Source organism: Pseudomonas sp. BP11-1-1 (genome assembly GCF_052112105.1).
GTDB lineage: Bacteria > Pseudomonadota > Gammaproteobacteria > Pseudomonadales > Pseudomonadaceae > Aquipseudomonas > Aquipseudomonas alvandae.
Genome location: NZ_JAUTYU010000004.1, coordinates 567,212 through 623,523 on the forward strand (window position 1 = coordinate 567,212; position 56,312 = coordinate 623,523).

Genomic DNA, 56,312 nt, shown 5'->3' on the forward strand with positions numbered 1-56,312 from the left:
AGTGGCCTTGGTGGTAAAAAACGGTTCGCCCAGGCGGGTCAATACGGCTGGATCGATGCCACTGCCGCTGTCGCTGACACACAGGCGCAACGTGCTGCCACGGGTGTACAGATGAACCTTCAACCGGACGTCACCGCCGCTGGCCTGGATCGCATTTTCAATCAGGTTCAATACCGCGCCCACCAAGGTGTCACGGTTGCACAAGACCTCGCCCACATGGCTGTCGCACTGCCAGCGGATCGGCAGATCCTGCACATGGGTCAACGCTGCGGCCTGCAAGGATTGCAGCAACGCCTTGGGTGTCACGCGGTCGGTCAACGGCAACTCGCCCCGGGCGAATACCAGCATGTCGCGCACCTGGTGCTCCAGCTCATGCAGGCGTTCTTTCAAGCGGCCAGCAAAGCGCTGCTGGGTGTCCATCGGCAGTTGCTGCTCCGTCAGATGACTGGCGTAGAGCAACGCGGCGGACAGTGGCGTGCGGATCTGATGGGCCAGCGACGCCACCATCCGCCCTAGGGAAGACAAGCGCTCGTGGCGGGCAAGCTGGTCTTGCAGGTGACGGGTTTCAGTCAGGTCATTGAGCAGCACCAACTGCCCAGGCTCGGCATCCAGCGAACGGGTCGAAATAGAGAGACGCCGACCATCCTTGAGAGAGATTTCGTGGCCGTCGTCTTCGCGAGGGGCGAAGCAGCGGGCGATGACGTGCCGCCAAAGCTCGCCCTCCAGGGGCAGGCCGAGCAGCTCGCACGCCGCCGGGTTGGCTTCGCGCACGAAACCGTGCTCATCGATGACGATGACGCCGCCAGGCAAGAGATCGAGGAGATTTTGCAGCCGATTGGCCAGGCGTTCTTTTTCCGCCAGTTCCTGCATGCGCTGGGCACTGACCACCGCCAGCTCACCCTTGAGCTCGGTCACCCGGGCTTCAAGCAGGCTGTAGGAATCAGTCAACTGGCTGGACATCTGGTTAAACAGCGAAAACGCCTGTTCAAGTCCAAGCCGGCTAGCCTGTTCGGCGGACGGCATGTGTCCCGGCTCGGGGACAGGCGACATCAGGGCGGCTTGGGTCATCGTGCTCTCTCGCTTGGCTGACCGTCAGTTAAACGGAACGTTGCGAGGGCTGTAGCAATACCCGTGCCGAAAAAAAACCGCCTGAAAATCAGGCGGTTGCAAAACAGGCGTCAATCATCCGCCTGTTCATCTCCTTCGCGCCGGCTCATGCCGTACTTGCGCATCTTTTCCACCAGCGTCGTGCGACGGATACGCAAGCGCTCCGCCGCGCGAGCCACGATACCGTTGGCATCGTCCAGGGCCTGCTGGATGAGGCCTTGCTCCAGGCCGCCCAAGTAGTCCTTGAGGTCCAGGCCTTCCGGCGGCAACAAGGCATTGCTGGTGAAATCCGGCGTATGGCCGTTGATCGCCACGCGCTCTTCCAGGTCGCTGCGCAGGCTGTCGACCATTTGCTCGTCTTCATCATCGACGTAGCGGAATTTCTTTGGCAGCTCAGCGACGCCGATCACACCGTAGGGGTGCATGATCGCCATGCGCTCCACCAGGTTCGCCAGCTCGCGGACGTTGCCCGGCCAGCCATGGCGACAGAGGGACATGATCGCCGCCGAGTTGAAGCGGATCGAACCGCGCTTCTCATGCTCCATGCGCGAGATCAATTCGTTCATCAGCAGCGGGATGTCTTCGACCCGCTCACGCAGCGGCGCCATTTCGATCGGGAACACGTTGAGGCGGTAATAGAGGTCTTCGCGGAAACTGCCGACCTCGATCATGCTCTCGAGATTCTTGTGGGTCGCGGCGATGATCCGCACGTCGACGCTCTGGGTCTTGTTGCTGCCCACGCGCTCGAACGTGCGCTCTTGCAGCACGCGCAGCAGCTTGACCTGCATCGGCAGCGGCATGTCGCCGATCTCATCGAGGAACAGCGTGCCACCGTTGGCCAATTCGAAACGCCCGGCGCGGCTGGTGATCGCACCGGTAAACGCGCCCTTCTCGTGGCCGAACAATTCGCTTTCCAGCAACTCGGCCGGGATCGCACCGCAGTTGACCGGCACGAACGGCGCTTCGCGGCGCTTGGAATGGTAATGCAGGTTGCGCGCGACCACTTCCTTGCCAGTACCGGACTCGCCGAGGATCAGCACGCTAGCGTCGGTGTCGGCCACCTGCTGCATCATCTGGCGCACGTGCTGGATCGCACGGCTGGTGCCGACAAGGCTGCGGAAAAGATTGGGTTCGCGATGCCGACCGCGCTCACGAGCCTGGTCGTACATCTCGCGATAAACCTGGGCACGGTGCAGTGAATCGAGCAATTTGCTGTAGCTCGGCGGCATTTCCAAGGTGGAAAGCACCCGGCGGCGCTGGTCCTCAGGCAAGTCAAGGGAAGAATTTTCGCCCATTAACAAAACTGGAAGGAACTCATCCCAGGTTGAGAGTGTCTTTAGCAAGCCCAAAAGCGATGCGGGAGCATTTACGGTCCCGATAAGGACACAAATGACTTCACGGCTGGACGACAAAGAGCCGACAGCCTGCTGCCAGTCATGGCTGCCGCAGGGCAAATTTTCTTCGCCAAGAAAATTCAGAATCACCGCCAGGTCGCGGCGGCGGACGCTATCGTCATCGATCAGGAGAATTTTGGTTTCACGCCACATGCAATAGCAACTTCCCTAGTCAACTCAGTGCCCGAATTTGGGGGCAAGCTAGACGCTTGCAGACTTGTCATGCCTGTAGACGCCTGGAATCTGTAAACAGCCACTAGTTAAGTCAAAAAATCGTGCACAGTCAAATTTATGGCGCACTTTGTTCGGATTAAATGAAAATTAAATCATCCGAACAGGTTGTAAACCTTCGCCGCGTTCTGTGACTGATGAATCTGCGACATTTCGTTCACGATCGCCTGGCGCTCTCCCGTCGCCGCCTCCAGCAACTGCCGATACACGCCAAGCAATTCTTCCAGGTTATTACGCAACGCCGCCTCGTCCACCTCGGACTCGCTCAAGACGTCTTCCATGCAGGAACGGCACGCCAGGTCCAATTGACCGATGGCCTCCCAATTGCGCTCAGCCAAGGCGCCAACCAAGGCATCGCGGGTTTGTTCAATTCGCTGCAAGACAAGACTCATGAGCATATTCCTCAGAATTGCGGGCCAGGCGTGGCAATGGCGTCCCAGCCTTCCTTGACCGTGCGAAGCAGATCAGCGACTTCGTCGAGGATCTTCGGATCGGCCTTGACGTTGGCCTCAGCCAAGCGTTTCATCATGTACGCGTAAAGAGCATCCAGTTCTGCGACCGACTCGGCCCGATTTTCCAGGTCCAAGCCTTCTCGCAAGCCGCCGACGATGCCGATGGCCTTGCTGATCAGGATGCCTCTGTTTGCAATATCCTTGCGCTCCATCGCGCCCTTGGCTTGGGCGATACGGTCCAACCCGCCTTCCATGAGCATCTGCACAAGACGATGGGGACTTGCTTCGGAGGTTTGCGCTTGGGCGCCAATCTTCTGGTATTGGCGAAGGGCCAACATCGGATTCATGTTCTACCTCTTCAAAAAACTTCGGTTCGTATAAACAGCGTATCGACGCCGCGTCAAAAAACTTTAGACCGAAAAGCCGAAAGCCCGGAACGTTGTCAAAACGTTGCCGGGCTTTTTGCATCGGTCAAAGTCAGCTGTTTTTCTGTTGTGCCGTCATCGCCTCGAACATCGAGGTGATGTTGCTCGCAGTGGCCTTCAACTTGCCGACCAAGGTATCCATGTCGTTGTACTTCTTAGTCAACACTGCGGTCAGGGTCTCGACCCGACGATCCAGAGCCTCCTGATCGGCCTTCAAGCGGGTCTGGGTCCTGGTCAGCGCTGTGTTCCGCTGGTCGAGAATGCCACCCGTCTGGCTGAAGGGTTCGATCGCCTTGCCCATGCGTTCCAGCAGACCGTTGGTGCCCGTGAACAACGTCTGGACTTCACCGCTGAGCTTTTTATCGTTCATCGCTTCAGTGAATTTGACGCTATTGAAATTCAACGCGCCCGTCTTCTGATCGGTGGTAATACCCAGTTGGGCCAGCGACGTCAGCTTGTCGCCAGCGCCGGTTTCAGACAAGGGCGTTCGAATCGCCGCCAGCAGCGAGCGAGGCAACGCGTCACCGGTCAATTTTGCCGGCACTGTCAGCTTCCCATCAGCGTCGAGCGACGGCTTGGTCAGTGCGGTGATGCTATTGGCGACCGCGTTATAGGCATCGACGAATTTCTGGATCGAGGCTTTCAGGCCATCATTGTTCGGCGCCACGGTAACGGTTGCAGTGCCCCCGTCTGCTACGCCGAGCAAATTCAACGTCAATCCGGAAATCGCCGTGCTGACCGTATTGCTCTTGCTGGTCAGCACCATGCCATCGACGGTGAAACTGGCATCCTTGGCCAGGGCACCGATGGCGCCCGCCGAAGTGGCAGTCAGCGCGGTATTGCCAGCGCCCACAACGTTCGTGCCATCGATCTCCAGCCCTGCGATGCCGCTCACCGAGATATCGGAACCTGCACCGGTCGTGGTCGAACCCAACACCAGGCGCGAACCAAAGGAGTCGGTGATGATGTTCGCACTGACACCGGCAGCCTTGAGCGCAGAGTCGGCGTTGATCGCGTCGCGAACCGATTGCAAGGTGGAGCCATCCGGCACATTGAGGTTGTAGTTGTTACCCCCCTGCGAGATGGTCATCGTACCCGTCGGAATGGCACTGGTCGTACCACCCGCGAAGGCCGCCGAAGTGACCTTGGACGCAGTGGCCAGGTTGGTGACTTTGATCGCGTAAGTGCCGTTCACCGCCGTGTTACTGGCGGTAGCCGTGAGAACACCGGGAGCTGAAGATGTCGCAGCAAAACCCGAGAATTGCGGGGTCGTTGTGCTGGACAAGTCCTTCATGGCGGTATTGAAAGCTGCCAACAATGACTTCAGGGTGCCCACCCCGGAGATACTGTTGGTAGTCGTCGTCGTCGCTCGGGTGATCTGACCTTGCTTGGCCGCCTTGTCGGAATCGACCAGCGCCTTGACGATCGCAGTGGTATCGAGGCCAGAGCCTAGACCCAAGCCAGGTAGAATTGGACTTGCCATGTGGGACTCCCTTCAGTGTGTCGCCGGCCTTTTGACCTTTACAACGCCCAAAAGAACATAACAACAAAATTCGTGCCGGTTGTCAGGCTTCAGCGCTGAACAACAAGCTGTTTGCATCATTCAAACTGTTGGCCAGTTTCAGGACTTCTTCGTTCGGGATCTGGCGAATTACTTCACCGGAACCACTGGCAATCACCTTGACCACTACTTTGCCTGAAGGCTCGTCAATAGAGAACTCCAGATTGCGCTTAACCGACTGGACGAACTTCTCGATTTCCTGAACGGCCTTTTTGAGTTTGTCCTGCTCGGCGGCAGCGTCTTTAGGCGCTTGCTTGACCGGGGGCACGGAAGCAACCTCGGCTTGAGGCTTCTCCACGGGCTTGTCGGCCACCGTGGGTGCCGGCTTCGCCGTTGGATAAGACAAGTTCAGCTTCACGCTCATATCCATGTCCATCACCTCTTGAACGGAAAAAGCGAGAGAGCACGCAAGCGCACTCCCCCGCTAAAACTCATCCGGCTATTACTGAAGCAGCTTCAGTACAGCGGATGGCAGTTGGTTGGCCTGGGCCAGAACCGAAGTAGACGCTTGCTGCAGAGTCTGCTGCTTGGTCAGTTGTGCAGTTTCAGCGGCGAAGTCGGTATCTTGTACGCGACCCAGTGCAGCACTGGCGTTTTCGTTGATGTTCTGCAGGTTGGAGATGGTGCTGGAGAAACGGTTTTGTGCAGCACCGAGGTCGGCACGAGCACTGTTGATGGTGTCGAGCGCGCTGGTGATTGCGTCCATGGCAGCCGAGAAGGCGGTTTCAGCAGCAGCGCTGTCGGAACCAAGGATGGTAACTGCCGAACCAACACCCAGGCTCGTAGCGTCGAAGCTGGCGCTCAAGGTCAGGGAGATCTGGTTGTCAGCACCGGTGTTCGAACCGACCTGGAAGGTCATGGTGCTGGCGGTACCGTCGAGCAGGTTCTTGCCGTTCAGGTTGGTGCTGTTGGCGATACGGGTCAGTTCGTCGCTCATCTGCGAGAACTCTTTGTTCAGAGCGACACGGTCGTCTGCACTGTTGCTGTCGTTACGGGACTGGATGGCCAGTTCGCGCATACGTTGCAGAATGTTGGTCTGCTCCTGCATCGCGCCTTCAGCGGTTTGCGCCATGGAGATACCGTCGTTGGCGTTTTTGATCGCCATGGTCTGACCGCGGATTTGCGAGGTCATACGGGTAGCGATCTGCAGGCCGGCGGCGTCGTCTTTGGCACTGTTGATTTTCAGGCCGGAAGACAGGCGGGTCATCGAAGTAGAAAGAGCGTCGGAAGCGCGGTTCAAGTTCTTCTGAACGTTCAGCGAAGTGGTGTTGGTGTTTACTGTTAAAGCCATGACGAATTCCTCGTTGGTTGGGTACTGCGGCTTCCGGCCCTTGGCAACCGCCGGGGGTGTGGCCTAGAGAACCTTCGTAATAGTTATCGTCGGGTTGGGAACTTGCTTGAGGGCTTTTTTCAAAAAATTTGCTAGCAGACTGCCACCCCTTGAGAAACAAGGGCTTAGCGGCAAACAAAAGCCCAAAAAATGGCGTCAAGAAACGGCGGGGATAGCGTCACGCGCAAAAAAATAGCGCTTCAGGCGAACCTGAAGCGCTATTGGAAGCACATAAATCGGATCAGTCGCGATAGAGAATCGCAGAGCCCCATGACAGGCCGACACCGAAACCGCTGATCGCCACGCGCTTCCAGTCGGCATCCAGGACGTGCTTCTCCAGTAACAGCGGAATGCTCGAAGACACGGTATTACCGGTCTCGACCATGTCCTTGATGAACTTTTCAGGCTCACCCTCGAAACGCCGCGCCACGGCATCGACAATTGCCGCGCTGCCCTGGTGGATACAGAACGCGTCGATATCGCTGGGTTGCAATGACGACTCGTTCAGCAGTTCATGCAAATGAGCCGGCACTTTCAGCAAGGCGAAGTTGAAGACCTGGCGGCCATTCATGAAAAACACACCGTCGCTCACCTTCAGGTGCGGCGCACCGGAACCGTCAGTCCCGAACTTGGACTTGCCCAACTGCCAATTGGCCCCTTCGGCCATCCAAGTGGCCGTGGCGGCGTCGCCGAAGAGCATGGTGGTGTTGCGGTCTTCAGGGTCGACGATTTTCGAATAGGGGTCGGCGGTGACCAGTAACCCGTTTTTCAGCCCTGCGGCCTCCATGAAGCCTTTCAGGGCATAGATGCCATAGACATAGCCCGAGCAGCCCAGGGATATGTCGAACGCCGCCACATGGGTTGGCAGCCCGAGTTTGTCCTGCACGATGGCGGCCGTGTGCGGCAATCCTTCCTCATCACCGTTCTGGGTGACGACGATCAGCGCGTCAATCGATTCGCGCGAAAGCTGTGGGTTGTTGGCGAACAGCGCGTTCACTGCTTCGACACACAGGTCCGATGTTTCCTGATCAGCGTCTTTGCGCGGCAGGAACGCCGAACCAATCTTGCCGAGGATGAACTCTTCATCCTTCTCGAATTTGGCACCCTGAGCGTAGTTATCCACACCAGCGGTCGGCACATAACTCGCTATGCTTTTTATGCCAATCATCATGGCTTCCCGATCATGTACTGCGACTAGGTTCACCCCCAAAAGCTCAGGGGCGCTTCAAAATGGTTGATTTCCGAGGGCGGAAGCCTTGCCAGGCGAACGAACGGGCCTCCACTCCGGGGAATACAATACAGTGAAGATGCACTTTATGACCTATGCGTCACGCTGTTTTGTCCTCAAGGGGCATTTTTTCATGACAAATGAAGCAGTGTCATTTCTCGCGATCGGATTGGACACCGGACAGGAATGTAGGGGATGGCGATGCAATTGTGTGAGAGCGACGGTAGATTTACCTGCCGTACCCGGTGGGAAACTGCAGAAGGCGTTTGATTAATTGTGGCGAGGGAGCTTGCTCCCGCTGGAGTGCGAAGCGCTCACAAAAGGGCTGCTTCACAGCCCAGCGGGAGCAAGCTCCCTCGCCACGATTCATCCGCACGGATATGCGGCGGTTAGTTCAGCAAGTCGGTCCAAGGTACGTTGCGCACCGGTCCGAGGGTAAAACCCACCCCTTGCAGCGCCAGATTGCCGTTGTAGAACCGATCCTGGGCGAACGCCCCGGACCACTTCTCACGCAGCGCCGCAAGCGCCTGCGGCGTACTCGCCAGCACGCCGGGCTGGATCACTTGCACATGCGGCGTCCATACCGTCAGATAACCTGCCTGGCCAACCCGGAGGCACAAGTCGACGTCACCCAGCGCATCGTCGAACAATGCCGTATCAATGCCGTCGGCCGCTTCGAACAATTGCTTGGCAATCATCAGGCAGGCGAAAGACACCGCCGAACAGTTCTGCTCGACTACCAACCTGTTCATGTAGCCCCGGGCGGTCTTCGGCTCACCGACGAAAGCCGAGCCGACTGTGTCGTTCAGTCCCAGGATCAGGCCAGCCTGGGCGATGCTTCCATCGCGCTCGACCAGCTTGGCGCCGACCACGCCGACCTCCGGGCGCAACACTTGATTGAGCAGCGATTCGACCCAGTTGACGTTGACCACTTCGCTGTCGGCCGCCAGTGTCACCAAATAGTCGCCCTTGGCTTCCTGGCTCGCAGCGTTGATCAAAGTCCCCGTCGCGACGCCCGCGTCGATATCGAGCAACCGAACGCGACTGGCCTGGTGCCCCTGGCCGCCGAGCCAGGTACTCAGGGGGGGATGGTTTGCGGCCGCGGTAGGAACCAGCACTTCGTAGCGCTGATATCGGGTGCGCTGCAGCACGCTGAGCAAGCACCGCTGTAGCGCCGTCAGGTCACCGATGCCATGGACAACGATCGACACCATGGGGCGGTCGGCAAAGCGATAATCGATTTTGTGCGTCCCGGGCACGGCCGCGCTCACGTCGGCTTGATAGCCACGTACCGCCAGGTGACGCAGCAATGTCTTGCGCTCATCGGCATTGTCCTCCACCGGCGCCGCCTGGCAAATCAACAGTGGCTCATCCAGGTGGGCAAGCCCCTCCAGGCCGTCCTGCTCGATCAGGCGCAACAGCAGGTCGAACTCCATCGCGTTCTTGAATTCACGCGAGTAACCGCCGAGCTTCACCAGCGTCTCGCGACGGATCAGCCAATGGCGGGCCATCAGCGTCGGATTGCTTTGCAGCAAGTCCAAGTTGAACCCAGGCCGGAACACTTCAGCCAAGGTCCCATCAAGCTGGCGCTGGAACTCGTCCATTGCCACGGCCTGGCACTGCGCAGCGTCCAGCAGTTCCACACCCGCACGGAACAGACCCGCCGGTGTCAGCTCATCGCCGGCCTCGGTCATGACCATCCAATCACAATCGCTCAGGTTAACCACCTGATTGATTTTGTCGACGTAATTGCTTTCGTTGACTTTGACAAAATGCAGGACATTCTGTGGCGTCGTCTCGGCCGGCAGGTCACCGGTGGTGAACACCACAATCTTGAACGCCCGGCAGTAGCCATTGATGATGCTGTCGAAGGAAGCCTGCATCTTGAAAACATCGGCGTCCAGATCCAGGATCAAAATGCCGAACGTAGGACCACCGTTGCGAGCAGCCAGGTATTTGGAAACTTTCTGGGCTTCACTGGCGCTCGGTTCACGCGCCTCGAGCCATCGCAGCAATTGACCGGAGCGCGTGGCGTCGAACAATCTCGCGGTATTATCAAACCCCGCCGCGTCGAGTCGCAGCTTCCACGCCTCTAGCATCTGCACGTAGCGCTCGTCGCCCTTGGCCTGCATGAGCCCCAGGAGTTGCTTCACCAGATCCTGGTTGAAGGCATAGCTCAGGAAAGCTCTCGCCAACTGTTCATCAAGCGGCTCGGCACTCGTGTTGCGCTGGGGGCGGGACAATTCCTTCTGCTTGAGCATGACCGCTTCCAGCTCTTTCAACTGCACCTGTCCACTTGGCGCTACATGAATCAAGAACTCCAGTTTGGTGAGCACGTTAAAAAAAGCCTGGTTATAGAACGGTAACTCGACGTATTGGGTCGGCTCGAAACGACGAACCGGTTCGCCCCGCCGTGAATCCCAGATCGACTCGAACAGTTTTCCGGCCTGCGGCACCGAACGTTCATCCAGCTTCTTGACGATGGCCCTGGCGTGTTCTCGCACCGAAGCATCCGTGCCTAAGGAACAGGCCAAGGCCGCAGCCATACGCTCCTGTTCCGCGACCGCACGCAAGTCTTGAGAACTAGGCGCCATCACGACCGCGCTCTGCGGCTTCGCCACACGACTGCGCTCATGCACACCATAGGCGATGTCGAGCAAGCGGACCCTTGCATCCGCCACCAAACCATAAGAATGGCCAGCCTCCTGCAGCCGCGGGTCAAAACCTGAGGGCAACGAAGCGTAACTGCGCCGCAGGGTTTCAGTGCGCGTCAGTGCGCTCATCAGTGACGGACAATCCTCAGCAAACACCGCCAGCCGAGCTTCGGCCGATGCGTCGGAGTAATCTTCGCAGCCCTTGCGGTCGAGCAAGTAATAGTCGACACGGTCAGCATGGGCCTCGAACGCCAGGCTGTAGCCTTGGCAGGCGCCGTATTCAGCATTCGCCTCCAGGAAACTCAACGATTGTTCGAGCGCCTGGAGCAGCAGAAAACTCTCGGCATCGGCAATCGCCAGGTAAGGCGTGGCAACGTGCTCGACGGCCTGACGAACCTTGTCGCCGAAGCCACTCGCCTCAGGCGCATGCAAGAACTGCACCCCGGGGAATGCCGTCGAAATATCGGCATCGATCCGGCTTGATGAGTCGATCACCAACACGGCGAACGAACTGGCGCGGTAGTAGCGCAACGCCCGCCGCAGGGCGGTCGACTGGTCATGAGCCAGCAGTACCAGCGTAAACCGTTCATCCAACGGCGCGGTCGTTCCTGTTGGGACATTGCTTTGCATATTAATTCCTTAACGAGTGGATGGCCGCATTAGCGACACCGTGAGTTTCGCGATGGAAACGCCTCAATCCGGTAGCCAACCATTGGCCCAGTACTGCAAGTTATCGCCGCGCAAGATAAAGTCGCGTAGCACCACTTCACGTAATTCGTCGCCCATCCGGTAACTGGCAACCGGGTCTGCCAGATGCATGCGGATCGCCTCAAGCCATTCTTCGGTGCTGTTGGTAAGGACCCGAGTGCAAGGCAGGTGCCCCCTATAAGCTTCGGTATCCGAACAGATGACCGGGTACCCGCACGCACCGTACTCCAACAAGCGCAGGTTGCTTTTGCAGTCGTTGAAAATATGAAATTCCAACGGCGCCAAGGCCAGGTCGAGGTTCAAGCTGGCAAGTTTTGCCGGATAAAGTGCCAGGCTCACGCCAGGATGAAACTCATGGACATAGGGCTTGAGCAAATCGGGGCACATGCCAAAGAAAACCCATTCAACTTCATCGGCCAGTTCCCGAACGACATCGGCGATGAGCTCCAGGTCGCCACGATGGCTGGTACCACCGCCCCAACCGATACGCGGCTTGCTTGAGGTTGCACGCTGGCTCCGGAGCTGGTTCCACAGGCCGGCCGCCAGCATGTTGGGCACCACGCGGATGTCGTGATGCATGCTGGACAAGACGTCCGCCAGTGGATGGGTGGACACCACGACCCGATCGCACTGGGCGATCCCTTGGCGGAGCAAGTCCTCGAGGTTGTCCGGCATATTGCGACGGTGTTCGTTTTTTTCCGGAACCCTGGCAATGTAGTCATCCAATTCGTAGATGCGCATGGCATTGGAGTAGGTCTTGACTTGAGCGATGTCCTTGAATTTACCGACGTTATAGCGACCTTGAAGAATGATCACATCCGGTGACTGGCGTTCAATGTCGATGATCGAAGGCGTATCGTAGGCAACGCGCCCGACGATTCGACCCGCCGCTTCCAGTTCGAACAGCGGCTGGCTAACCCGGTAATGTCCCACCGCCGAGGTGTTGATTGCCATCCCGAGGATCGAAGGAACGTTGCGGGTGATCAACGGATTCCAGCCGGTACGTGGCCCGGGTTCAAGGCTGAAGCTTTTCCCAGTCAGGGTCAGGTTACGATTGTAGGCGGGATCGTTGGCGATCCTGCGTAGCCAGCGCTGATAAAAAGCCTCTTGTTCGCGCTCCAGGCGCTCCTTCCACGAAGGATCACGACTGGCCTCGACGCCGGACGCCAGCACGACATCGCTGTAGGGTGTGGTGACGATCAGGTAACCGTTTTTTCCGACCTGCAGGCACAACTCCAGCGAATTGATGCGCTGCGTTGTGATCGACTCATCGAACCCGCCAACTTCCTCCAGAACTTGCTTGCGCACCAATAGGCAGTGGTCGCCGACGGCGCTCCAGTTTTGCACCGTCTGCAAGCGTTGCATATAGCCGCCAGACGCCACCGATTCGTTGACGAACGCCCTGCCCGCCAACCCGCCCAACCCCATGATCATACCGGAGTCGATGACCCGACCTTGCTGGTTCAGCGTGCGAGGCCCCACGATACCGACCTCGGGACGTTGCCCATGATTGAGCAGTTCATCCAGCCATGCGGCTTCCAGCGCGATGCAACTGGGGTTGAGCAACAGCAGGTATTCGCCGCGGGCCTGTTGCAAGGCGAAGTTGCGGAGTACCGCTTCGCTGCTGCTCCCCGGATGTAAGAATATCCGCAACTTTTCACTGCCCAGCTCGGCCATCGCCCTCAGCCAATGCTGCAACTCGGGGGCTTCACTGGCGTTGTCGACAATGATGATCTCGTAATATGGATACGCGGTCGTACTGAGCAGACTGTTGACGCAACGTTCCAGCGCACTCAGGTCATCCTTGACGCTGATGACAATCGACACCAGCGGACGCTCGGCGAATAGGTATTCAATGCGCGGAACCAACGCGAGGAGCGGCCCGGGGTGAAGCCGGTGCTGCACGCCGATACGCTGCAGATGCGCGCCGATCAGCCGCGTGTTTTGCTCGATGACCTCCGACAGCGACAGCCATTGGGCAAACGAAAACGTCGACTCGACCTGGACTTCAGGGATATGACCAATTACTTGCGGCCCGTCCGTTTCCACGAGTCGCCAGATCAAGTCATGGGGCGCCAATTCGCCCAAGCTCGAATCAAATCCGCCCGAGGCCAGGAATCGATCACGCTCGAAAGCCAGTGTCCGACCAACGTAGGGATAGCCACGCATCAGGTCGAGGTTGAAGTCGGGCTTGAAGATAGGCTCTGCCGATTTGTCATCCACTAGCGCGCCTTCATCGCTGTAGATGCAGGCAGCACTCGGCGAGCTGACAATCCGGTCGGCCATTATCAGGAGCGCAGATTCGGTCAAGCGATCGCCGGCACGCAGCAGGTAGAACCAATCGGCGCCGTCCAGTTGAGGCAACAGCCCATTGAGCTGCTGCGTCCAGTCAGCTTGCAGGCGAAGGCGCAGGACATGGTTGTCCACCGCCTGGCCACCGTTGGACAGCAGCAGCACCGATTCGCAGGCATAGGCCTGGGCCGCGATACTCTGCAGGGTAATATCCAGCGCATAAGAATCGTCCTGTTCATCGATGATCACAGGGACGATCTTCGGGCGGTAGGCCCAGCGCGCGATCTGCCGGGACAAGACTTGCTTGCGCAATGGACTGAAGTGCCGGCATTCCAACCACTGCACATAGAGGTCCGCGTAGCTTTCGATGTCCGTGCCGACTTGCGAGCCGATGACGCCCTGGCGAGTCGCAATCACCGAGTAGACGTTGAGTTCTTCCCATTCGGGCGCCCCTGGCTCCCTAGGCTGCCCCAGCGCCTGGTAACGCACCCAGCCACTGGCTGGCGCCGGCTCGCCGCTGCGCTGGGCGAGCATTTCCTTGAGCCATGTCAGTTCCACCGTAGCCGCTTCAAGCATTTTGGCCTGACGCGCCAGGCGGTCCGGATGCAAGCGCTGGCCGCTTCCCTCGGCGTATAGCTGGACCAGGTTACCCCGGCGCAGCAGGCAGATGAACAAGGCAAAATCAAGGACCGCCTCGAAGCCTTCACCGGGCCGCGCCAACGCTGGCAGCAAAGCCTCGACATCGGTACGGCGCATCATTGCACCACTTAAACCGCCAAGAATGTTACGGGTGATTTTTTCAAAATACGCCAGCATGTCGCTGCCGTTGAACAGCGCATCGAACTGCGTGATGCCGGTGTTTTCAACACGGACCGGCAAGGCGTAGCTGTCTGCATCGATCAAATGATGCTTGTTGATCACCAGCGATACTTGGGCATGCTCCTGCAGGATGGCCGCCTGTTGGCTGACGCAGAACGCCAGCAACTGGTCATCATCGCAGAGAAACTTGAGGTACTCGCCCCGGGACTCTTCGAGGCAGCGCAACAGGTTCTGCTGGAACCCCAGTCGGGTCGGGTTGCGCAGGTAGCGCACTGCAACATTAGAGCCTGCGCCAAGTTCCTGGACAATCCGCTCGACTTCATCGGTGCGGCAATCGTCGCAGATGACAATCTCAAGGTTCTCGTAGGTTTGCTCGAGCGCGCTTTGCAAGGCGAGGCGGAAAAAGCGTGAGTGGTACGCGGGGATGGCAATGCTGACAAGAGGAGCTGATTTCACACGCATGGCTCTCAACGGCAGGCGCCAACTCAGGCGAGAGCAGGACGTCCTGAATCGTATAAAGGAACGGGTTGGGGACCGCTTATAGCGTCACGGTCCCCGCCCTGGATCACACTTTATTGAACAAACCCAATTGAGCGATCTTGCTGAACGCCAACTGAGACGCTTGAAGCATAGTCTGCTGCAAGGTCAGGCGCGTCATCACTTCCGCCGGGTCGGAGTCACGAATCGCCGACTGGGTTTGCGAGTTGGCGAGGACGAAGCTCTGGTTGGTATCGCTCTGGGTATCGAGCGACTGGCCACGCCCGCCGACCGAACTCAATGCGCTGGTCAAGTGGTCGGTGCCGCTGGCCAGGTTACCGATACCCGAAGCCAGCGCCGCATTCAGCTTCTGAAGGGCGATGTTGTTGCCATCGGCCGGGGTGTTCAAGGCAGTCCGCAACTGGCTCACGGTGTCGAGAATGTTCTGCGTCTCGTGGGTATTGACCGCGATGCTGAACTGATCGTTGGCCGCCGGGGCACCATTGAGGGTGAAGCTCACGCCGGATGCGGTGGCGACGTTGCCCGCCAGGGTGCCGCTGGATACCGGCTTGCTGTCGGCGGTCAGTGGCGCGGCGTACAGGTCGAAATCCGTGGCACTGGTGAACTTCAACACGGCCGAGCCCGTCGGAAAACTGGCGTGGTAAGCCGTCGGATCGGTGATCTGGCTACCCGTGATTTGAGTCAGGGTGGTGTTGCCCGGACTGCGAGCCGGCGTGAAGCTATCCGGTTTGGCTGCCAGGGTGAACGTGTGCCCGGGCAACACTGTACCTGCCACATCGCCAGCTTGAAGGTTGACGTTCAAGGTCAAGTCGACACCGCGAAAGCTTACGGTCTGCCCGGCCTGGTTATTCGGTTCGATGACACCACCCTTGCTGGCTTCGGCGGTCACATCGTTGCCACCCGAGTCAGTGATTTTCAACTGGGTGCCGCTGACGAATTCCACGGTATACGGCTCGCCACCGCGGAACTGGCTGTTGTAGCTGACGCTGGACGACACTTGGCCGTTGGTCAACACCACACGGCCATCATCCACCGGCGGCGCGGTCATGGTGACCTGGGTGCGACTGGTGTTGACCGCTTGCTGAAACACTTCCCAGCCGGTGCTGTTGGTGGCCATCGACATGGTGTCGCCGATCGGCAGGTCCAGGGTCACCTGATCGCCGTTGTAGCTGTAGGTGCCGTCGTCATTGCGGGTGAACGGCACGACATCGCCCTTGGAGCCGGCGAAGATGTATTTGCCGTTCTCATCCTTGGTGTTCATCAGGCTGAGCAGCTGTTCTTCGAGCGAACCCAATTCCGAAGCGACCGCTTTACGGTCTGAGTCAGTGTAGGCGGCGTTACCGGCGCTGACGGCCAGTTCCTTGGCGCGCTGCAGCACGTTGCCGATGCTGTTCATCACCGCTTCGGTGTTGCCCAGGGTCGCCTTGATAGTGGTGACGTTGGCTTCGTACTGCGACAGCATCGAAGCCTGGTTACCCAGTTGCAGCAAGCGCGAAGCACCGACCGGATCATCGGCGGCGGTGTTCACACGCACCAGGCTGCTGGCCTCCTCGCTGCTCTTGACGACCTTGGCGAAGTTTTTCTGATAGTTCGCAGCCGTGCTTTCGTAGAACTGAGAAGTGGAAATGCGCATGGGCTACGGCTCCTTAAAGACTGTTGATCAACGTGCTGAAGATTTGTTGCGCCGCCTTGATGATCTGCGAGGACGCGGTGTAGTACTGCTGGAACTTGACCAGGTTGCCGGTTTCTTCATCCAGGTCCACGCCGGACAACGAATCGCGGGCGTTCTTGGCATTGTCCAGGATCGCGCCGGTGGCGGCGCTGTCGAGCTTGCCCTGGGCGGCCTTGGCGCCGACGCCTTCCACCAGCTTGCCGTAGGCATCGTTCAGGGAAATGCCTTTGCTGGCAGTGTTGGTGTCTACGGTCTTGGCGGTCTGCAAGCCGGCCAATGCCGTACCGTTACGGTTGTCCAGGCTGCCGGGCTGGCTGAGGCTGATATTGATACCCGCCCCTTCCGATGGTGCACCGGCGATCGACATGTCGAACGTGACGGTACGCTGCACCGGCGGTACGGACGAATCCATGATCGGGGCACCCGTGGCGTCCTTGAGCGGAACGCTCAGGCTCAGGGTGTTGCTCTGGCCGGGTATGATCGTACCGCTGCTGATCAAGCCACCCTGGGCATCGCGTAGTTGGTAAGCCTGGCTGGAGCCACCGGCCGACGTCGCGCCGAACACCACCTTGACCGGCATCGAGTTCTTGATGCCGTTCTGGATGATGCTGGTGGTGGCCTCGTCGTAGATGTCCAGCTTGGTGGTCATGGTCGGCTGGCCGCTGGCCGGAATGGTCAGCGTACCGCTGCCGCCCGGCGTGATGGCGGCGCCCAGCGGCGCGGCAATCGCCAGCCGCTTGGAGTCGGTCATCTCGGTCTTGATGCTGCCCGCCGCGTTGCGGGTCGGGGTGATCTTGAACGAATCACCAGCCACCGCCGGGCCACCGCCGAAGGTCAAGGCGAAACCATCGACCACCGGTGGCGGCGTGGTCGCGGTATTGAACGCACCCATCGGCGTGTTATCAGGCAAGCGCTGGACGGTGTAGTCGGTGGCGCTGGTGAAGGTGATCTTGTAGTCGTTGGTGGTCAGCTTGCCGGTGTCTTCGATGGACACGTTGAAGTTGCCGGACCCGGCGCTGTTGCCCAGCGAGGCGACGCTGCGCTGGCTCATTTGCGCGGCGCTGTTGATGCTGCTGAACAGGTTGGAACCAAACGCACCGTTCTTGTCGATGCCCGAGGCCTGGATGCTGTTCATCTGGTCGGCGACGACCAGCGCCACGCGGCCCAGCTCGTTCATGGCCGGGTCGAGCACAGTGCTGCGGTAGCGCATCAGGCCGCCGATTTCACCGCCGGTCATGACCTGGGTGATGTCCATGACGCTGGAGCCACTGTTGAGCTGGATGCCGATGCGACCCGGGTCGTTCTTGTCCGGAACTGCTTCCAGTTTATTGGTGATGTTGCCCATCACCAGTGGCTGGCCGGAACCCAGGTAGATGTCCAGGCTGCTGCCGTTCTCGACGACCTGAGTGCCGGTGAAGGTAGACAGTTGGCGAATGGTCTCGCTGCGGGCGTCGAGCAGGTCGTTCGGCGCGCCGCCGGCGTTGGAGACCTCGGCGATTTTCTTGTTCAACTGGGCGACGGTGGTGGCCAGATTGTTGATCTGCTCGACCATGTTCGACAGGTTGCCGTTGATGTTCTGGCTCTGCTCCGTCAACTGGCTGGCAACCGAGTTGAAACGGTTGCTCAAGGCCTGGGCATCGCTGAGCAGCAACTGGCGGGACGCGTCGTCGCCCGGCTTGGCGTTGACGTTCTGTACCGAGGCGAAGAACTTGGTCAGCGCGCCGTTGAGGCCGGTGCCGCTGTCCGACAGCAGGGAATCGAGCGGGGTGATCTGGCCTTGGTAGGCCGCCGCATCGCTGTTGAGCGAGGTGGTGGTCTTCAGTTGTGCTTCAAGGTACGAGTTATAGACCCGGCGCACATCCGCCAGGGTCGTGCCGGAGCCGATGAACACGTTGCCGTACTGGTTCGACGCCTTGGTGGTCTGCACGGTCTGCTGACGCGAATACCCAGCGGTATCGACGTTGGCGATGTTGTTACCCGTGGTCACCAGTGCGGTCTGGCTTGCGGACAGACCCGACATCCCGATATTGAGCAAACTCATGGTTCAGACCTTATAAAGTCGTGGTGGCACCGGCCGAGGCGTAGTTTTGGTAACTCGTCATCTGCCGGGCTATGTTCGAAATCTTGTTGGCGTAGTTCGGGTCGGTGGCGTAACCGGCCTTCTGCAACTCGCGTACAAACTGTTCCGGGTTATCGGCCGACTTCAGCACAGCTTGATAGCGACTGTTGCTTTGCAGCAGGTTCACCAAATCATGGAAGCTGTCGCGGTAAGAGGCGTAGGAACGGAACTCGGCCGTCTCCTTGACCATCTCGCCATTGCGGAATTCGCTGGTGATCGCCCGCGCCGAATCGCCCGTCCAATTCTTGCTGGCCTTGATGCCGAACAGGTTGTGGCTGCTGCTGCCATCGGGCTGGCGCATCACCGATTTGCCCCAACCGGTTTCCAAGGCGGCCTGGGCCACTAGGTAACGAGGGTCGACACCGATGCGGTCGGCGGCTTCCTTGGCCATCGGCAGCATGGCATTGACGAATTCATCGGCATCGCGGAAGGCCTTGCGCGCCGGTGCCAACGGTGGCTGGGCCACGGCGCGACCATAGACCTGCATGTCGCCTTTGGGTTCGGCAGCCTTGAGCGCGGCCAGCCAGTCACCGTTGGCCAGCTCACCGGTAGCAGGCTTGACGGCGGCAACGGCACGATCCGGCAAGACATTCTGCGCCACGGCCTCAGGCTTGACCGACGCCGAAGGCACCAGCCCGGCGAGCAGGCGGTCGGCCAGTTTCGGCGGCAGGGCCAGGCGACGCTGGTTGATCAATTCCATGTCGTTGCGGTGGATGCCCTCGGCTCCTTGCGGCGCGCTCACAGCCCGCGAGGCCCAGAGTGGGCGCTGGCCGTTGCTGCGCGACAAAGGCCCATCGGGCAGCGTTCCGGCCGCCACTGGCGTGGGCACAGGCGCCTTGGCCTTGTCCAACGCATCTTGCTGCTTGGCGGCCGACAAGGTGGCCGCCTCGCCCGAGGCCAGCGGCTTGTTCTTCGACATCTGGCGCAGCAGCACGTCGGCCAGGCCGATACCGCCGCCCTCGCGGGACATCGAAACGGCCAACTGCTGGTCGTACATTTCCTGGTATTGCTTGGCTTCCGGCGTATTCATCGGATTGTCCTTGCCCAGGGCCTCGGTGGCCGAACGCATGGACTTGAGCATTTCGCCGAGGAACAACGACTCGAATTCCTGCGCCACTTTGCGCAGGTTGCCTTCGCTGTTCTTGTCGCCGACCTTGAGCTGGTTCAAGCGATTGAGGTCCGAATAGGACGCTGAATCCCCACTGATCAAGGCGCCTTTGCGCATATCCACCATGACCGCTTTCCTTAAATCACGATCAGGTCGGCTTGCAACGCGCCGGCCTGCTTCAAGGCTTCGAGAATCGCCATCAAGTCACCCGGTGCCGCGCCGACCTGGTTCACCGCCCGGACGATTTCATCCAGGGTGGTGCCCGGGCCGAACTTGAACATCGGCTTGGCTTCCTGCTCGGCATTGACCCGCGAACGCGGGACCACGGCGGTCTGGCCGTTGGACAATGGGCCCGGCTGGCTGACGATCGGGTCTTCGGTGATGGTCACGGTCAGGCTGCCGTGGGTCACGGCGGCCGGCGAAACCTTGACGTTCTGGCCGATCACGATGGTGCCGGTGCGCGAGTTGATGATGACTTTCGCCACCGCCTGGCCCGGATCGACTTCGAGGTTTTCCAGGATCGACAAGTAGTCGACACGCTGGCTCGGATCCAGTGGCGCGGTGACGCGAATCGAGCCGCCGTCGATGGCCTGGGCCACGCCTGGGCCGAGCATGTCATTGATCTTGTCGACGATGCGCTTGGCCGTGGTGAAGTCGGAACGGTTGAGGTTCAGCGTCAGGCTATTGCCCTGGTTGAAACCGCTCGGCACCGCACGCTCAACCGATGCACCGCCAGGGATGCGACCCGCCGACGGAACGTTGACGGTGATCTTCGAACCGTCGCGGCCCTCGGCGTCGAAACCGCCCACCACCAGGTTGCCCTGGGCGATGGCGTAGACGTTGCCGTCGATACCCTTGAGCGGGGTCAGCAACAAGGTGCCGCCACGCAGGCTCTTGGAGTTACCGATGGACGACACGGTGATGTCCACTTGTTGACCTGGCTTGGCAAACGCTGGCAGATCAGCACTGACCGACACCGCCGCGACGTTCTTCAACTGCACGTTGCCGGAACCGGCCGGCACCTTGATACCGAACTGCGACAACATATTGTTGAAGGTCTGCAGGGTGAACGGGGTCTGGGTGGTCTGGTCGCCGGTACCATTGAGGCCCACGACCAGGCCGTAGCCGATCAACTGGTTGGAACGCACGCCGGAAATGCTGGCGATGTCCTTCAAGCGCTCGGCTTGAGCAGTGAAGGCTGCCGACATCACCAGGGCACCGATCAACAGCTGTTTAAGATTCAACTTGATCACCTAGAAAGGGAACTTCGGGCTGAGGAAGAAACGGTCGAACCAACCTGGCTGACTCGCATCGGCAAAGGCACCAGTGCCCGAATAGGTGATGCGCGCATCGGCCACGCGGGTCGATGGAACAGTGTTGTCGGTGGAAATGTCATCGGCGCGAACCATCCCGGCGATGCGCACCAGCTCGTCGCCGGTGTTGAGCGTCAACCACTTCTCGCCGCGCACGGCGATGATGCCGTTGGGCAATACATCGGCGACGGTCACGGTGATCGAACCAGTCAGGCTATTGCTCTGGCCGGACTGGCTGTCGCCCTTGGTGGCGCGGTCAGCACTGTATCCGGCGTTGAGGCTCAGGTCGTTGCTGCCGATCGGGTTGTTGGTGGTCAGGCTCGAACCGAACAACGACGTCAGGCCGACGCTGGTCTCACTGGTCTTGTCGATCTGCGAGTTGGCGTTCTTGCTGGCCTGGGTCCGCTCGTTCAGGGTGATGGTGATGATGTCACCAACGCGGAAGGCCTTGCGGTCGCTGTACAGGTTCTGCTCGAAACCGGCCTGGTAGATCGAACCGTTGTTGGCCGCCGCCGGCAACGGTGTGCGCGGCAACACCGGAGCGTAGTACGGGTCATTGGGCCTTGGCGTTGGCGCGACACAGCCCGCCAATGCGGTGATCCCACTCAATGCCAGAACAGATACGAAGCGATTCATGACCCTACCTCTTGGTGTTGCAGGCGACCCTGGGGCCGCCCTGTCTACGTAATGACGGATTTTGCGACGCGATTACAGATTCTGCGTGACGAACGAGAGCATCTGGTCGGCGGTGGAGATCACTTTGGAGTTCATCTCGTAGGCGCGCTGGGTGGTGATCATGTTGACCATCTCCTCAACGGTGCTCACGTTCGAAGTTTCCAGGGTGTTCTGCAGCGTGGTGCCGAAACCGTTCAGGCCTGGGGTGCCGACTTGCGGCGCGCCGCTGGCGGCGGTTTCCATGAACAGGTTGTTACCCACGGCTTGCAGGCCGGCCGGATTGATGAAGTCAGCGGTCTGCAGGTTGCCGATCACTTGGGAGGCCGGGTTACCCGCCACGGTGATGGACACGGTGCCGTCGCGGCCCACGGTGAAGGTCTGGGCATCGTTCGGGATGACAATGGCCGGTTCCAGGGCGAAACCGCTGGCGTTGACGATCTGGCCATTGGAGTCGAGGTGGAAGGTACCGTCACGGGTGTAGGACGTGGTGCCGTCCGGCTGCAGGATCTGGAAGAAACCGCGACCGTCGATGGCCATGTCCAACGGCTGCTCGGTGGTTTGCAGGCTGCCGGCGTTGAAGTTTTTCTGGGTGCCGACGATGCGCACACCGGTACCCACTTGCAGGCCCGACGGCAATTCGCTGTCCTGGGTCGACTGGGCGCCAGGCTGGCGTTTTACCTGGTACAGCAGGTCCTGGAACTCGGCGCGATCACGTTTGAAACCCGTGGTCGAGACGTTCGCCAGGTTGTTGGAAATAGTGGACAGGTTGGTGTCCTGGGCGGACAGACCTGTTTTGGCAACCCAAAGAGCCGGAAGCATTCGATTCTCCTCTTACGCCTGTTTTTCGGCGCAGCGCTGTAATTAATGATTAGATCTGCAAGACCCGAGCCATGGCCTCATCGCCTTCTTTGGCGGTGTTCATCATCTTGACGTGGAGCTCGAATTGCTTGGCCAGGGCCAGCACCGAAGTCATCTCATCCACGGCGTTGACGTTGCTCGCCTCCTGGAAGCCCGACACCAGTTGCACGTTGCCGTCGATGGGCGCCGGCTGGCCGTCCTTGGTGCGGATCGAACCGTCCAGGCCCTTGGTCATATTCTTCAGGTCAGGATTGACCAGCTTGATGCGGTCCACTTCAGCCATCACGCGCGGGCCTTCGCCCATGGCGCGGATGCTGATGGTGCCGTCCTGGCCGATTTCGATTTTCTGCTCCGGTGGCACGGCGATCGGCCCGCCATTGCCCATCACCGGCATGCCGTTGCCGGCCCGCAACACGCCCAGGGCGTCAACATTGAGACTGCCGGTGCGCACATAGCTTTCACCGCCGTCGGGGTTTTGCACGGCCATCCAGCCCGGACCGCTGACCGCCACGTCCAGGTCGCGACCGGTTTCAACCAGCGCTCCCGGGGTGAAGTCAGTGGCAGGCCGCTCGGACATGGCAAACGCCCGCGCCGGAAAGCTGTCGCCGAACACCGGCATCGAACGTGCCTGCTCCAGGTCTTTCTGAAAACCATTGGTGGAGATGTTCGCCAGGTTGTTGGCATGGGCCCGTTGCGCCAGTGCGTTCTGGCTGGCGCCGGTCATTGCCACATAAAGGTACTTGTCCACTGTCGTTCCTCTGCATGCCGGACGTTTGCCGCCCACTGCTGTGTTGCACAGCCTTAAGCAAATTGCAGACCAACTTTTTTCTGGCGGGCCCAGGCCCGTAAAACAAAGGGCTCGTGGGTTTCGGTGAGGAGTTTGGAAATGAGTCGAAGACGAAAAACCGGCGGTGTCTTGCCGATCAGTGGCAAGTACCGGTCGTTGATCATTGCGCTCCTGCGTGGCGCGGTTCGCGCAAGCTGACCATTGAGTGGTCGGATGAATAAGCGGGCGGCCGGGCGCACTTCCCTGCCGCCGCCCTCAGGCTTCCTTCAGCTGGGCAACCATCCCTGAACCCAGCGCGCAGCACAGGCATCGTCGAAGACCCAGTTATCCAGTATTTGCTTGCGTAGTCGCTCGCTCTGCAGCCGCGAGGCCTGCCGATCTGCCAGGACAGCACTAATCGCCCCAAGCCATTGCTCCTGGCGATCACCCATACGGGTGTTGACGAGATCGCCCAGGTTATCGGCGACATTGCCGCCAATCACACTGTAGCCGCAAGCGCCATACTGCAGGTTGCGGAGCAGACTGTCGCTGTCGTCGGCCAGGCCAAAGCCTTGTGGCGCCAGGACCATCTCCAGGTTGAGACTGGCCAGCACCTCGGGATTGTCGTGAACGCCATCATGGACTTCGCTGGCGAGCGGTCGCAGATAAGCAGGCACATCCCCCCAAAGCACCCACTCCACTTGACCCGCCAACGCCTCCATCAGACTCAGGATCAACGGCTGGAAAAAAGGCTGCGTCGGATCAATCGCGCAGCCTATGCGAGGGATGCCAGATGTCTGGCGCCCGCTGGCCAAGTTGCGCCATTTGCTCCCCAGGCGGGTTTCGAGTACACGAATATCCTGATGCAACCCAGCACAGGCCTGGGCCATCGCAGGCGTCGGCACAACGATGCGGTCGACCAGGCTTGCCGCGTGTTGCAGCGAAGACATCCACCCCGGAACCTGCGATTTCAGCTCATCCAACTCAAGAATCTTGAACGCTTTGGAGAGAACATTGATGTGCTGCATCTGCTCCAGGAGCTGCGAGTCAGCCTGATATTGGAAAACAATGACATCGGGGTTGTAGCGCGCAAGCGTTGTCGCCGGCAGGAGACTGTTGCTGATACAACCTTCGATGTTGCCGCCATCACGCAAAGCAGTGAACGGCTCGACAATACGCAGATTTGCGGCTCTTTCGCACTTCCCTGGGTGCACCAATACCACCGGAAGTGGCCGCCACGACAGCGGTCGCCAAGTCAGTTCGTTAATGGCTTCAAGTTCGAAGCCAGCACCCCGCAGCGACAGGTTACTGTTATAGGCAGGATCATTGGCCAGGACGTCCAGCCATTTGCTCAAGGCGTGATCTTGCTCCATGGCAAAACGTTGACGGTTGAGTGGATCCTTGCCGACGCTTGACCAAGTCGCTCCCCCCTCATGCAAGAGCACGGCATGAGGGGTCCAGACATTCAGATAGCCAAGGTTCGCCACCTTCAGGCAAAGGTCCAAATCGTTGCAGGTGACCTGGAACAACGCCTCATCCATGCCTCCGGCTTCCAGGTAGATCGCCGTGCGGATCATCAGGCACGCCGCGCTGACCGCGCTGGTGTTTTGATCGACGACCAGGCGCTGCATATAACCGCCGCTGCTGGCAGCCTGGTCGATGAAAGGGCTGGCGGCAGGGCCGCGCAGCCCGGTAATCAGGTTTGCATGCTGGAGAGTGCCTGCCGGGGTGATCAGCTTGGCGCCAACAACACCCACTTCCGGACGCAAGGCATGGTTGAGCAGCTCGTCCAGCCAATCATCCTGAATGACCGCCGTATCGTTATTCAACAACACCAGGTACTCGCCGCGCGCCTGGCTGGCTGCCAAGTTATTCATGGCACTGAAGTTGAAAGGATAGGGGAAACGAACGACGCGGACCTTGTCTCCTCCGATCAACTCCATCTCGCTCAGCCAAGAGAGGGCTTCTTCAGCCTCGCTGCCGTTGTCGATCAGGATAATCTCGAAGTACGGATAACGCGTTTTTGACAACAGGCTTTCCACACAACGCTGCAACAGCGGCAACTGGTCCCGGGTCGGAATCAGGATCGACACCAAGGGCTGTTGATCATGGCCGTACTTGATGTGGTAATGCCGGGTCGGCTGCTGCAGGACCCTGGCGTTCGTGTAGCCGCGGCTGTCCAAGTGCCGTTGCAGGGTTTTACGCTCGTCCGGGTTATCGGCCAAGGTCGGCGCGTTACTGACCACCAGCGGTTCGCTCAGATGGGCAATGCCGTTCATGCTCCCGGTTTCTATCAGTCGCAAGATGAGATCCAACTCAAGCGCCTCGGGCACTTGCGGGTTGTAACCACCGATCTCCAGCGCCAGTTCGCGACGGATCAACCAATGGTTGGCCATGGCCAATGGCAGGCTCAACAGGTAGTCGAGGTTGATGCAGGGGCGCAAGACCGCTTGAGGGCCGTTCTCCGAGCGATACATGCCATCGCAATAAATCATCCGGCAACCATCGGCACCTGGCAGCTCCAGATCGAGCATTAACGTGCCGCCGGGCAGGACCTCATCGCCAGCGGTAAGCAGCATGATCCAGTCGCTGTCGTCTGCCTGCACAATCTCGTTCAGTTCGACGGCGCCGGGGTCGACACAGGTCAGCCAGTGCAGATTGTCGGGAAGATTATCAGGCGTCGGCGAGGTGCTAAGAACCACCATGCGCAAGCTGATCGATGAGCGTGATCGCCACAGCGCAAGACTTTCCAAGGTATCGCTCAAGGCATTGAAATCGCCCAAGGGATCGCGCACCAACAACGTCAGGCTGGTTTGTCCGCTTAGCTGGCGGCGACGCTGGTCGACAAGCTGCTGCTGGATCGGCGTCAGTACACGGGTGCGCAGCCAGTCCTTGACGGAGGGTACGCGAGCATCAATGGCGTGCTGGACGGCAACCTGCTGAGTGATATCGACGAAGCGCTCCAACTGAGGCCAAAAGGCCTTTTCTATGTCCAGCCAGCGCCTGCGCGCCTGCATCACGGTTGCTCGTGCACGCTCCAGTCCGCCGGGCTCACCATAGAGCGCCGCGCCCGCATCGCCGAACTGCTCGATGAAAGGCAGGGTCTTGACGTGACCGCCGGGCATATAGATAACCGGACAACCACAGAGCATGGCCGCCGTGCAGGTCGATGATATCTCGTATGTGTAAAGCGTTGAGGCCGTTCGAAAAATCTGCGCTAGCTGGGCCAGAGTCTTCGGATTGAGCATGCTCAGGACTTCGATATCGTCCGGCAGCATCGAGTAATCGACCTTGGACTTGTCGAAGCGGTGCAAATACAGGTAGTTGCCACTGCGCTGCACCGGCTCGGTTGGCGGCGAGAATAACTCCGAGTCGATGACGGGCAACAGGAGCAGGTCGCTGCTATCACTGCCACCACCGAAATCCTGCGTGTAATAGAAAAACAGGTCTGACTTCTGCACATTGATTGCGCGGCCAGTTAGAAAGCCGTCACGGTTGAGCATGTAACGAACCACGATCGGTGTGCCAATCGGGTTGCCGTCCGTCACTTCGGGATAGACCGCGATCGGTGCCAGGCCGAGCGAGCGATGGCGCTGGCGCAGTTCCTCGGTCAGGATCGGCGTGCGCAGTTTCGGATTCACCTGGCAAGGGGTGAGATAGGCCTCGTAACCGGACAAGTTCAGCACGTGGCAGAGATAATGCAATACGCATACGCCCGAGGAGGTTTCCCGGTAATGGGGCGCACCAATGTAATAAGGGTGACGCGGCTTGCCATGCAGGGACGGGGTAGTCATACAGTTGCCTTGGGGCTGGAGGGGTCGGATTTCTCAGGCGCGGTGTGCGAACCCGGCAGGAATGGGGTCGCGACGACGTAGCCGTTCGCTTGCAGCACTTGCAACTCTTGGCTCATTGGCTATCGCCCCGCGCGGCTTGCCAGGCACGGTACTCTTCAGCGCTCACGCCCAGCATGATGCGGTCCCAACGCTGGCCCTTGCGGTAGTACCACTGGCGCTGCACGCCCTCGATGACCCAAGGGGTCTTGCGGGTGTAGGTCGCCAGGGACGCGGCGTTGTACTCGATGATAGTGGTCGAAAGCCGGCTCAAGCCCAGTTCGTCGAAGGCATAGCGCATCACCGTGGCGATCACGTCGGTGCCATGGCCTTGGCCACGCAGGGAGGAATCACCGATCATCATGCCGTGCTCGGCAGTGCGGTTTTTCCAGTCAATGCCAACCAGGTTTGCCGTACCGATCAGGCCGTGGCCCGGAACCTCGATACCGAAGCGCTGGTTGAGCGAGTCGCTCTTGAGACCCAGCAGCCAGTCCCGTTGCGCTTCCCGCGAGGTGGGGAAATGCCAGCCGCCCAGCAGGCTCCAGAGGGCCTCATCGTTGGACCACTTGTGCAGCAGCGGCAAGTCCTCGAGCTCCAGCGCTCTGAGCAGGATGCGTTGACCTAGAATGCTCATGATTTCCCCGTGTTCTGAAGGATGGCGTCGGCAAGACGATTCATGTCATCGACGTTGTATCGCTGGTCGATCGGCAGCGGCAGCAGGCACTGCGCCCAATCTCTTTCAATGGGCGGCGCCGTTGGACTGCTCAATACTTCACGCCAGTAGCAAGGTACGTAGATGTGCTGGTCCAGCAGGTGAGCGCGCAACCGGGTTGCCATCTCGGCAGACTCGACCAGCAGCGGGTAACACAATGCCGCAACGGGTTGCACGGGCCAGATGGCGAAGCGATTGAGGTGGTCCAGGCGTCCGCGCAAATGCGCCAGGTTGTCTATCCGGCGTCTGGCGATTTCGTGGTAATCGATGCTGTCGAGCAAGCGTGCGGTACTGGCGGACATGGCCCTGATGCCATCGATTTCCAATGCCTGCTCCAACACCTGGAATGCTGCATAGTGGTGTTGCGGAGCGTCTTCAAGACGCCCCAGCAGCGCGGCAAAACGCTCCTGAGAGCAGCTTCTCTGCGCTTGCGGCAGATCAGCAGGCGCATTAGCCAGCCAACCGCCATCAGCTACACCAACGAACTTGCGGGGCGAGTAAAGGGTTGCAATCCCGGGCTGCGGCCGGGAAAAAAGCGCCTGGGAATTATCGACGATCAATTGCCTGCCGTAGCGAACGGCAAGTACTTGGCCGATGTAGTCAGCCTTGAGTCCGAAGTAATCGACGAACAACAGGGCTTCATCGGCTTGCAGGACTGGGAAGTCCGGCAACTCGAGACGTTCGCTCAACGCATAGCGCAACACCTCGATGCCGGATCCGCGAAGCACGTCCTGCATGACATCGCAGATATAGACAGGCAAATGAACCCGGCGCAGGTTACGCGCCATGACCAGCGTCTTGAAGGCCGAGCGGGCCGAGTTAAAGGCAGCGGCCTCAGGGTAAGGATTATGTCCTTTGCGCAGCTCCAACTCGAAATAACCACCGATAGCTTCAGGCACGGACAATTTCTCCACCTTTTGCCCAGGCTCCCACGGTCTGTGCGTCGTTGTACATCAAGGCATCGAGGATCGACAGGCCGGGCACAAAGGGTTGTTCATCCCCACCCTGCCGATAGACGGGCAAGGTCGCCTTGAGCAATTCAAGGGCGATACCGACCTGGTGGAATGCCTCGGCCTGGTAGAGATGACCACCATTGACGGGATTGAGGTAATGAGTGCCAGCGCAGGCCTGGACTATTTCGAGTACTCGGTCCTGTGCTTTGGTATCCGTGCCTATTGGCAGATCGCTGGAGCGGATGATCGGCGTATGCAACCCAATCAGGGCACAGCAGGCCCGCAGTATCCGCTCGTTGAGCTCGGCAATGTTCGAAGCAGGCTCGACCAGCAGCGACTCCAGCCAGGCCAGCATGTTTGGCGCGTGGGGTGCACGGCGATAGGCGAAGCTCAATTTGTTGAGGATATCGCCTGGGTCAAACGTTTCGGCAATCCGTTTCTCCATGATCTGCTGGGTGTGACTACCGTTGCTTAGCGGTACCCGGAACCACTTCGGTTCCTGCCCCAGCAAATAACGGTTGCGTTCGATCCATCCATTCTTGATGAACTGCACATTGTCGTAGAGGACAAAACAGTCGACCGCAGCGATCAGTTGGAAATAGCCCAGGTAAGGCAGGAAATAAGGTTGCATTAGCGCAATCCGGTGCTGCTGGTCAGCTTCCGGCATGCACATCTGCGAGGTAAGGGCCTGGCTCATGCCTCTCGGGCCTTGAGCAGTACCTCAATGATTTTCGACTGGGTCTGAGTATCTAGATCCGGATAAATCGGCAGGCACAGCACCTGACGGGACAGGGTGTAGGCATTGCCCAGTTGAGAGAGGTCTGAACTGGGAAGGCCGCGGTACATCGGAAACTCGCATATCAGCGGATAGAAGTACCGGCGCACAAGGATGTTTTCTGCACGGTAGCGGTCATATACCTCGTCCCGGCTCACCCCGAAACGCTCGCCATCGACCAGGATCGGACAATAGGCATAGTTCCAGTCCAGTCCCTGCGGTTGTTCCAGCAGGCTGATACCGGGGATGCCTTCCAGGGCGCTCCGATAATATTCAAACACCTTTTTCCGACGGCTGAGCGCTTCATCGATGTAGCGCAACTGCAGCACGCCGAATGCTGCCTGCAACTCGTTCATCTTCCCGTTGATACCGGGAGCCATGACCGTGACTTCATCGGCAAAACCGAAATTCTTCAGGTAATCAATACGCTGCTTGACCTTTTCGTCTCGGCAGATAATGGCGCCACCTTCAAAAGTATTGAATACCTTGGTGGCGTGAAAACTGAGGATCGACAGGTCGCCGTGATTCAGAACGCTTGCACCGTCCTGTCGGACCCCAAAAGCATGTGCCGCGTCATAGATAACCTTGAGTCCATAGGTATCGGCGACGGCCTGGATGCCCTCGACATCACAGGGAATGCCATAGCAATGGACCGGCAGAATCGCCGAAGTCGCCGGGGTGATCGCCTCAGCGATACGTCGTGGGTCAAGATTCTTTGTCACCGGATCGACGTCCACGAACACTGGCTTGAGGTTATTCCATAGCAGCGAGTGGGAAGTGGCCACGAACGAATAAGGCGTCGTGATGACTTCGCCGGTAATGCGCAAGGCCTGCAGCGCGGTCACCAAGGCCAGGGTACCGTTGGAAAACAGCGATAAATGCTGGACACCGAGGTGCTCGGCCAACTCCTGTTCCAACTGTTCGTGGAAGGGGCCGCCATTGGTCAGGCGCTTACTTTCCCAGATTCGCTGCAGGTAGGGCGTGAACTCTTCCAGAGGAGGTAGCAGCGGGCTGGTAACGGTAATGGAATCGGCCATGGGAACACTACTCGGTGACTGAAAAATGGCACACGGCTCGGGAGCTCCTCTGACGCGGCGTTGCATCGCGGTCTATGTCGGCGGGCTGCAACGCCATGAAACCGACAACTGACTCTGGATGTGCGGGTACCCCAGCAAAAAATCGGCCAACTCCCCGCCACTCCGATGATCAGGTACCTAGGGTGATTCTTTTCCCACCTCATACTCCCGCAACTTATTAGCAATGGTCGTATGGGAAACCCCCAACCGCTTGCCCAGTTGCCGGCTGCTCGGGTGTTCGGAATACAAGCGTTCCAGCACCGCTTTCTCGAAACGCCCAACGATCTCGTCCAAGCCACCCTCAAGGGAAAAATCGCCAAGGGGTTGGCGTACGCCGTAGTCTGGCAGACGAATATGCTCGGCCTTCACCGTGCCGCCATCGCACAGGGAAACCGCCTGGAACAGCACGTTTTCCAATTGCCGGACATTACCCGGCCAGTGGTAATGGCTGAGGCGGTCCATGGCCGCCGGAGCAAGCTTTGGCAAGGGACAACCGATCTGGCGACTGGCCTGGTCGAGAAAATGCTCGACCAACGGGGCCAGCCCGTCGAGGCATTCGCGCAGCGATGGAATGTGCAGGGAAAGCACATTCAAGCGGTGGTACAAATCCTGGCGAAATTCGCCTCGGGCGCAGAGTTCGGACAAATCGACCTGGGTCGCGCAGATTACCCTGACATCCAGGTACACCTCTTCATCGCTGCCTACGCGGCGGAAGCATCCGTCCTGCAGGAAGCGCAGCAATTTCACCTGCAAACGCGGGCTCATTTCCCCGACACCGTCGAGAAACAACGTCCCGCCCGCCGTCAGCTCCAGCAGCCCGAGCTTGCCTTCTGCCCGCGCCCCTTCGAACGCGCCGGGACCGTAGCCGAACAGCTCGGTCTCAGCCATGGACTCCGGCAGGCCGGCACAATTGAGGGCCATCAACGGTGACTGCCCGCGCGGGCTCGCCAGGTGACACGCGCGGGCCAGCAGTTCCTTGCCCGTGCCGGTTTCGCCTTCGATCAACAGTGGCGCGTCCAGCGGCGCCATGCGCCGGGCCTCCCGGACCACCGCTGCCATAACCTTCGAGCTCTGGAAAATACTGTCGAAGCCGCGCAGTTCCTGCTTGCGCACGTTATAGATGCGTTCGCCGACCCGATCAGCGCGGTGCAGGGTCAACACCGCGCCGGCCATGGCCTCGCTGTCGTCGTGCTCCGATTGCAGCGGTGCGATGTCGGCCAGGAACACGTCGCCCTTGACCTTGACCCGCAACCCATTGATCCGCGACTGGTTGGCGCGCACCAGCTCCGGCAGGTCGAAATCCTCGGCGTAGCGGGACAACGGGATTCCCGGCACTTCGTCCACACGCACGCCGAGCAACTGCGCCGCCGCCCGGTTGGCCGCGACGATGGAGCCACCCATGTCGATCGACAACACCGGGAACTCCAGGGCGCCGAGCAAGGCGTTGAGCTCCATGTGCCGACGCTCGCTGGGCATCAGGCCTACGCGCTTGACGCCGAATACCCCGGCAATGCCTTCGAATTTCGGACGCAACGCCTGGAACTGGATGTTGATCAGGTTCGGGCAATGCAGGTAGATCGCGTTGCCATGCTCGCCCCCCACTTCACCTCGGGCGACGTTGATGCCGTACTCCACCAGCAGGTTGAGGATGTCCCGCAGGATGCCGATGCGGTTCTGGCAATGGACTTTGATGCGCATGAAAAGGCCCGATGTGTTTGCAAGCATGAAATGGGGGGGCTACTTCGTAGCCCAGCGGGAGCAAGCTCCCTCGCCACGGTTTTCTGCGCTGCGGCGCAAATAGCCGTCAAGATTATGTGACAGTTGTAGGAAATTTCCCAAACGAAAATGCCCGAAACATCGAGACGCGCCCATTTATGTAACGAAAGTTTTACGATTTTGATGGCGACGGGCCGTTAAACCCCGGAATAGCCTGCTGCGCAGATATCTACTTCAAGTTATCTCTACTGCATCGCTGGACATAACAACAAACAAGTCTTCCCCCTGAGGGATATCAGCAGGAGAGCAGCATGAAGCAGACGCAGTACGTGGCCCGCGAGCCCGATGCGCAAGGTTTAATCCACTACACCGCTGAAGAACATGCGGTGTGGAACACGCTGATCACCCGCCAGCTCAAAGTCCTCGAGGGCCGTGCATGCCAGGAATACCTGGACGGCATCGACAAGCTGGGCCTGCCCCACGACCGCATTCCGCAGTTGGGGGAAATCAACGAAGTCCTCGGCGAAACCACCGGCTGGCAGGTTGCCCGGGTGCCGGCGCTGATCCCCTTCCAGACGTTTTTCGAATTGCTTGCCAGCAAGCAGTTTCCGGTCGCGACGTTTATTCGCACCCGTGAAGAACTGGATTACCTGCAAGAGCCGGACATCTTCCACGAGATCTTTGGCCATTGCCCGCTGTTGACCAACCCCTGGTTCGCTGAATTTACCCACACCTACGGCAAACTCGGCCTACAGGCATCCAAGGAAGAACGCGTCTATCTCGCTCGCCTGTATTGGATGACCATCGAGTTCGGCCTGGTCGAGACCCCGCAGGGTCGGCGTATCTACGGCGGCGGCATCCTGTCCTCGCCCAAGGAAACCGTGTACTGCCTGTCGGACGAGCCGGAGCACCAGGCCTTCGATCCGCTGGAAGCCATGCGCACGCCTTACCGCATCGACATCCTGCAACCCGTGTACTTCGTGCTGCCCGAGCTCAAGCGTCTGTTCGACCTGGCCCACGAAGACATCATGGGGATGGTCAAGCGCGGCCGGGAACTGGGCCTGCACGCGCCGAAATTTCCACCGAAAGCGGCTTGAACCGCCATTTTTGATCTCAATTGAGTCTGTTGCACGACACGGCTTTGCTTTAGCGTGGGTGCATCGACGTTTTTCAAATATTCGATCCGGGAACACACCATGAACACTCTGAACCAAGCCCATTGCGAAGCCTGCCGCGCCGACGCACCGCAAGTCAGCGACGAAGAACTGCCGGTACTGATCAAGCAGATTCCGGACTGGAACATCGAAGTGCGCGACGGCGTGATGCAATTGGAGAAAGTTTTCCTGTTCAAGAATTTCAAGCTCGCCCTGGCGTTCACCAATGCGGTCGGTGAGATCTCCGAGGCCGAGGGGCATCACCCAGGCCTGCTTACCGAGTGGGGCAAAGTCACCGTCACCTGGTGGAGCCACTCCATCAAGGGCCTGCACCGCAACGACTTCATCATGGCCGCTCGCACCGACGAAGTGGCCAAGACCGCCGAGGGCCGCAAGTAATGCATTTCGATGCCATCGGCCGGGTGCCCGGCGACCCGATCCTCGGCCTGATGGAGGCCTACGGGGCGGACAGCAATCCCGGCAAGTTCGACCTGGGCGTAGGCGTCTACAAGGATGCCCAGGGCCTGACGCCAATTCTGCAGTCGGTGAAACAGGCCGAGCAGCGACTGGTGGATCGCCAGGTCACCAAGACTTACATCGGTGGTCATGGCGACGCCGCGTTCGGCCAGTTGATCAACGCACTGGTCCTGGGGGCAGACTCACCGCTGATCGCCGAGCAGCGCGCCGGCGCCACCCAGACCCCGGGCGGCACCGGCGCCCTGCGCTTGAGCGCCGACTTCATTGCCCATTGCCTGCCGGGCCGTGGCGTCTGGTTGAGCAACCCGACCTGGCCGATCCACGAAACCATCTTCGCCACTGCGGGGGTCAAGGCCAGTCATTACCCTTACGTGGGCGCTGACAATCGCCTGGATTTCGAGGCCATGCTGGCGACCCTGGGCCAGGTGCCGAAGGGTGACGTGGTGCTGCTGCACGCCTGCTGCCACAACCCGACCGGCTTCGACCTGTCCCACGACCAATGGCGCCAAGTGCTGGACGTGGTGCGCAACCGCGACCTGCTGCCATTGATCGACTTCGCCTACCAAGGCTTTGGCGATGGGCTGGAGCAGGACGCCTGGGCCGTGCGGTTGTTTGCCGAAGCGTTGCCCGAAGTGTTGGTGACCAGTTCCTGCTCGAAGAACTTCGGCCTTTACCGCGACCGCACCGGTGCGCTGATTGTCTGCGCCCGCGACGCCGAAAAGCTGGTGGACATTCGCAGTCAACTGGCGAATATCGCCCGCAACCTATGGTCGACGCCGCCGGATCATGGCGCGGCGGTGGTGGCGACAATCCTCGGCAATCCGGAACTCAAGGGTTTATGGGCCGACGAAGTGGAAGCCATGCGCCTGCGCATCGCGCAACTGCGCAGCGGGCTGCTGGACGCGCTAGACCCCCATGGCTTGCGTGAGCGCTTTGGCCATATCGGCGTGCAACGCGGGATGTTTTCCTACACCGGCCTGACACCGGGACAGGTCAAGCAGCTGCGCGAGCGCCACAGCGTCTATATGGTCGGCACCGGCCGGGCCAACGTCGCCGGCATCGATGCGACGCGCCTGGACGCGCTGGCGGTGGCGATTGCGGATGTTTGCAAGTAAGCAATAGTGGCTACATACCTTTTGTGGCGAGGGGATTTATCCCCGCTGGGCTGCGCAGCAGCCCTTGAGGCCGACGCCTCGGAGTGTCAGATCGCATCCATTCAAAAGCGTTGGGGCTGCTACGCAGCCCAGCGGGGATAAATCCCCTCGCCACAGAAATTCTCTTCACTACAGAAACCGCGCCACTCATTAGATTTACAGGCCTGTCCACTCCCGGACAAACTGCCCGATATCTTCTTGCGGCGCCGTGCGCGCTTCTTTCTGCGGGGTGCCTAGGTAGAGGAAACCAATCACTTCTTCGCCTTCTTCAAGCCCCAGTCCCCTGGCCACATGCGGCGAGTAAGCCAGTTCGCCCGTGCGCCAGACTCCGCCGACTCCCTGGGCATAAGCCGCCAGGAGGATGCCATGGGCCGCGCAGCCGGCCGCCAGCAGCTGCTCGGATTTCGGAATCTTGAAATGGTCCTGCAGGCGGGCGATCACTACCACGACCAGAGGCGCGCGCAGTGGGCCGTTAAGCGCCTTTTCCACCACGGCTTCGGCCACCAGCGGATCATTGAAGCGTGCAGCTTCGGCCAGCAGTTCCCCCATGCGATGGCGCGCCTGCCCTTCGACCGTCAGGAAACGCCATGGCCGCAACTGACCATGGTCGGGCGCGCGCATCGCGGCGGCGAACATCACTTCGCGCTGCTCCGGCGTGGGCGCCGGGTCCACCAGGCGCGGGACTGAAACACGGTTGAGCAAAGCGTCGAGAGCCTGCATCGGCCACCTCCTGGAAAAATTGTTCGGCTATTCTAGAGGCTTGTGCGACCAGTTCGTTAGTTCAAATTCAGTTACAAGCGACGTAGGACGCCGGTTTACATGCCACCTGTCGCAGGTAGAATGGCGCCCTTTCCTCTTCAGCCCGAGCGGACTTCATGGCGTTGCCGACCCTACGGATCATTGGTTTCATCATCGGCATCTTCCTGATCACCCTGGCGATCTTCATGGTCGTGCCGATGGCGACGCTGCTGGTCTTTGAACGCACCAGCGACCTGCCATCGTTCCTCTGGTCGAGCATGATCACCTTTGTCGCCGGCCTGGCCCTGATTCTTCCCGGACGCCCGGAACACGTGCACCTGCGTCCCCGGGACATGTACCTGCTGACGGTCAGCAGTTGGCTGGTGGTGTGTGTCTTTGCCGCGCTGCCCTTTTTGCTGACCCAACACATCAGTTACACGGATTCATTCTTCGAAAGCATGTCGGGGATCACCGCCACCGGGGCGACGGTGTTGAGCGGACTGGACACGATGTCGCCAGGCATCCTGATGTGGCGCTCGTTGCTGCACTGGCTCGGCGGTATCGGCTTTATTGGCATGGCCGTGGCGATCCTGCCGCTGTTGCGCATCGGTGGCATGCGGCTGTTCCAGACCGAATCTTCCGACCGCTCGGAAAAGGTCATGCCTCGCTCGCACATGGTGGCGCGGCTGATCGTGGCGTCCTACGTGGGCATCACCATCCTCGGCACGCTGGCGCTGTGGTGGGCCGGGATGAGCCTGTTCGATGCGATCAACCATTCGATGTCGGCGATTTCCACCGGTGGTTTCTCGACCTCGGACCTGTCGCTGGCCAAATGGACCCAGCCAGCGGTGCATTGGGTCGCGATCGTCATCATGATCCTCGGCAGCCTGCCGTTCGCCTTGTACGTTTCGATGCTGCGAGGCAATCGCCGGGCGCTGATCAAGGACCAGCAAGTCCAAGGCCTGATCGGCGTGCTGCTGGTCACTTGGCTGGTGCTTGGCACCTGGTATTGGGCGACCACCGACCTGCATTGGCTCGACGCGCTGCGACACGTGGCGCTGAACGTGACCTCCATCGTCACCACCACCGGTTTCGCCCTGGGGGACTACAGCCTGTGGGGCAATTTCTCGCTGATGCTGTTCTTCTACCTGGGATTCGTCGGCGGCTGCTCGGGCTCGACCGCCGGCGGGATCAAGATTTTCCGTTTCCAGGTTGCCTATATCCTGCTCCGGGCCAACCTTAATCAACTGATTCACCCGCGTGCGGTGATCAAGCAGAAGTACAACGGCCATCGCCTCGACGAAGAAATCGTGCGCTCGATCCTGACCTTCTCGTTCTTCTTCGCCATCACCATTTGCGTGATCGCCCTGCTGCTGTCCCTGTTGGGCGTGGAATGGATGACGGCGTTGACCGGCGCGGCGAGCACGGTGTCCGGCGTCGGCCCGGGGCTCGGCGAGACCATCGGCCCGGCCGGCAACTTTGCCCCGTTGCCGGACGCGGCCAAATGGATTCTCTCGGCTGGCATGCTGCTGGGCCGATTGGAGATCATTACGGTGTTCGTGCTGTGTATTCCGGCGTTCTGGCGTCACTGACCGGCTTGGCCACGCCCCGCGCCCGATAGTCGCCAGGCGTGGTACCGAACCAACGACGGAAGGCCCGGAAAAAGTTGCTCGGGTCGGCAAACCCCAACAGATAAGCAATTTCCAGCAGGGTCATGCTCGGCTGCGCCAGGTATTGCTCGGCCAGCTCACGTCGGGTGTCGTCCAGCAGACTCTGGAAACTGGTGCCCTCTTCCTGCAAGCGCCGCTGCAAGGTGCGTTGCGACAGGTGCAGCGTCTGCGCCACCACGTCACGCTTGGGCTCGCCCTGGGGAAGCAGCCGACACAGCACTTGGCGCGCCTGGTGAGTCACGCGACTGCCGGAGAACCGCGCCAGGTACTCCCCCGCAAACCGGTCATGGAGCAGCGCCATGGCCTCGTTGGCGGTGGGCAACGGCGCCTCCATGTCGCCTTGCTGGAAAATCAGCGCGTCGCAGGAAGCATCGAACACCAACGGCGCACCGAAGGCTCGTTGATAAGGTGCAATGTCAACGGGTTCGGCGCCCTGGAACAGTACCTTCACCGGATGCAAGGGCCGTCCGGTCAGCCAGTTGCACAGGGCCAGCGCGCAGGCCAGCGACGCTTCGGCGCTTTGCCGGGTCGGTGGCAGGTGATCGCCGTGGACGGTCAGGATCAACCCGTAGCCTTCCTCCAAGTGACGGAAGCTCAAGTCAGCACTTTCGGCAATGATCCGCTGATAACGCACCAGCCGCTGGAACCCTTCGGCCAGCGTGCGGCTGGACATCAACGCGTAACCGACCACATGGAACGATGCCGGGCGCACCACCTTGCCCAGGTTCAGGCCGATGGCCGGGTTGCCCGACAACTCCACCGCCAGTTGCCAGAGCCGCGTCATCGAGTCCTGGGGGAAACGCGCATCAGGATCGTCCAGCGCCGCGAAATCCAGCCCCAGTTGCTTGAACAGCGCCCGACAGTCCAGGCCGTCCATTTCCAACGCCTTGACAATCCCCATCGCCCAGCTTGAAGAAGTGGTTCGTTCGCTCATGACGTTTACTTGCATGACGAGCCGCAGGGTACGGCTGGATTTGCGAAGGATACTAAAGTGGCGCTGATTGTCACTGGCTGTTACGAGTGACCGCTCTAAACTCACATCCGATACCCCTGAAACATCGGTTCACAACAAAACCAAAGAGCCTGCAGTCTTGGAAAACACCAAACACTTCAACACCTTCGCCGAGTTCTACCCGTACTACCTCAGCGAACACAGCAACAGCATCTGCCGACGCTTGCACTTCGTCGGCACTTCGCTGGTCTTGCTGGTTTTCGCCATGGCGCTGGTGGTTGGCGCCTGGTGGCTGTGGGTCGCCCTGCCAGTGGCGGGCTATGGCTTCGCCTGGATCGGGCATTTTTTCTTCGAGAAAAACCGTCCTGCCACTTTCCAACATCCCCTCTACAGCCTGCTCGGTGACTTCGTCATGTACCGCGACATGCTGCTCGGCAAGGTGGCGTTCTAGGAGGATTGCCGGTGGATACTCATGCGCGCTTCACCCACATGCAGGACGGGACCCGGGATGACTGGGCGATCATCGCGGCGGACTTCAGCGCCTATGCGCGGCAGTTGCCGGGGCGGGTCCTGGCCCATCTGAAATTACTCGACGGCGATTTTGGCGGGTTCCCGGTGGATCGCCTGACCCACTCCCTGCAAACCGCCACCCGCGCCTACCGTGACGGGCGGGACGAAGAGTACGTGGTCTGCGCCCTGCTCCACGACATCGGTGACACGCTGGGCAGCTACAACCACCCGGACATCGCCGCGGCGATCCTCAAGCCGTTCGTCAGCGCCGAAAACCTGTGGATGGTGGAGAAACACGGGATTTTCCAGGGCTATTATTTTTTCCATCACCTGGGCATGGATCGGCATCTGCGCGAGCAGTTTCTCGAACATCCGCAATACCAGGCCACCATTGATTTCTGCGCAAAATACGATGCTGCGGCGTTCGATCCCGAGTACGACACGCTGCCGCTGAGTTTCTTCGAGCCGATGCTGGAAAGGGTGTTCGCCGCGCCGAAGCAATCGATCTACAAGGCGGCGATGGCAGAGCAGCCCTGATTTATTGCAGACGCAGCAAATTCCGTGGCGAGGGAGCTTGCTCCCGCTTGAGTGCGAAGCGCTCACAAAAAGGGGCTGCTGCGCACCCCAGCGGGAGCAAGCTCCCTCGCCACGGGCCTTATGTGGTCTTCAGGCAGGCTCAGCCACTTTCAATTCAGCCTTGAGCAGCGCCTCCCGCGCCTGGGCGTCCGCCAGGCGATACAACTCGATCGTCCCGTCCCAATGCTCGATCAGCGCGGTGCAGGATTCGACCCAGTCGCCGCAGTTGAGATACTCCACCTCGCCGACCTGACGGATCTCGGCATGGTGGATGTGCCCGCACACCACGCCATGCAGTTCTCGCTTCACACATTCATGGGCGATGGCTTCTTCAAAGTCGCTGATGAAACTGACGGCGGTCTTGACCTTGTGCTTGAGGTATGCCGACAGCGACCAGTAACCATAGCCATAGCGGGCCCGCCAGTGATTGAGCCAGCGGTTGAGCGTCAGCGTGAATTCGTAGGCCGAATCCCCGAGAAACGCCAGCCAACGGTGATAACGAGTAATCACATCGAACTGATCGCCATGAATCACCAGCAGATGCCGACCGTCGGCGGTCACATGCACCGCCTCGTCCACCAATTGGATATTACCGAGGATCAGTTTCGAATAACGCCGCAGGAATTCGTCATGGTTGCCGGTGACATAGATCACCTCGGTGCCGCGCTTGCTCATGGTCAGCAAGCGACGAATGACGTTGGTGTGGGCCTGGGGCCAATACATGCCGCCACGCAGCTTCCAGCCGTCGATGATATCGCCCACCAGGTAGATTTTGTCGGCGTGGTAGCCCTTGAGGAAGTGCGACAGGTGCTCGGCCTGGCAATCACGGGTGCCCAGGTGCACGTCGGAAATCCACAGGGTGCGAACACGCTGCTTGCGGCTGGGTCTGGCGAGCTCGGCGCTGGTCATTGGGCAACCCTCTGATCGTTTTCACCACAGTGCACCCCAGCGGTTAATGCCCCATGACAACAATAAGTCGATTGCATGACAGCGCGAGGCGCCGCGCCCTCGGTGTAGACTGACCGCCAACGACGGGAGACTGCGATGAGACCGATCCTCACGCTACGCCACTACAGCCACGATCTGATTGACCACAGCCACGACCACGCGCAACTGGTGTTTGGCTTGTCCGGCGCGCTGGACTTCGAAGTCGAAGGGCGTGGCAGCCAGGTGGTGCAGCAGAGTTTCGTGGTCGTGCCGGCGGGCGCCCATCATGCGTGCGGCAGTCCACAGGGCAGCCGCTGCCTGGTGCTGGACGTGCCGGACGATGAGTGGGTCGGGCAATGCCTGGGCGATCATGCCGACGCGAGCCGTCGCTTGCTCGACAGCAATACTCGCCTGCTCCTGGATGCAGGGCAAAGCCAGTTGGTCAGTTGGCTGGCCGGCAGCCCGGTGCACGACCCGGTGATCGCCCAGCAAGGCGCGGTATTGTTGCTCGCCAGCCTCAACGGCGGGCGCCAGGAAACCACCGGCGGCCGACGCCTGCCCTATGCCGCACTCAACGCCCACATCGACCAATATGCCGCCTACCCGCTGCAAGTCGCGGACCTGGCGCAGGTCGCCGGGCTTTCCAGTGCGCGCCTGCATGCCCGTTTCGTCGCCGAATGCGGGCAGACGCCAATGGACTACATCCGCAGCCGCCGCTTGCACAAGGCCGTGGCGTTGCTGCGTGACTCGCACCTGCCGATCGGCGAAATCGCCCAACGGGTTGGCTACAGTTCGCAAAGCGCCTTTGCCGCGGCCGTGTTGCGCGAATTCGGCGTCTCGCCGGGCAAGCTTCGGCGGCCACGCTAGTCTCGCGCTAAAAATCGCTAGGATCGCGACAGACAAAAACGGCTGGCGACGGGCTTAATAGCCAGACGTCCAACCGTTGAACAAGGATTGCAATGACACCCCGTACCGCCCTCGGCGCCCTGCACATCGGCGCACTCATGTTCGGCCTGACCGGCGTCTTCGGCAAACTCGCCGCGGCCTCGCCCGCCGTGATCGTGTTTGGCCGCGCGGTATTCGCCGTGCTAGCCCTGGCGGCGTTTGCCCGATTCGCCAGCCCTACCCGCTGGCAGAAACTCCAGGGCCGGGACATGCGCCGGTTGCTGCTGGGCGGCCTCTTGTTGACCGGGCACTGGGTGAGTTTCTTCATTTCGGTGAAAGTCGCCGGCGTCGCGATCGCCACGTTGGGATTCGCCAGTTTCCCGGCCTTCACCGTGCTGCTCGAAGGGCTGGTTTTCCGCGAACGAATCCGCGCCAACGAAATCCTCCTGGTGGTCCTGGTGAGCATCGGCCTGGTGCTCGTGACGCCGGACTTCGACCTGGCCAGCGGCGCCACCACAGGCCTGCTCTGGGCGGTGGCCTCGGGGCTGTTGTTCTCACTGTTGTCGCTGACCAATCGCGCCGGCTCCGCCCATGTGCCGCCGGTGCAGGCCGCGCTGTGCCAGAACGTCGTGGTCGGCCTCTGCCTGTTGCCGATGGCTGCACCGCAACTGAGCGACGTTCGCCCCCTCGACTGGTTGTGGATCGGCCTGCTGGGCGTGTTCTGCACCGGCCTGGCCCACAGCCTTTTCGTCGCCAGCCTGGCGGTGATCAAGGCCCGCACCGCCGCCGTGGTGTTCGCCATGGAGCCGGTCTACGGCATTACCATCGCCTGGTTGCTGTTCGATGAAAACCCGACGCTGCGCATGTTGCTCGGTGGCGTGCTGATCATCGTTGCGATCGTGGTGTCGAGCCAACTGGACGGCACGAAGAAATCCAGCGCCGGTGCCCAGGCGCCGTCTCACTGATCCCGTTCATTGAATTCTGTCGTTGTGCCCCAGGTCGCGCGCCGGGTCGATCTGGTCGCGGACCCGCTGCTTGAGCACCTTGGCCTCGGGGAACCCACCGTCGGCCTTGCGTTCCCAGATCTGCGTGCCATCGCAGCCAATATGAAAAACCCCACCAGTGCCCGGCACCAGGGACACCTTGCCGAGGTCGTCGCCGAATGTGCTGAGCAGTTCCTGGGCCAGCCAGGCGGCCCGCAGCAGCCATTGGCACTGGGTGCAGTAAGTGATGATGATTTCCGGTTTGTGTGCGCTCATTGCGGCTGAACTCCTGGTTACAAAGGCGTCGTTATACTACTCGCCTTTGATCGCCCGCTCCGAGATCGACCATGCGCCGCCTGCTGCCTTGCCTGCTTCTTCTGCTATTGCCCTTGCTCGGCCATGCCAACGAGCCTGCCGTTGAGACACCGCGCCCAAAGATCGGCTTGGTACTGTCCGGTGGCGCGGCCCGTGGCCTGGCCCACATCGGCGTGCTCAAGGCCCTGGAAGAACAAGGCATCAAGATCGATGCCATTGCCGGCACCAGCATGGGCGCAGTCATCGGCGGGCTCTATGCCTCGGGCTACAAGATCGATGAACTGGAGAAGCTCGCCCTGGGCATCGATTGGCAGCAAGCCCTGTCCGATGCCCCGCCCCGCAAGGACGTGCCCTTTCGGCGCAAACAGGACGACCGGGATTTCCTGGTCAAGCAGAAACTGAGCTTTCGCGACGACGGCAGCCTCGGCCTGCCGCTGGGGGTGATCCAGGGACAGAATCTTGCCCTGCTCCTGGAAAGCCTGCTGGCCCACGCCAGTGACACCCGGGATTTCGACAAACTACCGATCCCCTTCCGCGCGGTGGCAACCGACATCGCCACCGGCGAAAAAGTCGTGTTTCGCAAAGGCCATCTTCCCAAGGTCATCCGCGCCAGCATGTCGATCCCCGCCGTATTCGCCCCGGTGGAACTGGACGGTCGCCTGCTGGTGGACGGCGGCATGGCCGACAACATCCCATTGGACGTGGCTCGGGAAATGGGCGTGGACGTGGCCATCGTGGTCGACATCGGCACACCGCTGCGCACCCGCAAGCAATTGGTCACCGTGGTGGATGTGCTGAACCAGTCGACAACGCTGATGACCCGACGCAACTCCGAAGAGCAGTTGGCCACGTTGGGAAAAGAAGACGTGTTGATCCAGCCGGCCCTGGCAAGCTTCGGTTCCACCGACTTCGGTCGGGCGCAGGAAATAGTCGACGCCGGTTACCGCGCCACACGGATACTCGAAGCGCGCCTGGCGCACTTGCGGCCCGCCGAGCCGACCGACGCCGTGCTGATGGCGGCGCGTACCCCCAGTGAGCGCACTCCGACCATCACCGCGATCCGGGTGGAAAACGATTCTAAAGTCGGCGACGACGTGATCCGCTATTACATTCGCCAGCAGATCGGCGAACCGCTGGACCTGGGCCGCCTGCAGACCGACATGGGCACGCTGTACGGCCTGGATTACTTCGAGCAGGTGCAATACCGCGTCGTGCACAAAGGCGCGGACAACACGCTGGTGATCAATGCCCGGGGCAGACGCACCGGCACTGATTACTTGCGCGTGGGCCTGAGCCTGTCGGACGACATGCGCGGTGACAGCGCTTTCAACCTCGGCGCCAGTTACCGGGTCAACGGCATCAATCGCCTGGGCGCCGAATGGCTGACCCGGGCGCAGATCGGCGACAAACAGGAGCTGTACAGCGAGTTCTATCAACCGCTGGACGTCGGCTCACGCTACTTCATCGCGCCTTACGGGCAGTTCGAATCGCGCAACGTCGAGTCGATTCTGGATAACGATCCGGTGGCCCAATATCGGGTCGAGCGCTATGGCTTCGGTCTGAACCTGGGTCGCCAGATCGGCAACAGCGGAGAGATCCGCTTCGGGGTTGGCCAGGCCTGGGGCAAGGCGGACGTGCGTATTGGCGATCACGACCAGCCTAGCGAAAACTTCAACGAAGGCTTCTACGAGCTAAAGTATTCGTTCGACTCCCTGGACAGCGTCTACTTCCCCCATGAAGGTGAAGACATCGGCCTGTCATGGCGCCAATACGAACCTGGCCTGGGGTCCGATCAACGTTACCGCCAGTGGGAATTCAAGCTGGACAAGGCCCTGAGCAGCGGCCCGGACACCTTCATCCTGGGCGGGCGCTACGGTCGAACGCTGGACACGGCCGAAGTCGTGACCTCCAGTTTCGTCCTCGGCGGCGCGCGGCAATTGTCGGGCTTTCGCGAGGACGGGATATCCGGCCAGAACATGAGCCTGATGCGCGCCGTGTATTACCGCCGGCTCACGCCTCGGGCTTACCTGCCCTTGGATTTCCCGTTGTACATCGGCGGCTCGCTGGAGCGCGGCCGGGCGTGGAACAACGACAACGAGTTCGACAGTGGCTACATCAACGCCGCCAGTGTCTTCCTGGGTTTCGACACGCCGTTGGGGCCACTGAATTTCAGCTATGGCTTCAATGATGACGATGAGCAGGCGGTGTATCTGAACCTGGGGCAGACGTTCTAGAACCGTTTCAAATTGTGGGAGCGAGCTTGCTCGCGATGGCGATCACTCAGTCGGCGATGATGTTGGCTACGGCTCAGTCATCGCGAGCAAGCTCGCTCCCACACTGGATTCCCGTCGGCCGCGCAATCACCTCAACGAATCCCGGCCAACAAGACTCGGGCGGTTTCCCTGAGCGGTTCATCGCCCTCTTGCAACAACTCTTCCAGCAAGGTGATGGCGCTCTTCAGGTCGCCTTCATCGATGCAATTCTGCGCTTCTTCCAGCTTTTCCGAATGCTCCGACGCCTGCAGCTCGAAGGGCACAGGTTCCAGGGACAGTGACTCGAACTCAGGCTCAACGGACAGCGGTTCCAGTTCCAGCGCCTGCTCTTCGTCGGCAAACCCATCGAGGAAATCATCATCCAGCGACTCGGTTTCCAACGGTGCGCCCCATTGCAGGTCCGGTTCGTCGAAGCCTGATAGCGCCAGCGTGTCGGCACGGGTAGACGGCGGCGTTCCGGGTACAGGAGCCGCCGACGGATCATCGGCCAGGTCCCAACTGTTCTCTAGGGAGAGCCCATCCAGGTTCAACTCGAATTCATCACTGGGCGCGGCAACAGGTTCGGGGGCGAGCATTGGAGCCGGGGGCTCCGGGGGCGTCTCCATCGGAGCGTTAACCATGGCGATCTTGGGGTAGCGCTTGCGGGTTTCCTCCAGCGTCTGGTGATCGACGCCTTGGGACAAGAGGTGGTTCTCCTGGGCCTGGAAGCCGATGACATCGCCCTGCTTGCCCAGCACATCCAACAACTTGAGCCCCAGGTCGGTACGCTCCGGCTCGGCCAGCAATGCCGCGCGCAGCAGGCCGGCAGCTTCGGTGAAACGGCCATAGGTCAGGTAGATTCCCACACCTTCGAGCACGTCTCCCAGAGGAGCATCACCGTTGTTGAACGACGCGGCGACTTCGGGGGGCTCTGCATCCGCGCTCTCCATATAGGTGTCGGTGTTGTCGTCCAGGGCCAGGTCGGGACGGGCGGTCAATGGCACCGGGTCCGCCGTCTCCTGCTGTTGCCGATGACGCAGGAACAGCAAAAGCGCCAGCAACCCGAGCATTCCCGCCAATCCAGCCACCCACAGCCAGTCGATGCCTTCGGTTTCCGCCACTGGCGCCGCCTCGACTGCCGATGCGGGTTCGGTGGATTCGGCAGGTTCAGGGGCAAGTTCCGAGGTCATCGCAGGTGGCGAGGCCTGGGTCAGTTGCGCTTGAAGCTCGCTGATCTGCTGGCGTTGCCCGGCGATTTCCTGATCCTGGGCGTGGATCCGAGCCTGCAATTGTTCGATGGTCTGCTGTTGCTGCTGGCTTTGCAGCACGCTGGCGGCCAATTGCTCGGTATTGCTGTCGATCGCTGCGGGAGCCGGGGCGGCAGATTTTTGGGCAGGCGCTGGCAAGATGGCCGAATCAGGCAGCAACAAGCGCTGGCCGATGGAAAGTCGCTCGCTGCCAGGGTTCAGCGCCTGGATACCCTGCATCAGTTCATTGACCGACGCATTGCTGCCCGCATCATGCAGACGCTTGGCGATCACCCAGGGATTGTCGCCCTGCACGACGGTGTAGCGCTTGCCCTGTGTTGCCGGGGGCGGCTTGATGGCGGGTGTCGCCTCGGCCGAGCTGGAGGGTTCGTCGACGGTCGGCACCAGGCCTGGCGTACCGGGCGGATCGATCAGCACGGTGTATTCGCGCAACAGGCGCCCGTTGGGCTGGTTGAGCTGTACGAGGAAGTTGAGGAACGGTTCCTCCACCGGTTTGCTGGAGGTCACCCGGATGAAACTGCGTCCGCCCCGCAGCACGGGGGTGAAACGCAGGTTGTTGAGAAAAAAAACGCGCTCCACCCCAGCACGGCTGAAGTCGTCCGGACTCGCCAGGCTGGCGGAAAGATCTCCCTCGCTGAGTCCCGCCGCATCAACCAGGGCGATATCGGCGCGCAACGGTTGGTTCAAGGCGGAATGAAGCGTGATTTCCCCAAGCCCCAGCGCCGACGCCAAGGCGGGAAACCCCAGGGCACCCACGACGACCGACACGTTGATCCAACTGCGCAACGTGGACTGCAAACTTTCAAGCATGGGTATCCCTTTGATCAACGACCTGTGCGAAACGCTTCCAATACGATCGCCTAGTACTGGTTATAGTTCGCTAACCACCGAATCTCAAAGGTCTGGCGCCAGGGATATGCCTCAGGATCTTTCCAGGTTGGCCAGGATCGTGCCGTGGACCCGCATGCAAACGCGCATGTCCGCTTCGTCGACGCCTTCGAACAACTCCCGGCGCAACTGCGTGGCAATGGTTTCGATTTGCTCGATCAGCGGCAATGCCGGCGCGCACAGTACGATCTTCTTGGCGCGGCGGTCCTCGGCCACGGCCTGGCGTTGAACCAGGCCCTGGGTTTCCAGGCTGTCGAGCAAACGGGCCAGGGTCGGGCCTTCGACCGCAACGCTCTGGGCCAGCTCCCGTTGGGTCGGGGCCTGTTCGAAACGGGCCAGGTGCAGCAGCACCAGCCAACGCGCCTGGGACAGGCCCAGCCCGGCGAGGCGACGGTCCAGCTCGGCGCGCCAGCCACGGGACATCTGCGCCAGTTGCATGCCAAAACGGTGTTGATCGGTCAAAGGCATAAAAAACTCATCAAATCTGAAATAGAGAAAAACTAATTATTAGTCAGCTAAGCATGACCTTTGGATTCAGGCAAGGCTCGCGCTGTAGTGAATCGTTAAAGGAGCGTAACTGTTTGATCAGACTTCGAATTCCGACTGCAGTGCGGCCCTGACGCAATACAGGACCCCTTCCGGAACCCGCCCTGCGAACAACGCGGCGACTTCCGATACGGGAGGCAGCTCGCCTTCGCCATCGAGAAACGCATCCTGGACCTCGCCCATCAGTTCTTCAGGCAGGTCCAGCGCTTGCTCCAATGAAAGCTGTTGTTGACCAATGGCCTCGGCCAGCATCGTGTAGACGTTCTTTTCCGAGCACTGCAATTGACTGGCAATCTGCAGCGGGGTCATGCCGGCCCGCGCCAGGGTGATGAGTTCATGGCGAACGTCGGCCACCGCCGGCGGGGTCTCGGCTTCGCCGCCCAGCACTTGGAGGAAGGCCTCGCCGTAACGCTCCAGCTTGCGTGCGCCAACGCCGCTGACCCGGGCCATTTCCGCCAGGGAGGTCGGTTGGCTGCGGAGCATTTCCAGCAAAGTGGAATCGGGAAAGATGACGTACGGCGGCACGCCGTGTTCCTCGGCCAACTTGCGGCGCAGGGCGCGCAACGCTTCCCACTTGTCACGCTCTTCGCCGCGCACCAATTGGCTGGCCTGGCTCTTGCTGCTCTTGACCGCGGTCGCCGGCTTGAGGTCGCGGCGCAGTTCCAGGGTGACTTCGCCCTTGAGCAAGGGCCGGCACGTCGCACTGAGGCGCAGGCCGCCGTAGCCTTCCAGGTCGATGTCCGCCAGGCCGCGCGCAACCAACTGCCGGAACAACGAGCGCCATTCGCTCTCGCTGCGGGCCTTGCCCACGCCAAACACAGACAGGTGCTGGTGGCCGAAGCTGCGGACTTTCTCGTTGTCCTTGCCCAGCAACACATCCACCAGATGCCCGACGCCGTAGCGCTGGCCCGTGCGATAAATCGCCGACAACGCCTGGCGGGCCGGCTCCGTGGCGTCCCAGGTTTCCACGCCATCGACGCAATTGTCGCAATGGCCGCAGGGCTGGGGCATGTCTTCGTCGAAATAGGCCAGCAAGGTCTGGCGACGGCAGCGGGTCTCTTCGCACAGCGACAGCATGGCGTCGAGCTTGTGCTGCTCCAGGCGCTTGTGCCGCTCATCGCCCTCGGAGTTCTGCAACATCTGCTTGAGCATCACCACGTCTTGCAGGCCGTAGGCCATCCAGGCATCGGCTGGCAAGCCGTCACGACCGGCACGCCCGGTTTCCTGGTAATAGGCTTCCAGCGACTTGGGCAAGTCCAGGTGAGCGACGAAACGCACGTTGGGCTTGTCGATGCCCATGCCGAACGCCACGGTGGCCACCATGATCAGGCCTTCCTCGTTGAGGAAGCGCTTCTGGTGATAGGCCCGCAAATCGTTGGGCAGGCCGGCATGATAGGGCAACGCCGGAAAACCCTGTTCGCTGAGGAACGCCGCCACTTCCTCGACCTTCTTGCGCGACAGGCAATAGACAATGCCCGCGTCGCTGCGTCGCTCGGCAAGGAACGCCAGCAACTGCTTGCGCGGCTGCTCCTTGGGCACGATGCGGTAGAAAATGTTCGGACGGTCAAAACTGGAGAGGAACCGCTCGGCATTCTGCAAATGCAGCCGGTCGACGATTTCCTCGCGGGTACGCTTGTCGGCCGTGGCGGTCAGGGCGATACGCGGGACGTCGGGGAACAATTCCGCCAACTGCCCCAATTGCAGGTATTCACGACGGAAATCATGGCCCCATTGGGACACGCAGTGGGCTTCGTCGATGGCAAACAGGGCGATTTCCAGGCTCTGCAAAAACGCCAGCATGCGTGGCTGCACGAGGCGTTCCGGCGCCAGGTAGAGCATTTTTACCTCGCCACGCTTGATCCTCGCGGCCAAGTCCCGTTGCTGCTCGGCGCTCAAGGTGGAGTTCAGCGCCGCAGCGGCGACACCCAATTCTTCAAGGGTGGCGACCTGGTCGTCCATCAAAGCGATCAGCGGCGAAACCACCACCGCCAGGCCGTTGCGCAACAGGGCCGGCACCTGGAAGCACAGCGACTTGCCGCCGCCGGTGGGCATGAGCACCAGGGCATCGCCACCGCTGGCCACGCGCTCAATAATGGCACCCTGGCGGCCACGGAAACTGTCGTAGCCGAAGATGTCCTTGAGAACGCGTTGAGCCTGTTCGAGCATAGAAACTCCAAAATCACCGAAACATCCCTGCAAGGCTGGTTCAGAATCACAAACGCTGCACCGGCAAATCGTAAGTGCGCGTTTCCAACCGACCGCAGGGCATCACAAAACGCGGCAGTATACCCGAGGGTTTCGTTGCGAAGGGGGCTGCTGACGGGAGGTGTGATGATCACGGCCGGGAGCGCACCGAACCTGTGGCGAGGGAGCTTGCTCCCTCGCCACTGGCGGCCCTGGCATGGAGTCAAGTCCGGCCAATGAGCAGGCAAATCCACCGCACGGCTGGCCTGCCCGCTCAAGAAGGCCTAGAATTCCCGCATTGTTTATTCCCCAAGGTAGCCCGTAATGTCCTTCGCTGAGCAACTGACCCGCCTGCAAGTCTTCCTCGACGCCGATGAGCTGCACGAAGAGGCGCTGGATTACGTGGCCGCTCATGGCTATCTGACCGCCCTGTCCATCTGCTCCGAGCCAGTGCCGGACCGTGAATGGATCGACGCCCTGTTCGCCGAAGAGCCGCATTACAGCGACGAAGCCCAGCGCGCCGAAATCGAAGCCACGCTGGTCGGCCTCAAGGCCCACATCGCCCGCCAACTGGCTTCCGACGAAGAATTCGAATTGCCGTGCGAACTGGACCTGGGCGACGACCCGGACGATTCGGAATTGCGCGGCTGGTGCATCGGCTTCATGGAAGGCGTGTTCCTGCGCGAAGCTGCCTGGTTCGAAACCGCGGAAGAAGAAGTCAGCGAAATGCTGTTGCCGATCATGGTCGGTTCCGGCCTGTTCGATGAGCAACCGGAGTTCTCCGACATCGCCGCCGACGCGAACCTGATGGACGACATGATCGTGCAGATCCCCGAAGCGCTGACCGCCCTGTACCTGCTGTGCAACGCCCCGGACGAGAAACCGGCGATCCTCAAGCCTCGCCACCACTGAGTGACCGGGTGCCCTCGCCAATCGGCAAGCGCCCGCTGATCCTGCGTTACGCTCTGCTGGCCATCGGCTGGCTGAGCGTGGTGCTGGGGGTCATTGGCATTTTCGTTCCAGTTCTCCCCACCACCCCCTTTCTGCTCCTGGCCGCCGCGTGCTTCGCCCGCAGTTCGCCGCGCTTCTACCAATGGCTGGTAGAACACCCCCACCTCGGCCCGTGGATCAAAGACTACCTCAGCGGCAACGGCATCCCCCTCAAGGGCAAGGTCTACGCCATCGGTTTGATGTGGGCCAGCATCCTGTTTTCCTGCTACCTCGTGCCACTGCCGTGGGCGCGAGGGTTCATGCTCACCAGTGCGGTGCTGGTGACGGTTTATATCCTCAGGCAGAAGACGCTGCGCAGCCGTTGAACATAATGGGGTGTTCCCGTGGCGAGGCGGCTTGCTCCCGATGGCTAGCGAAGCCGCTCTGAAATCAGCCAACGCAGCCCTCCAGGCAGACCGCGCCAGCCGGTTTACGACTGCTGCGCAGCCGAGCGGGAGCAAGCTCCCTCGCCTCAGGCATCTGGTTTCACACCGTATCCACCTTCAACGAATGATCATTCAACATCCCGTTGATAATTGTCGCCGTGTCCGCCCCGCCAACCATCCCACCCGATCCCGGCGTGACGCCGTAATGCGTGGCCAGATCGACGCCGGCCAGGTCGATGGTCTGGTTCGGCGTGGCGCCGGCGATGCTGCTGACGTCGATGCTGGTGATGACCGATGCGCCGGTACCCGTGACGGTGAAGTGCAGGTAGTCGTCCAGGGACGCGGCGCTGCTGTTTTCACCCTGCAGTAGTTGGGACAGGTCGAGTTTGTCCAGGCCCGGGGTGAAGTCGGTAATGACGTCGTGGCCGCTGTTGCCCGCCTGCCACTGGAAGGTATCGGCGCCGTTGCCGCCCGTGAGGATGTTATTGCCCAGGCCACCGATCAGGGTGTCATCGCCGCCACCGCCATTGAGCACGTCATGGCCAAGCCCGCCATCGATGCGATTGCCCGCGCTGTTGCCGGTCAGGGTGTCGTTGAAGTTCGAGCCGACGAGGTTTTCGATGCTCGCCAGGGTATCCGTCCCGGCCCCCAGGGTATTTTGTGCGGCCAGCAGGCCGAGGTTCACGGTCACGCCTGCGCTGGCATGGGCGTAGCTGGCTGTGTCGCTGGCGGTGCCGCCGTCGAGCAGGTCGTTGCCGCTGCCGCTGTAGAGCAAGTCATTGCCCGCCTCGCCATGCAACGTGTTATTGCCGGTGCCTGCGCTGAGGATGTCATTGCCATCACCGGCGTTGAGCACGTTGTCGCCATTGCCGGCCAGCAGCACATCGTCGCCTGCCGTCCCTGTCAGGGTGTGGCCCGCTTGATAGCTGATGTCGACCGCGGCGCTGTCGCTGCCGCCGTGGTTGTCACTGGCGGTGTAGGTCCCGTGGTAATCCGTCGTGTTGTCCTGGGCGCCGGCGTAATTGACCGTCATGGTCAGTTGATAGCTTTCCGAGCCATTGACGTTACCGTTGCCAGGGTTGGGGATGTTGGTGATGTGGATCTGATAGTTGCCATCCGCCGCGGCAGTGAACGAGGCGCCGTCGTTGATGGCGACGAAAGGCCCGCCGTTCAGGGAATACTCCATGGCGACGCGACCGGCGGCGAGGTTGTGATCCAACGTCAGGGTTTCGCCTTGCTTGAGGCTGATGTTGAGCCGATCTTCATCGTTGGCGTTGTTGTTCGACACCGCCCCCAGCGCGCCACTGACCACCAGCATCGCCGTCATGCTCGCGGCGTTGGCGACGAAGGCACTGCGGTCGAGGTTGATCGATTGGACATTGTTGCCGGTAAAGCTGGCGGTGCCGGTAGTGCCGGTGAAGTCTCCACCCTTGGCGGCCCAGCCCGTATTGAAACCTGTGGGCGTAGCCGTGAGCGGATCGCCATTGGCGTCGCTGTCGTTGCCCAGCAGCAACTCCCCAGGCACCACGATATTGCCCGACAACACGTTGGTGATGACGTTGTCGGCGATCGCCACCGGCGCACTGTTGGGCACGACGTTGATCACCAGGTTGGAACCGGCCAGGTCGCCGTCGTTGTCGCTGACGGTGTAGCCGATGTGCTCGGTGATCAAGGTGCTGGTGGAGGTCTGCGAGGTGTAGCTGAACGCACCGGTGTCGAGATTGACCACCAGGGTGCCGTCATGGTCGGTGGCGATGCTCACGGTGTTGGTCGCGGTGTTGAACGTGCCGTGGTTCGCCCCGCCGCTAGCATTCAGTGCGCCTTGGCCGCCATTGGCGTCCGGGTTGTAGCTGTAGGTCGTTCCATCCACCACCAGGCTTTTGATAAATCCGCCGTCGGCGCCGAACGAACCGCCCTCGCCCAGCAGGTTGCCCGTCACGGGAATGCCCTGGACAGTGCCCGAGAGCACTGAATTGAGCTGGTTCAGGTCGGTGACCACCACCGCGTTGGTGTTGGTGTGGGTGCTGCCGTCATAGGCCAGCGGATCGAGGTGGACGTTACTGACGCCGCTGCCCAGGCCGATGGCGTAGTTCTTGATGCCGTTGGCGTCGAGGAAGGCTTTCCACGCCGCTTCGTCCGCGGTGCCGATTTCGCCCAAGGTCGGCTTGCCGTCCGAGAAGAAATAGCCAACGTTCTGTGCGTCGGTCAGTTGGCCGGAGGTTGCGAACGCCGTCTGCGCCATCGCCACGGCCGCATCGTAATTGGTGTCACCGTGGGCGATCAGCGCGGAAATCAGCGTCTTGGCAGTCGCTACGTCCACCCAGACGGTGCTCTGGTCGGTGGCGCTGCCGCTGAACGTCACGAGCTGGACTTTCACGTCGCCCATGTCGTCGTATTGGTCGAGCAAGGCGTTGATCGCCTGTTTGGCCAGGTCCATGCGCGAGAGACCCGGCACGCCTGAATCGTCTTTCATGCTGCCGGAGACGTCGAGCACGATCAGCAGGTTCGTATCGACTTCCATTGCAGTGACCGAGCGTTCGGACGCGACAGCCTTGGGCACGTCATCGACGATGCTGACCACCAGGTTGCCGGTGGTGCTGTTGCCCAGGGCGTCGGTGGCCTGATACGTGAAGCTTTCATTCAGTACATTCGGGCCATCGTTGGCATGGGGCGAGGTTGTCGCAGGTGACGTCAGTGTGTAGGTGTAGGAACCGTCGGGGTTGAGCAACAACTGGCCGTGGGCGCCGGTGGCGTCGCCCAGCAGCGTGAACGTCACGGCGCCGGTGGCACCGCTGACCGAGCCCACCAGGGTGCCGCTGGCGGTTTCGCCGGTGGAACCCGGCTCACTGCCCGTCGCGGTACCGGGGGCCAGGTCCTGGCCATCCTGTTTAAGGTCCAGGGCTTTTTCATAAACGGTGACGTCATGATCGGTTTCTGCGACCAGGCAACTGTTGTGCACATCGATGGTGACGGTCGTGGTGCTTTCATCACCATCGGCGTCGCGCACGGTGTAGGTGAATACATCGGTGGCGCCCGCTTCGCCCACGGAGCCGGGGTTGCTGTGATAGACCGCGTTGCCATTGGCATCCAGGGTCAGGTAGCCATACGTGCCATTGATCTGTGTGTTCAAGCCGCCAGTGGCCGGGTTCGACGTGTCGCCGCCGGCCCGCACACCTACCACTGCGCCACCGTCGGCGCCAAGCACGTCGTTGTCCAACACGTTGCCGCTGACCGTCCCACCCTCCACCACCGCAGCGGTATCGCAATGAGCCTGGGGCACGTCGTCGACGATGTTGATGACGATGGTACTGGTGACGGTATTGCCGAGTGAATCGGTGGCCTGATAGGTAAAACTTTCGCTCAGCGCGTTCGGGCCGTCGTTGGCGGCGGGCGAAGTGGAGGCTGGCGAGGTCAAGGTGTAGGTGTAGGAGCCATCGGGATTGAGGAGCAGTTGACCGTAGGCACCCGTGGCATTGCCGACGAGGGCGAAGGTGACGGCGCCAATGGCGCCGGTGACCGCATCCACGAGGCTGCCCGTGGCGGTTTCGCCGGTGGCGCTCGGGTCGCTGCCGGTAACCGTGCCAGAGGCCAGGTCCTGGCCGTCCTGGTTCAGGTCGAGCGCACTTTCGTGCACGCTGACTTCATGATCCGGCGCGGCGACGAAGCAACTGGCGTGCACATCGATGGTGATGGTCGTGGTGCTTTCATCGCCATCGGCGTCGCGCACGGTGTAGGTGAACACGTCGGTGGCGCCCGGTGCGCTGACGACGTTCGGATTGCTGTGATAGACAGCGTTGCCGTTGGCGTCCAGCGTCAGGTAACCGTAGGCGCCGTTGATCTGCGTGTCGAGGCCGCCGATGGCCGACGTGGATGTATCGTCGCCAGCGCGAACGCCGACCACCGCGCCGCTCGCGGCGGGCCCATCGGCACCGCCCTCGTCGTTGTTCAGCACGTTGCCACTGACGGTGCCACCCTCGTCCACCGAGGCGGAATCCGCGTGGGCCGTGGGCAAGTCATCAACGATGTTCACGTCCAGATTGCCCGTGGCCGTCGTGCCGTTGTCATCGGTGACCACCACCGGGAATTGCTCGCCCAGGCTGTTGGCGCCGTTCGCGTTCGGATGGGCTTCGTTGTCGAGCAAGGTGTAGCTGTAGCTGACCACGCCCGTCGCGGCGTTGAAGCCGGTCACGGTCAAAGTGTTGCCCAGCGCCGTGGTGATGGATTGCGGGAAGCCGGCGGCCACGCCACCGCTGACGACGGTGATGCCGCCGACGCTGAGGGTCTGCACGCCGTCCAGCGCGGTCACGGTGAAGGTGCCGTTTTGGGTCAGTGCCGGAGCGTCCGGGCTGCTGCCGTCGCTGAGGTTTTTCTCCTGCAGCGTCAGCTCGCCGCCTTCCGTGTCGAGGCCGTTGATGATCACTGGATCGTCGTTGTTGTGGACTTGCAGCACCAGGTTGGCGGTGCTGGTGTCGCCGTCGGCGTCGGTCAGGGTGTAGGCGAAGGTTTCGGTGCCGTTGCCGCCGCCGTGCAGGCCTTTGAAATCGGCGTCGGAGGTATTGAGCGTGTAGGTGTAGGAACCGTCGGCGTTGAGCACCAGCGTGCCGTAGGTACCGGTGAAGGTGCCGGGGGTGATCGGGCCGGAGGCCACGTGATCCGCGCCTTGGGTGTCGTTGGTCAGCACGCTGCCGGTCAGGGTCAGGTGGGTTTCCGAGGCGGTGCTGGCGTTGCTGTCGTCCACGGCCTTGGGCAGATCATCGACGATGTTCACGTCCAGATTGCCCGTGGCGGTGGTGCCGTTATCGTCCGTGACGACCACGGAGAATTGCTCGCCCAGGCTGTTGGCGCCGTTCGCATTCGGGTGGGCTTCGTTGTCGAGCAAGGTATAGCTGTAGCTGACCACGCCCGTCGCGGCGTTGAAGCCGGTCACGGTCAAAGTGTTGCCCAGCGCCGTGGTGATGGATTGCGGGAAGCCGGCCGTCACGCCACCGCTGACCACGGTGATGCCGCCGACGCTGAGGGTCTGCACGCCGTCCAGCGCGGTCACGGTGAAGGTGCCGTTTTGGGTCAGTGCCGGAGCGTCCGGGCTGCTGCCGTCGCTGAGGTTTTTCTCCTGCAGCGTCAGCTCGCCGCCTTCCGTGTCGAGGCCGTTGATGATCACTGGATCGTCGTTGTTGTGGACTTGCAG

42 protein-coding genes (1 of these 42 cut by a window edge) are annotated in these 56,312 nt (G+C 60.7%); 11 read left to right on the forward strand and 31 right to left on the reverse strand.

Going from position 1 to position 56,312, the window contains the following annotated elements; genetic code table 11:
* From Q7C33_RS12210 to Q7C33_RS12320, 23 genes are all read right to left on the reverse strand, one after another.
* Window positions 1–1,068, reverse strand: the 5' portion of a protein-coding gene (locus tag Q7C33_RS12210; protein WP_272929131.1) for a sensor histidine kinase. The gene continues 141 nt to the left of window position 1, outside the view; 1,068 of the gene's 1,209 nt are visible here — the first part of the coding sequence; it begins with the start codon at window positions 1,066–1,068; the stop codon falls past the left edge of the window.
* Between the two features lie 110 nt (window positions 1,069–1,178).
* On the reverse strand, window positions 1,179–2,654 hold the full coding sequence (locus Q7C33_RS12215; RefSeq protein WP_030141088.1) for a sigma-54 dependent transcriptional regulator: 1,476 nt from the start codon (window positions 2,652–2,654) through the stop codon (window positions 1,179–1,181).
* Window positions 2,655–2,827: 173 nt separating this feature from the next.
* Window positions 2,828–3,124, reverse strand: coding sequence for a flagellar protein FliT (locus tag Q7C33_RS12220; RefSeq protein WP_198797721.1), 297 nt, complete (start codon window positions 3,122–3,124; stop codon window positions 2,828–2,830).
* Window positions 3,125–3,135: 11 nt separating this feature from the next.
* Window positions 3,136–3,531 carry a flagellar export chaperone FliS gene (gene fliS / locus Q7C33_RS12225; protein WP_039593095.1) on the reverse strand — a complete coding sequence of 132 codons (396 nt, stop codon included), beginning with the start codon at window positions 3,529–3,531 and terminating at the stop codon, window positions 3,136–3,138.
* A gap of 130 nt (window positions 3,532–3,661) precedes the next feature.
* Window positions 3,662–5,092: a flagellar filament capping protein FliD gene (fliD, locus tag Q7C33_RS12230; RefSeq protein ID WP_407683451.1), complete on the reverse strand. Its 1,431-nt coding sequence runs from the start codon at window positions 5,090–5,092 to the stop codon at window positions 3,662–3,664.
* Between the two features lie 82 nt (window positions 5,093–5,174).
* Window positions 5,175–5,540, reverse strand: coding sequence for a flagellar protein FlaG (locus tag Q7C33_RS12235; RefSeq protein WP_407683452.1), 366 nt, complete (start codon window positions 5,538–5,540; stop codon window positions 5,175–5,177).
* A 72-nt stretch (window positions 5,541–5,612) separates the two neighbouring features.
* On the reverse strand, window positions 5,613–6,461 hold the full coding sequence (locus Q7C33_RS12240) for a flagellin domain-containing protein (protein ID WP_198797718.1): 849 nt from the start codon (window positions 6,459–6,461) through the stop codon (window positions 5,613–5,615).
* Window positions 6,462–6,741: 280 nt separating this feature from the next.
* Complete coding sequence (locus tag Q7C33_RS12245) at window positions 6,742–7,668, reverse strand: ketoacyl-ACP synthase III (RefSeq protein WP_198797717.1); 927 nt, start codon at window positions 7,666–7,668, stop codon at window positions 6,742–6,744.
* 449 nt (window positions 7,669–8,117) lie between these two features.
* Window positions 8,118–11,012, reverse strand: a complete 2,895-nt coding sequence (locus Q7C33_RS12250) for a TIGR00180 family glycosyltransferase (protein WP_407683453.1) — start codon at window positions 11,010–11,012, stop codon at window positions 8,118–8,120.
* Between the two features lie 63 nt (window positions 11,013–11,075).
* On the reverse strand, window positions 11,076–14,657 hold the full coding sequence (locus tag Q7C33_RS12255) for a glycosyltransferase (RefSeq protein WP_198797740.1): 3,582 nt from the start codon (window positions 14,655–14,657) through the stop codon (window positions 11,076–11,078).
* 109 nt (window positions 14,658–14,766) lie between these two features.
* Window positions 14,767–16,332 carry a flagellar hook-associated protein 3 gene (locus Q7C33_RS12260; protein ID WP_198797715.1) on the reverse strand — a complete coding sequence of 522 codons (1,566 nt, stop codon included), beginning with the start codon at window positions 16,330–16,332 and terminating at the stop codon, window positions 14,767–14,769.
* Window positions 16,333–16,345: 13 nt separating this feature from the next.
* A complete protein-coding gene (flgK, locus tag Q7C33_RS12265; protein WP_407683454.1) occupies window positions 16,346–18,412 on the reverse strand; it encodes a flagellar hook-associated protein FlgK in 2,067 nt (688 codons plus the stop codon).
* A 10-nt stretch (window positions 18,413–18,422) separates the two neighbouring features.
* Entirely contained in the window at window positions 18,423–19,721 is a 1,299-nt protein-coding gene (gene flgJ / locus Q7C33_RS12270) for a flagellar assembly peptidoglycan hydrolase FlgJ (protein WP_198797739.1), read from the reverse strand.
* A gap of 14 nt (window positions 19,722–19,735) precedes the next feature.
* A complete protein-coding gene (locus Q7C33_RS12275; RefSeq protein ID WP_162488974.1) occupies window positions 19,736–20,806 on the reverse strand; it encodes a flagellar basal body P-ring protein FlgI in 1,071 nt (356 codons plus the stop codon).
* Window positions 20,807–20,851: 45 nt separating this feature from the next.
* On the reverse strand, window positions 20,852–21,547 hold the full coding sequence (gene flgH / locus Q7C33_RS12280; RefSeq protein WP_217860077.1) for a flagellar basal body L-ring protein FlgH: 696 nt from the start codon (window positions 21,545–21,547) through the stop codon (window positions 20,852–20,854).
* Between the two features lie 72 nt (window positions 21,548–21,619).
* Window positions 21,620–22,405, reverse strand: coding sequence for a flagellar basal-body rod protein FlgG (gene flgG, locus Q7C33_RS12285; RefSeq protein ID WP_039593104.1), 786 nt, complete (start codon window positions 22,403–22,405; stop codon window positions 21,620–21,622).
* 49 nt (window positions 22,406–22,454) lie between these two features.
* Entirely contained in the window at window positions 22,455–23,192 is a 738-nt protein-coding gene (locus tag Q7C33_RS12290; protein WP_123342203.1) for a flagellar basal body rod protein FlgF, read from the reverse strand.
* Window positions 23,193–23,497: 305 nt separating this feature from the next.
* Window positions 23,498–27,004 (reverse strand): glycosyltransferase family 2 protein, encoded by a 3,507-nt coding sequence (locus Q7C33_RS12295; protein WP_198797712.1) that lies wholly within the window; start codon window positions 27,002–27,004, stop codon window positions 23,498–23,500.
* A gap of 112 nt (window positions 27,005–27,116) precedes the next feature.
* The gene (locus Q7C33_RS12300) at window positions 27,117–27,674 is read right to left on the reverse strand and encodes a GNAT family N-acetyltransferase (RefSeq protein WP_198797711.1); all 558 of its coding nucleotides are present in this window, start codon (window positions 27,672–27,674) and stop codon (window positions 27,117–27,119) included.
* The gene (locus Q7C33_RS12305) at window positions 27,671–28,651 is read right to left on the reverse strand and encodes a hypothetical protein (protein WP_198797710.1); all 981 of its coding nucleotides are present in this window, start codon (window positions 28,649–28,651) and stop codon (window positions 27,671–27,673) included. The genes Q7C33_RS12300 and Q7C33_RS12305 overlap by 4 nt, the downstream gene beginning before the upstream one ends.
* Window positions 28,644–29,402 carry a WbqC family protein gene (locus tag Q7C33_RS12310; protein ID WP_198797709.1) on the reverse strand — a complete coding sequence of 253 codons (759 nt, stop codon included), beginning with the start codon at window positions 29,400–29,402 and terminating at the stop codon, window positions 28,644–28,646. Before Q7C33_RS12310 ends, Q7C33_RS12305 begins: the two co-directional genes overlap by 8 nt.
* Complete coding sequence (locus Q7C33_RS12315) at window positions 29,399–30,517, reverse strand: DegT/DnrJ/EryC1/StrS family aminotransferase (RefSeq protein WP_198797708.1); 1,119 nt, start codon at window positions 30,515–30,517, stop codon at window positions 29,399–29,401. Before Q7C33_RS12315 ends, Q7C33_RS12310 begins: the two co-directional genes overlap by 4 nt.
* A 177-nt stretch (window positions 30,518–30,694) precedes the next feature.
* Window positions 30,695–32,254 carry a sigma-54-dependent transcriptional regulator gene (locus tag Q7C33_RS12320; protein ID WP_407683455.1) on the reverse strand — a complete coding sequence of 520 codons (1,560 nt, stop codon included), beginning with the start codon at window positions 32,252–32,254 and terminating at the stop codon, window positions 30,695–30,697.
* A 329-nt stretch (window positions 32,255–32,583) separates the two neighbouring features.
* Here Q7C33_RS12320 and phhA point away from each other — a divergent pair, with 329 nt between their 5' ends.
* The 3 genes from phhA (at window position 32,584) to Q7C33_RS12335 (ending at window position 35,018) form a co-directional block, all read left to right on the forward strand.
* Window positions 32,584–33,369 (forward strand): phenylalanine 4-monooxygenase, encoded by a 786-nt coding sequence (gene phhA / locus Q7C33_RS12325; RefSeq protein WP_030141117.1) that lies wholly within the window; start codon window positions 32,584–32,586, stop codon window positions 33,367–33,369.
* 99 nt (window positions 33,370–33,468) lie between these two features.
* On the forward strand, window positions 33,469–33,825 hold the full coding sequence (locus Q7C33_RS12330) for a 4a-hydroxytetrahydrobiopterin dehydratase (RefSeq protein ID WP_407683456.1): 357 nt from the start codon (window positions 33,469–33,471) through the stop codon (window positions 33,823–33,825).
* Window positions 33,825–35,018: an amino acid aminotransferase gene (locus Q7C33_RS12335; RefSeq protein WP_407683457.1), complete on the forward strand. Its 1,194-nt coding sequence runs from the start codon at window positions 33,825–33,827 to the stop codon at window positions 35,016–35,018. Before Q7C33_RS12330 ends, Q7C33_RS12335 begins: the two co-directional genes overlap by 1 nt.
* 195 nt (window positions 35,019–35,213) lie before the next feature.
* Here Q7C33_RS12335 and Q7C33_RS12340 read toward each other — a convergent pair whose 3' ends face one another.
* Window positions 35,214–35,777, reverse strand: a complete 564-nt coding sequence (locus Q7C33_RS12340; RefSeq protein ID WP_258648081.1) for an NAD(P)H nitroreductase — start codon at window positions 35,775–35,777, stop codon at window positions 35,214–35,216.
* 155 nt (window positions 35,778–35,932) lie between these two features.
* Here Q7C33_RS12340 and Q7C33_RS12345 point away from each other — a divergent pair, with 155 nt between their 5' ends.
* Window positions 35,933–37,387 (forward strand): TrkH family potassium uptake protein, encoded by a 1,455-nt coding sequence (locus tag Q7C33_RS12345; protein ID WP_030141121.1) that lies wholly within the window; start codon window positions 35,933–35,935, stop codon window positions 37,385–37,387.
* On the opposite strand, the gene Q7C33_RS12350 is transcribed toward Q7C33_RS12345, so the two are convergent.
* Window positions 37,344–38,399, reverse strand: coding sequence for an AraC family transcriptional regulator (locus Q7C33_RS12350; RefSeq protein WP_198797703.1), 1,056 nt, complete (start codon window positions 38,397–38,399; stop codon window positions 37,344–37,346). The two genes, Q7C33_RS12345 and Q7C33_RS12350, sit on opposite strands and share 44 nt — an antisense overlap.
* A 157-nt stretch (window positions 38,400–38,556) precedes the next feature.
* Between Q7C33_RS12350 and Q7C33_RS12355 the strand changes: the two genes are divergently transcribed.
* A complete protein-coding gene (locus Q7C33_RS12355; protein ID WP_030141123.1) occupies window positions 38,557–38,868 on the forward strand; it encodes a DUF962 domain-containing protein in 312 nt (103 codons plus the stop codon).
* Between the two features lie 11 nt (window positions 38,869–38,879).
* A complete protein-coding gene (locus Q7C33_RS12360; RefSeq protein WP_030141124.1) occupies window positions 38,880–39,464 on the forward strand; it encodes an HD domain-containing protein in 585 nt (194 codons plus the stop codon).
* A gap of 129 nt (window positions 39,465–39,593) precedes the next feature.
* Here Q7C33_RS12360 and Q7C33_RS12365 read toward each other — a convergent pair whose 3' ends face one another.
* Window positions 39,594–40,412 carry a UDP-2,3-diacylglucosamine diphosphatase gene (locus Q7C33_RS12365; RefSeq protein ID WP_030141125.1) on the reverse strand — a complete coding sequence of 273 codons (819 nt, stop codon included), beginning with the start codon at window positions 40,410–40,412 and terminating at the stop codon, window positions 39,594–39,596.
* Window positions 40,413–40,547: 135 nt separating this feature from the next.
* Between Q7C33_RS12365 and Q7C33_RS12370 the strand changes: the two genes are divergently transcribed.
* Together Q7C33_RS12370 and Q7C33_RS12375 are read left to right on the forward strand one after the other, a co-directional pair.
* The gene (locus Q7C33_RS12370) at window positions 40,548–41,297 is read left to right on the forward strand and encodes a helix-turn-helix transcriptional regulator (protein ID WP_198797702.1); all 750 of its coding nucleotides are present in this window, start codon (window positions 40,548–40,550) and stop codon (window positions 41,295–41,297) included.
* A gap of 92 nt (window positions 41,298–41,389) precedes the next feature.
* Window positions 41,390–42,280 carry a DMT family transporter gene (locus Q7C33_RS12375; RefSeq protein ID WP_030141127.1) on the forward strand — a complete coding sequence of 297 codons (891 nt, stop codon included), beginning with the start codon at window positions 41,390–41,392 and terminating at the stop codon, window positions 42,278–42,280.
* A 6-nt stretch (window positions 42,281–42,286) separates the two neighbouring features.
* Here the strand turns inward: Q7C33_RS12375 and Q7C33_RS12380 are convergent, their stop codons facing one another.
* Window positions 42,287–42,574: a SelT/SelW/SelH family protein gene (locus Q7C33_RS12380; RefSeq protein ID WP_030141128.1), complete on the reverse strand. Its 288-nt coding sequence runs from the start codon at window positions 42,572–42,574 to the stop codon at window positions 42,287–42,289.
* A 71-nt stretch (window positions 42,575–42,645) separates the two neighbouring features.
* Here Q7C33_RS12380 and Q7C33_RS12385 point away from each other — a divergent pair, with 71 nt between their 5' ends.
* Complete coding sequence (locus Q7C33_RS12385; RefSeq protein ID WP_030141129.1) at window positions 42,646–44,847, forward strand: patatin-like phospholipase family protein; 2,202 nt, start codon at window positions 42,646–42,648, stop codon at window positions 44,845–44,847.
* 131 nt (window positions 44,848–44,978) lie between these two features.
* Here the strand turns inward: Q7C33_RS12385 and Q7C33_RS12390 are convergent, their stop codons facing one another.
* The 3 genes from Q7C33_RS12390 to recQ all read right to left on the reverse strand — a co-directional run bounded on the left by Q7C33_RS12390 (window position 44,979) and on the right by recQ (window position 49,733).
* Window positions 44,979–46,943 carry a FimV/HubP family polar landmark protein gene (locus Q7C33_RS12390; RefSeq protein WP_198797701.1) on the reverse strand — a complete coding sequence of 655 codons (1,965 nt, stop codon included), beginning with the start codon at window positions 46,941–46,943 and terminating at the stop codon, window positions 44,979–44,981.
* A 111-nt stretch (window positions 46,944–47,054) separates the two neighbouring features.
* On the reverse strand, window positions 47,055–47,489 hold the full coding sequence (locus Q7C33_RS12395) for a MarR family transcriptional regulator (protein ID WP_030141131.1): 435 nt from the start codon (window positions 47,487–47,489) through the stop codon (window positions 47,055–47,057).
* 117 nt (window positions 47,490–47,606) lie between these two features.
* On the reverse strand, window positions 47,607–49,733 hold the full coding sequence (recQ, locus tag Q7C33_RS12400) for a DNA helicase RecQ (protein ID WP_407683458.1): 2,127 nt from the start codon (window positions 49,731–49,733) through the stop codon (window positions 47,607–47,609).
* A 342-nt stretch (window positions 49,734–50,075) separates the two neighbouring features.
* Here recQ and Q7C33_RS12405 point away from each other — a divergent pair, with 342 nt between their 5' ends.
* Both Q7C33_RS12405 and Q7C33_RS12410 read left to right on the forward strand, forming a co-directional pair.
* Window positions 50,076–50,663, forward strand: a complete 588-nt coding sequence (locus Q7C33_RS12405; RefSeq protein ID WP_030141133.1) for a UPF0149 family protein — start codon at window positions 50,076–50,078, stop codon at window positions 50,661–50,663.
* A gap of 8 nt (window positions 50,664–50,671) precedes the next feature.
* On the forward strand, window positions 50,672–51,067 hold the full coding sequence (locus tag Q7C33_RS12410) for a YbaN family protein (RefSeq protein ID WP_217860082.1): 396 nt from the start codon (window positions 50,672–50,674) through the stop codon (window positions 51,065–51,067).
* A 160-nt stretch (window positions 51,068–51,227) separates the two neighbouring features.
* Here the strand turns inward: Q7C33_RS12410 and Q7C33_RS12415 are convergent.
* On the reverse strand, window positions 51,228–56,312 hold a 5,085-nt coding region (locus Q7C33_RS12415; protein ID WP_407683459.1), incomplete at its 5' end, for a beta strand repeat-containing protein.

Excerpts from the sequence above, each read along its gene's own strand:
- Q7C33_RS12215 (WP_030141088.1), bottom strand. The coding sequence starts at position 2,654 with ATGTGGCGTGAAACCAAAATTCTCCTGATCGATGACGATAGCGTCCGC.
- Q7C33_RS12220 (WP_198797721.1), bottom strand. The coding sequence starts at position 3,124 with ATGAGTCTTGTCTTGCAGCGAATTGAACAAACCCGCGATGCCTTGGTT.
- fliS (WP_039593095.1), bottom strand. The coding sequence starts at position 3,531 with ATGAATCCGATGTTGGCCCTTCGCCAATACCAGAAGATTGGCGCCCAA.
- fliD (WP_407683451.1), bottom strand. The coding sequence starts at position 5,092 with ATGGCAAGTCCAATTCTACCTGGCTTGGGTCTAGGCTCTGGCCTCGAT.
- Q7C33_RS12235 (WP_407683452.1), bottom strand. The coding sequence starts at position 5,540 with ATGGATATGAGCGTGAAGCTGAACTTGTCTTATCCAACGGCGAAGCCG.
- Q7C33_RS12240 (WP_198797718.1), bottom strand. The coding sequence starts at position 6,461 with ATGGCTTTAACAGTAAACACCAACACCACTTCGCTGAACGTTCAGAAG.
- Q7C33_RS12245 (WP_198797717.1), bottom strand. The coding sequence starts at position 7,668 with ATGATTGGCATAAAAAGCATAGCGAGTTATGTGCCGACCGCTGGTGTG.
- Q7C33_RS12250 (WP_407683453.1), bottom strand. The coding sequence starts at position 11,012 with ATGCAAAGCAATGTCCCAACAGGAACGACCGCGCCGTTGGATGAACGG.
- Q7C33_RS12260 (WP_198797715.1), bottom strand. The coding sequence starts at position 16,332 with ATGCGCATTTCCACTTCTCAGTTCTACGAAAGCACGGCTGCGAACTAT.
- flgK (WP_407683454.1), bottom strand. The coding sequence starts at position 18,412 with ATGAGTTTGCTCAATATCGGGATGTCGGGTCTGTCCGCAAGCCAGACC.
- Q7C33_RS12275 (WP_162488974.1), bottom strand. The coding sequence starts at position 20,806 with ATGTCGGCAGCCTTCACTGCTCAAGCCGAGCGCTTGAAGGACATCGCC.
- flgH (WP_217860077.1), bottom strand. The coding sequence starts at position 21,547 with ATGAATCGCTTCGTATCTGTTCTGGCATTGAGTGGGATCACCGCATTG.
- flgG (WP_039593104.1), bottom strand. The coding sequence starts at position 22,405 with ATGCTTCCGGCTCTTTGGGTTGCCAAAACAGGTCTGTCCGCCCAGGAC.
- Q7C33_RS12295 (WP_198797712.1), bottom strand. The coding sequence starts at position 27,004 with ATGACTACCCCGTCCCTGCATGGCAAGCCGCGTCACCCTTATTACATT.
- Q7C33_RS12300 (WP_198797711.1), bottom strand. The coding sequence starts at position 27,674 with ATGAGCATTCTAGGTCAACGCATCCTGCTCAGAGCGCTGGAGCTCGAG.
- Q7C33_RS12310 (WP_198797709.1), bottom strand. The coding sequence starts at position 29,402 with ATGAGCCAGGCCCTTACCTCGCAGATGTGCATGCCGGAAGCTGACCAG.
- Q7C33_RS12315 (WP_198797708.1), bottom strand. The coding sequence starts at position 30,517 with ATGGCCGATTCCATTACCGTTACCAGCCCGCTGCTACCTCCTCTGGAA.
- Q7C33_RS12320 (WP_407683455.1), bottom strand. The coding sequence starts at position 32,254 with ATGCGCATCAAAGTCCATTGCCAGAACCGCATCGGCATCCTGCGGGAC.
- phhA (WP_030141117.1), top strand. The coding sequence starts at position 32,584 with ATGAAGCAGACGCAGTACGTGGCCCGCGAGCCCGATGCGCAAGGTTTA.
- Q7C33_RS12330 (WP_407683456.1), top strand. The coding sequence starts at position 33,469 with ATGAACACTCTGAACCAAGCCCATTGCGAAGCCTGCCGCGCCGACGCA.
- Q7C33_RS12335 (WP_407683457.1), top strand. The coding sequence starts at position 33,825 with ATGCATTTCGATGCCATCGGCCGGGTGCCCGGCGACCCGATCCTCGGC.
- Q7C33_RS12340 (WP_258648081.1), bottom strand. The coding sequence starts at position 35,777 with ATGCAGGCTCTCGACGCTTTGCTCAACCGTGTTTCAGTCCCGCGCCTG.
- Q7C33_RS12345 (WP_030141121.1), top strand. The coding sequence starts at position 35,933 with ATGGCGTTGCCGACCCTACGGATCATTGGTTTCATCATCGGCATCTTC.
- Q7C33_RS12350 (WP_198797703.1), bottom strand. The coding sequence starts at position 38,399 with ATGAGCGAACGAACCACTTCTTCAAGCTGGGCGATGGGGATTGTCAAG.
- Q7C33_RS12365 (WP_030141125.1), bottom strand. The coding sequence starts at position 40,412 with ATGACCAGCGCCGAGCTCGCCAGACCCAGCCGCAAGCAGCGTGTTCGC.
- Q7C33_RS12370 (WP_198797702.1), top strand. The coding sequence starts at position 40,548 with ATGAGACCGATCCTCACGCTACGCCACTACAGCCACGATCTGATTGAC.
- Q7C33_RS12375 (WP_030141127.1), top strand. The coding sequence starts at position 41,390 with ATGACACCCCGTACCGCCCTCGGCGCCCTGCACATCGGCGCACTCATG.
- Q7C33_RS12380 (WP_030141128.1), bottom strand. The coding sequence starts at position 42,574 with ATGAGCGCACACAAACCGGAAATCATCATCACTTACTGCACCCAGTGC.
- Q7C33_RS12385 (WP_030141129.1), top strand. The coding sequence starts at position 42,646 with ATGCGCCGCCTGCTGCCTTGCCTGCTTCTTCTGCTATTGCCCTTGCTC.
- Q7C33_RS12390 (WP_198797701.1), bottom strand. The coding sequence starts at position 46,943 with ATGCTTGAAAGTTTGCAGTCCACGTTGCGCAGTTGGATCAACGTGTCG.
- Q7C33_RS12395 (WP_030141131.1), bottom strand. The coding sequence starts at position 47,489 with ATGCCTTTGACCGATCAACACCGTTTTGGCATGCAACTGGCGCAGATG.
- recQ (WP_407683458.1), bottom strand. The coding sequence starts at position 49,733 with ATGCTCGAACAGGCTCAACGCGTTCTCAAGGACATCTTCGGCTACGAC.
- Q7C33_RS12405 (WP_030141133.1), top strand. The coding sequence starts at position 50,076 with ATGTCCTTCGCTGAGCAACTGACCCGCCTGCAAGTCTTCCTCGACGCC.